The sequence below is a fragment of the Alteribacter natronophilus genome (assembly GCF_006007885.1).
Taxonomy (GTDB): Bacteria; Bacillota; Bacilli; order Bacillales; family Salisediminibacteriaceae; genus Alteribacter; species Alteribacter natronophilus.
In genome coordinates this window covers 395,290-452,960 of the sequence record NZ_VCRO01000001.1, presented here as the reverse complement: position 1 = coordinate 452,960, position 57,671 = coordinate 395,290, and the positions used below count along the sequence as shown (strand labels likewise).

Genomic DNA, 57,671 nt, shown 5'->3' with positions numbered 1-57,671 from the left:
CTTATATGTGTTTCCTCTTTTTACAGCCACATCCCTCGCATGATATCGGGGCTCTTCTTCCTGTTTGTAGCTTGTTTCATGCTCCTCGTCAATAATAATCATGCCGAGGTTTTCAAACGGGGCAAAAATGGCTGACCTTGCACCGACCGCAACGGTCACTTCCCCGTCCCGTATTTTACGCCATTCATCGTACTTTTCGCCCTTGGAGAGGGCACTGTGGAGCACAGCCACATTCGAGCCGAAACGTTCCTTAAACCGGTGGACCATCTGAGGTGTCAGGCTGATCTCGGGGACAAGAACAATGGCCTCTTTCCCCTGTTTAAGGGCGTGATCGATGGCCTGGAGGTAAACCTCCGTCTTTCCGCTTCCGGTAATACCGTGGAGGAGAAATGTGCGGTGCTTTCCTTCGTCCAGAGTTTCGGTTATGGCAGCCAGGGACTTTTTCTGCTGTCCCATTAGAGAAAGAGGTTCGGTTTTTCTGAATGATCTGCCTTCGTAAGGGTCTCTGTACTCTTCAACCTTACGCTCTTCTGCCCACCCGTTTCTCACCACTGCTTTTACGGACTCCCGGGAAACGCCGGTATCACCGGTGATACGTGCGAGGGGTACAGGGCCTGTCTGATCTGTGAGATAACGAAGGACGAGGGCCTGCTTAGGTGCCCGACTCATCGCAGATTCTGCTTTTCCGAGCAGTTCCTCTCTGCCGAGAAGTGCTTCAATTACCGTTACTTTCTTTTTCGTTTCCCTTGATTTGACCACCGATTCAATATCCAGAACTCCCCGTTTTACTTCTTTCTGAACGAGGGGGAGAAGAGCATGCTCCTTCTTTTTGATCTCCTCCCACATGACAGCCGGCTCTTTCATGAAAAACGGCTGCAGTGCCCTGTCAAGTTCCTGTGCACTGCTGCGCAGGGTAACCCGTTTGTCGTAACTTGCCCGCATTGCTGCAGGAAGCATGGATTTAAGAGCCGTTATCTGAAGGCAGAGTGTTTCATCTGTAAGCCAGGCTGCCAAATTCAGAAGTTCTCCGGTAAGGGCTGGTTTTACATCCACAATGTCTTCGAGGGGTTTGAGTTTCTCTGTATCATAGTCGCTGTGCTGCTTGGCAGCGAGAACGAATCCCTGCACTTTTCTCGGACCAAAAGGCACAATGATCCGCATGCCCGGCTTTACCGTGTCTACGAAATGTTCCGGTACAAGGTATTCGAAGACCCGGTTGATCTGCTTACTTGCCACATCAACAATTACGCTCGCAATCATTGTTTTCTCCTGTTACCGAAAATTGAGATTGCTTTATTAAGGATCTCCTGTGCAGCATCAGCTTTTGAAAGAAGCGGGAGCTCTATTTCCTCTTCGCCTTTTTGAATAAGGGTCACTTTATTTGTATCCGACTGAAATCCCGAGCCCTCCTCCGTTATGGAGTTGGCTACGATCATATCAAGGTTTTTCTTTTCAAGTTTCCCCCTGGCATACCCGATTACATTTTCGGACTCTGCAGCAAAACCGACCAGAACCTGGTTCTCCTTTTCATCCCCAAGTGTCCGGAGAATATCCTTCGTTCTTTCCATTTCAATTGTCAGAGCTCCGTCTGTTTTCTTCACTTTTTGACTGAAAGTCTCAGCCGGGCGGTAATCAGCCACTGCTGCCGATTTAATCACGATGTCAGCACCTGAGTAGCGGGCCATGACGGCCGCGTACATTTCCTCGGCGGAGTCTACACGTATGACTTCAGCACCCGGTGGGTCATCAAGAGCGGAAGGCCCCGATATAAGGGTGACGGCAGCACCCCTTTTTGCGGCTTCCGCTGCTATGGCATACCCCATTTTTCCGGAGGAGCGGTTTGAAAAGTACCTGACAGGATCAATTGTTTCCCTCGTCGGACCCGCTGTTACCAGAAGACGGACTCCGTGCCATTCCGGGTGCGAGCGGCGGGAAAAGAACGCCTCCGCTTCGGCCATGATCGTCTCAGGTTCCTCCATCCTTCCTTTGCCCTCGTAGCCGCAGGCCAAAAAGCCTTCCCCCGGTTCAATAAAGGTGTAGCCGAACTCTTTTAACGTCTCCATGTTTTTCTGAACAGCAGGGTGTGCATACATATGTACGTTCATCGCAGGAGCCACCATGACATGAGCGGTGGATGCAAGAAGTGTGGTCGTTACCATATCATCAGCAATTCCGTTTGCCAGCTTGCCGATTACATTGGCTGTTGCCGGTGCAACAATAATAAGATCCGCCCAGTCCGCAACGTCAATGTGCGCAATCTTTGATGGATCTTTTTCATCAAATGTACTGGTGTATACGGGATTTCTTGATAATGCCTGAAACGTAAGGGGTGTAACAAACTCCCCCGCCGAATCGGTCATCATTACCTTCACTTCAAACCCGTTCTGTGACAGCCTGCTGGTCAGTGCTGCAGCTTTAAACATGGCAATGCCGCCTGTAACACAAAGCAGAACTCTTTTTTTACTGCTCATCCTCTTTCCCCCCTGATCACAAGTCTCTTCTTTCACTCTATCGGAATTTGCCGGATAAAACAAAGGGTTCCTGCAGCCGGCTGGTTTCCGGCCACGACCCCCGGGTCAAAGCTGTATTCCCCATCCTCATTTACAGAATTGCAGGCTGCTTTAACAAAATGAAAAGGGACGCCTCCGAAAAGCCGCTCTGGCTTTCGGAAAACGCCCCCCGATTATTCCTCACCCGGTTTAAGCTCTTCGCGTTCGAAGTGGATCTGCTCTGCATCAATTTCTTCGAGAGCTTTTCCTACAAGGTTGGGTGATTTTGAATGTTCAATTTTTAATTTGCCGTCAGGATTGTCACGCAGATGACGGGCACGTTTGGCTGAAACCGTGACCAGCGTGTACTTGGAGTTGATTTTTTTCATCAGGTTGTCGATTGAGGGATTCAGCATTTACTCGACCTCCGCTAATTCTTTGTATTTTTCAATCAGCCGTTCCCGGCGGCAGTGCTCGGCAGTTACTATGGATTTAATTCGTTCCACAGCTGCTTCCACTTCATCATTTTCAACAACGTAATCATACTTATTCATCATGTCAATCTCTTCTTTTGCCACAGTCATGCGGCTGTCAATCAGGTCCTTTGTTTCCGTGCCGCGTCCTTCAATACGGCTTCTGAGTTCCTTGAGGCTTGGCGGCATAAGGAAGATGAATACACCTTCCGAAAAGGATTCACGGACCTGGAGCGCTCCCTGAACTTCAATTTCAAGGATGACGTCCTGGCCTTTTGCAAGTGTCTCTTCCACGTACTCACGCGGCGTTCCGTAGTAGTTGTCCACATACTGGGCCCATTCAAGCAGCTGATTGTTTTTAATCATCCGCTTGAACTCCTCTTTTTCCTTGAAGAAATAGTTTACTCCGTCAGTTTCTCCTTCACGCGGTTTCCGTGTAGTCGCTGATACGGAATACTGGATATCTGTGTCATGATTTCTGAGTGCGGCGCAAACCGTACCTTTCCCGACTCCCGATGGTCCGGACAGAACAATCAGCAGTCCTCGGTCTTTTTTCATAGAATTCTTCACCTCCAGCTTTACATACTCCAGTGGGCCGGAACCTTCCAGGCTCCAAATACGAAGCCATCGGTAACAAAGCCGATGGCAGAAGAAAAACGTTCATTCCTTTGTACTAATGTACAAAAAATAGCGGCAGTTCGCAAGCACTCATTTTAGTCGTCGGAAACATCATCTTTGTTGATTACACGCTGGGCAACCGTTTCAGGCTGAACCGCAGAAAGGATGACGTGATCGCTGTCTGCAATGATGACTGCTCTTGTCCTTCTTCCGTATGTAGCATCCACCAGCATATTCCGGTCACGGGCATCCGTAATGATTCTCTTAATCGGTGCGCTTTCCGGACTTACAATTGAAATGATACGGTTTGCCGAAACTATATTACCAAACCCGATGTTTATAAGCTTAATATCCATGATGCACTTCCCCTGCCTATCTTTAAATTTATCGACCGGCTTTTTGAGGACGACATTGTGCTTTCTCTATAAAATTGCCCTCAAGCGTTCTTCATATACCTATTCAATGTTCTGTACCTGTTCCTTAACCTTTTCAAGCTCAGCTTTTAAATCGACAACCCGCTGGCTGATCTGGAGATCATTTGATTTGGAACCGATGGTATTGAACTCACGGTTAAGCTCCTGAACAAGAAAGTCAAGCTTCCTCCCTGTGACGCCTCCTGTATCGAGGATGGCATCCATCTGCTTCAGATGACTTTCAATGCGTGTAAGCTCTTCCTGAATGTCGGCTTTATCACTGAAAACGGCCACTTCGGTAAGTATTCTGGACTCATCGACCTCTGCTTTTCCTTCCAGAAAAGAGGTGACTTTCTTTTCAAGCCTTCTCTGGTAATGCTCTTTTACAAGTGGAGCATGCGCAGCCAGTTCCTTTGACCACAGCCCCATCTGACTGGCGCGGGCCTTCAGATCTGCAGCAAGTTCCTTCCCCTCTGCTTTCCGCATACTGTTCAGGGAATCAGCTGCCTCGTTGACAGCTTCAAGGAGGAGATGCTCAGCCTCTTCATTCAGATCATCTGTTTCTTCTACTGTCACAACATCCTCGTTTGCCAGGAGTGTCCCGAGAGGTAAGGAGGCTCCTCCCTCGTCCGCCTTCTCTTTCATCTGGCGGAATACTTCTGTGTACGAATGAAAGAGATCCCAGTCAACACGGAGACCCCTCTGAACGAGACTTTCTCCTTCTACTGTGATAAAAACGTCGGCTTTCCCCCGGCTTATGTATCGCCCGATTGTTTTTTTGACCTTTTCTTCAAGGCCCATAAACTGACGGGGCATACGGATGTTCATTTCACAGAACCGGTGGTTGACCGTTTTCATCTCAACCGTTACCTGGTATCCCGCCTTTTCCTTTACGGATCTGCCGTAACCGGTCATACTGACTATCATTTCGATCACATCCACTCTTATACTAGAATATCACACGAATAAGACATAAGAAAAGTAACATCCTGCCGTATACTGCAATGCACGGAAGATAACCGGATTCTATCCGGACAAAACGGGAATACAGGGGCCTGATTCCGTCCTCAGGCCCCTTTTCCCTCTTCTTATATTTAATCATAGTTTACCGCTTCCTGCCAGCCGCATCCTTTCTTTTGAACACCTGAAAACCTGCAAGGGCTATTGTCGGCACGGAGGCACATCCGAGAACAAGAAGCCAGTGTTCAAAGCCGAGGTTTACAGTATGGAAAATCGGCTGAAGCGGCGGATAATAGAGAACGACAAGCATTAGCGCAATGGAGGAAATGACTGCTCCTACAAGATATTTGTTTTCAAACGGATTTCGGTGGAATACGGAGTGTTCGCTGCGGCAGTCGAACACATGAATCAGCTGTGCCATAACGAGAGTGGCAAAAGCGACCGTCTGGGCCAGCATCAGGTTTTCCCCGCTCGATTCGTAGGTCTGCCAGAATGCAAACAGTGTAACCGCACCAATCATAAAGCCTCTGCTTATGACTTTCCATCCGAGCTTTCTTGCAAAAATACTTTCATTCGGAGCACGCGGTTTTCTTTTCATAACATCGTCTTCAGGCTGATCCATGCCAAGCGCCATTGCCGGCAGCCCATCGGTAACGAGGTTGATCCACAGGATCTGAATCGCAACAAGGGGAAGCGGCATTCCGAGCATCATCGCAAAGAGCATGACCAGAATTTCTCCCACATTGGAAGCCAGCATGTACCGGATAAACTTCCGGATATTATCGTAGATATTCCGACCTTCCTTGATCGCTGCTTTAATAGTTTTAAAGTTGTCGTCACTCAGAATGAGCGAGGAAGCCTCTTTGGCCACATCCGTACCGGTTGTCCCCATCGCTATACCGATGTTCGCGGCTTTAATGGCAGGTGCGTCGTTCACGCCGTCTCCTGTCATGGCGACGATATGCCCTCTGGACTGCAGAGCTTTTACAATCTTCAGCTTATCTTCAGGTGTCACCCGGGCAAACACATATACATCATCGACCGTCTCAGCCAGATCAGCTGTATTCATTCTGCTAAGCTGTGTGCCGGTCATTACTTTCCCTCCGATGGGAAGCATTCCGAGCTTTGCTGCAATCGCTTTGGCAGTCAGTGCATGATCGCCGGTAATCATAACGGTTTTTATGCCGGCACGCCTGCACTCTTCGATCGCTGTAAACACTTCTTTCCGGGGCGGATCGATCATCCCCTGGACTCCGATAAAGGTCAGGTCTTTCTCTGCTTCTCCTTCTGTTTCCGGGAACTCCCCCGGCTTGAGTTCCCTTGAAGCTACGGCAATGGTCCGAAGTGCGTTCAGAGCCATTTCCTCCACGGCCTGAAGCTGGATTTCCTTTTCCGTTCGGCCCATTTTACCTTTTCTGCCGCCGGAAAGGATAAAGGAGGAACGTTCAAGAAGAACATCCGGAGCTCCCTTTGTCACGATAAAGCGCGAACCTGATTCTTTCTCTTTTACAATGACACTCATCATTTTTCTTCCTGAATCAAACGGAAACTCTTTTTCAATTGTGTACGATTCATTAAGGGAACTTCTGGAAACTCCTGCTTTCAGACCTGCAGCAAGCAGTGCTCCCTCGGTAGGATCACCATCCACGGCGAAACTTCCGTCTTCTTTCTGTGTAATCGAAGCATGGTTGCATAAAACACCGAAAGTAAGGAGCTGCCAGAGAGGCTTTTCCTGCGCAGGTGTAACTTTGCGGCTCCCTGCAAAAAACTCCCCCTCGGGCTTAAAGCCGCTCCCTGTTACGTTCCACTGTGAACCGTCTGCGTATAATGCCGTTACAGTCATTTCATTCTGCGTGAGCGTCCCTGTTTTATCCGAACATACGACGGTTGCACAACCGAGCGTCTCCACTGCCGGAAGTTTGCGGACTATGGCATTACGTCTGATCATCCTCTGCACACCGAGTGCCAGGGCTACAGTAACGATTGCAGGCAGCCCTTCCGGAATCGCGGCTACTGCAAGTGACACACCGGCAAGAAACATGGTGTATACATCATGGCCCTGTATAATACCAAACAGAACGACCAGTGCAGTCAGCAGCAGAGCTGCAGCGATCAGAATCTTTCCAAGCTGTTCAAGGCGTTTCTGAAGCGGTGTTTCCATCGATTCGGTCGTTTTGAGAAGGTGGGCAATTTTCCCCATTTCCGTCTTCATACCCGAAGCAATGACAACCCCGGTCCCCCCGCCCTGGGTGACGAGCGTTCCCATGAACGCCATATTTTCCTGGTCGCCCAGAGGGAGTGCTTCGGATGTACGTATGGCTTCTTTCGATTTTTTTACCGGCAGGGACTCCCCTGTGAGAGCGGACTCTTCCACATACATACTTTCACTCGACAGCACACGAACATCAGCGCCTACGCGGTCACCTGCTGTAAGCTTGACAATATCCCCGACGACAGCTTCTGTGGAAGGGATCTTTTTCCACTCCCCATTTCTGAGCACACTCATGCGGGGAGCTGACAGAGCTTTCAGCGAGGCAAGGGATTTTTCCGCCTTCCGCTCCTGGAAAAATCCGAGAAATCCGTTTAAAAGCACAATGATCATAATGGTAACAGCATCTATATACTCCCCTAAAAGCCCCGAAATAAGGGTTGCAGCAAGGAGCACCAGTACCATAAAGTCCTTAAACTGGGATATAAACAAAAAGAACAGCGGTGTCCGCCGGCCATCATCAATTTTGTTCAGCCCGTGTTTTTTCAGACGGACGAGTGCTTCTTCCTCGTTCAAACCTGAAGATGCGTCAGTGTCGATCGCCCGTTCGACTTCCTCTGCCTCCATTTCGTACCACTTCATGCCTTCACCTCAACTCCTCCGTTTTTCCAAACACCCGATCCGGGCCGGCACTCGCCCCGTCCGCAATTCCGATAAGACAACCTTTACAAGCTATCTCTATTCGGGACGGGCCTGAAAGATGACATGAGCCTGGCTGAAAATGAGAGTGGAAGGAAGCGCACCGAACCTTCTTTCTGCTATAATGAAGACCGAATGTGCAGATTGGCGGTGATGAAGAATGGCTTTTGACGGAATCGTAACAAAAGCAGTAACAGACAGTCTTACGGATACGCTGGTGCCAGGAAGAATAACGAAGATTCACCAGCCCTATAAATCGGATCTGGTTTTTACCGTCCGGGCAGGCGGAAAAAACCATTCACTTCTGATCAGCGTGAACGCAAGCTTTGCCCGCTTTCACCTGACGGAGGAAAAGTATGAAAACCCGAAGGAACCTCCTATGTTCTGTATGCTTCTCAGGAAACACCTGGAGGGCGGGATGCTTGAGAAAATTGAACAGGACGGACTGGAGCGGATCGTCACTTTCTACGTAAAAGGCCGTAATGAACTTGGGGATGTTTCAACTAAAAAGCTCGTTCTGGAACTGATGGGACGCCACAGTAATATCATGCTTGTGGATGATGACGAAAATTTGATTCTCGACAGCATCAAACATATTCCACCTTCCCTGTCCACGTACCGGACTGTGCTTCCGGGCCAGCCTTACAAAGAGCCCCCGCATCTGGATAAAATAAATCCTCTTGAAGCCGACGAAAACACGCTTATCAGGAAGATCCAGTTTCAGCAGGGAAAGATCGATAAACAGCTGATCGGCAAGTTCAGCGGACTTTCACCGCTGGTGGTTAAGGAAATCCAGCACCGTGCAGGCCTCGTCAATCAGACGACACTGCCGGAGGCCTTTATGAGTGTGCTTGAACCTGTAAAAACACAAAACTGCACGCCCCAGATTAAAAACGGTAAGTTTTCCGTGATCGAACTTACACATGTTAAGGGCGAGGCTGAAAGGTTTGACTCTGTCCACGCAATGCTCGACCGGTTTTTTTCCGGAAAAGCCGAAAGAGACAGGGTCAAACAGCAGGCACATGATCTGGAGCGGATGCTAAAGAACGAGCACAGCAGAAACAAAAAGAAAATCAAAAAGCTCGAAAACACGCTGAAAGACTCCGAAAAAGCAGGGCGTTACCAGCGTTTTGGAGAACTTCTGACCGCTCATATGCACCTGGTCAGGGAAAGGGACAAAAGTGTCGAGGTAACGGATTACTACGACCCTGATCAGCAGACGGTCTCCATTCCGCTTGATCCACAGAAATCCCCTTCACAAAATGCCCAGAACTACTTCAGAAAGTATACAAAACTGAAGAACAGTGTAGCCGTCGTGCGGGAGCAGATCAAAAAAGCAGAAGAGGAAATGCGCTATCTGGAAGACGTCATTCAGCAGGTGGAAACGGCCGCTCCGAAAGACCTGGAGGATATACGGGAAGAGCTTGCTGATGAGGGGTATATCAAAAAACGCCGGACCGGGAAGAAAAAGAAAAAGCCCGGTGTACCCCAGCCTGAAAAGTACCTCTCCAGCGAGGGCATTGATATTTTCGTCGGTAAAAACAACAAACAGAATGAATATGTAACAAACCGGATGGCCAGGCAGGATGATACATGGCTTCACACGAAGGACATTCCAGGCTCCCACGTTGTCATCAGGAGTCAGGAGTTTTCCGACACCACCCTGCATGAAGCAGCCAACCTGGCCGCCTATTTCAGTAAAGCAAGAAGCTCAGGGCAGGTGCCTGTGGACTACACCTTAATCAGGCATGTAAAAAAGCCGAGTGGTTCAAAACCTGGTTACGTGATTTACGATAATCAGACAACCCTGTTTGTCACGCCGGACGAGGAGCAGGTCAGGGATCTGAGAGTAAAGTAGCGGAAACTATTGATGAGTACAGCTGTTTAAGAGTCCCTGCATGATATTGAGCCACGAATTTTCGTGGCTTTTTTTGCTGTCTTTTCTTTCAACGGCAGTTCTTCAGGGACCGAAGGGTTTGCCTATGACGAGGGCGATGCTTGTTTTTACTTATCTGTAATCATGACCGGGACCGTGTGAGGCTGGGACAGAAGTGTTTTAATAGATGAAAATCCGAACAATCAATTCGCGCCGCAGGTAAATCGCTCCTGAAATATACGCCGCTTTCCGCGGGAAGCGGCTGAGCCTCCGCGTGCTTCGCTACTTAAGGGGTCTCACCTGCGCTTTTCCTCCCGCAGGAGTCGGCGAATATTTCATCCGCCTGGCAGCTTTTCGTTTTGATTCTCATCAAATACTTCTGTCCCAGCCACTTATTGCACTGTAATCATGCCCGGGCCTTTTACAGACCTCTTTGAGGCCTGATTATTGCACTGTAATCATGGCCAGACCTTTTACAGGCCTCTTTGGGGCCTGTTTATTGCTCTGTAATATTGGCCGGCCCATTTACAGCTCTCTTTGAGGCCTTTTATGGCACTGTATTTATGGCCGGGTCGTTTATAGACCTCTATGAGACCTTTTTATTGCACTGTAATCATGGCCAGACCTTTTACAGGCCTCTTTGGGGCCTGTTTATTGCTCTGTAACCATGACCGGACTGTTTACAGGTCTCTTTGAAGCCTGTTTATTGCTCTGTAATATTGGCCGGCCCATTTACAGCTCTCTTTGAGGCCTTTTATGGCACTATATTTATGGCCGGGTCGTTTATAGACCTCTATGAGACCTTTTTATTGCACTGTAATCATGGCCCGGCCTTTTACAGACCCCATTGGAGCCTTTTTACTGTACTGTACTCCCCCATTCTCCCCTTCCAGCCCCCTTAATTTAAACATTCGTTTAAATTCAGAATAATCAGACGCAATCCGGGTTTTATGAACAAGGGAATCCCCCAACTTGTTTCCACTCATAAAAAACACCCCCCGTAAGACGGGAGGTGCCCCTGGATTATCCTGTATTGAGTACTTTAAACTGCGCTTTAACAAGGTGGTAATACTCGCCTTTTTTATCCATGAGTTCATCATGATTTCCCTGTTCAAGGATGCTGCCCTGCTCAAGGACAATGATATTGTCCGCTTCGCGGATAGTGGAAAGACGGTGCGCGATCATAATCGCCGTCCGGCCATGCAGAAGACGCTTGAGTGCACGCTGGATGAGCTGTTCTGTTTCTGTGTCGATTGAAGCGGTTGCTTCATCCAGTATGAGAATCTGTGGATCTGCAAGCAGTGCACGGGCAAAGCTGATCAGCTGACGTTCCCCGACAGACAGCACGTTCCCCCGCTCCTCCACTTCGGTTTCATAGCCGTTTTTCAGCTGCTGGATAAACGGATCGGCTCCAACGGTTTTGGCTGCCTCCATTACTTCCTCATCAGTGGCGTCAGGACGTCCGAAACGGATATTGTCCATGATGGTACCTGAGAAAATAAACGTATCCTGAAGAACGATACTTACTTTTTTTCTGAGGCTGTTCAGAGTGACATCCCTGAGGTCGTGACCATCAATCGTCACCTTGCCCGAAGTCGGGTCGTAGAAGCGGCTGATCAGATTCACGATCGTTGTTTTTCCGCTTCCTGTGTGCCCCACAAGGGCAACAGTGTCTCCGCTGTTAATTTTAAGGCTGATGTTTTTAAGAGCTTTCCGGTCGCTGTTATAGGCAAATTCAACATTATCAAACACGATGTCGCCGCCTTCAACCTGAAGCTTTTTCGCATTCTTTTTCTCAGGTACATTCGGCTGTTCATCGAGGAATTCAAAGATCCTCTCGGAAGAGGCCATCCCCATGAGAAGCTGGTTATACACCTGACCGAGACGGGAAATCGGCTCCCAGAACATACCGATATAAATGGCAAAGGAAACAAATTGACCGATTGTCAGAGCTTCATTCTGAATCAGGACAACACCGTACCAGAGAAGAACCGCTGTACCGATGGCACCGCTGATCTCGACAAATGGGCGGAAAAGAGCATTCTTCTGGGAAGCGTTGCGCCATGATTCGTAGTTTTGCCCGTTCATGCTGTGGAAGAATCCTATGTTTTCCTTTTCCTGGGTATAGGACTGTGTTACCCGGATTCCCTGAATACTTTCATTCAGGTGGGAATTGATCATCGACTGCTTCACACGCACGTCCTGCCACGCTCTTCGGATATTTCTTCTCAGCTGTGTGGAAATGAGGAACATGATTGGCAGAATGATCATGATTGCAAGTGTCAGTTCCGGACTGATCATAAACAGAATAACGATGATTCCTGCAAGCATGATCAGATCCATGAGAAGGTTGATAACTCCGTTTGTAAAAAGTTCCTGAAGGGAGTTCACATCGTTGGTTATGCGGACCAGGATCGAGCCTGCAGACCGCTGGTCAAAGAACCTGTGGGAAAGGCGCTGGATATGATCGAACAGTGCTTTTCGGAGATCAAAAATAACCAGCTGGCCGAGTTTATTCATGAAGCGGATCCGCATATAGTTTCCGATCCAAGAGAGTAAGTACATCCCCGAAAGAACAGCAACCATGAGCCAGAGGAAATTCAGATCCCCATGTTCAACAATATTGTCCAGTGCATACGCCCCGATAAACAGCGGAGCAAGCAGACGAACAGCTGTTGACAGAATCATGGCAAAGATGGCGAGGGGCAGCAGATTCCTGGAATAAGGCTTCATATAGTGAAGAAGCCTGATCATCTGCTTCCAGTTAAACGGTTTTTCAATCGCCTGGTCTGTGGAGTAATGGAACCGTTTCAGCGTTCGGTCTTCTGTTTCCTGTTGTCGTTTTTCTTCTTCTGTCATTCTCAGTCACCCCCCGTTGCTTCCTGAAGGACAGCGTGACGGTCCTTGAATTGGATGTCGTAGATTCTTCTGTATATCCCAGCCTCGGACTCAAGGAGTTCATCGTGGGTACCCCGCTCTGCCACTCTGCCGTCATCAAGCACGATAATTTCATCTGCGTGCATAAGAGAGGAAATCCGGTGGGCAATGATAAATGTGGTGCGTCCTTTCATTACCTCGCGGAACGCTGCCTGTATTTTCCCTTCCGTTTCCATATCCACCGCGCTTGTGGCATCATCGAGGATAAGTATTGAAGGATCAATGCAGATAGCTCTGGCAATGGCGATCCGCTGCTTCTGGCCGCCCGAGAGGCCCATCCCCCGTTCACCAAGCACTGTATCATATCCTTTAGGCAGTTCCATGATAAAATTGTGTGCCTGTGCCCGTTTTGCCGCATCCCGGATCTGTTCTATCGTGGCATCCGGAGCACCGTAGGAAATGTTGTCCTTGATTGATGACGAGAACAGGAACGACTCCTGAAGTACAACGCCGATATTTTTCCTGAGTGATTTCAGAGTGTAGCTGTCAATCGTTCGTCCATCAACAAAAATGTTGCCCCGGTCCGGTTCATAAAAACGGGAAATAAGCTGGGTGATGGAGGTCTTCCCGGAACCTGTCGCACCGATCAGTCCGATCGTTTTCCCGGGAGGGGCGTCGAAACTGATATCATCAAGCGCCAGTTCCTCCTCCTCGCTGTACCGGTGACTTACCCGGTCAAACTGTACATGACCGTCAAGACGCTCGGCAGTGATCGCGCCGGGCTTATCGAAAATATCCTCGTCTTCATCAAGGACCTGGAGGAGACGTTCTCCCGATGCCTTGGACTGGGAGAAGGTGTTTACAATAAATCCGAGGTTCATAAGCGGGCCGATAATATACCAGATGAGACTGAAGAAAGCCACCAGTACACCCGGGGATATGGCATTTGTAATAACCAGGAATCCTCCGTACCCGAGAAGAATGACGACTGAAATCTGACCGATCAGCTCCATAAGGGGGAAATACTTCGCCCAGATGTTAGCTGTATACACGTACTTGTCTTTGTAATCCGTGTTTTTCGTGTCGAACCGCCCCATCTCAAAATCTTCCTTGGACAGGGACTTGACCGTATTCATGCCGCTGATGTTTTCCTGCACTTTTGTTGTCATCCCCGCAAACGATTTACGGATGTCCGTAAATGCCGGGTGCACCTTCTTATCAAACCGGTACACCGTAACCGCAAGAAACGGCATGGCCACCAGCGTAATCAGGGCAAGCGAGGGGCTGTAAAAAAGCATAATCCCCATGCTCAGACCTACAAGCATGGTCAGGTTAATCAGCTGCGCGAACCCGAAAGACAAAAAGAAACGGAATCCCTCGACATCAGCCGTCAGTCGTGACATGAGGTCCCCCGTCCTGGCGTTATCGTAATAGCGAAACGGCAAAAACTGCAGTTTGTAGTACAGGGCGTCCCTTACTTTATACACCGCCTTGATTCCAAACAGATCTCCCAGATACTGATGAAAGTACGTAAACAGACCTTTCAGTGCCATGAGAAGAAAGAATCCGATTGCCACATACGGCACGAGATCATAGTTTCCGGCAACGATGACGCTGTCGATGGTAAACTGCAGGATTACCGGATAGGCTACGGTAACTCCCGTTACGAGAAGAAGAAACAGAATCGACCAGAAAAAGTACCCTTTATAAGGCCAGTAAAAATGTTTTAAGCGTTTAAACGTGTTCATGGTGTGTCACCCCCGAACCTTTCTGAAAAGTTTAAAAAAACGTAACATTACTAATATATCGATTCCCGAAATAAATAGCTACAGCCGTGAACGGCCGTTTTGAGCCTTCAGAGCTCATTTTCATGAAAAAAACCTGTAAATAGCCCATATCTGAAATGATTGCGCTTAATATCTCACCCCTTCACGAAACAAAAAGGCGTGACGGAATATATTCCGCCACCCTCATTAAGTTATGTCCTGCTCAGGACGGATAGAAGTGCGAGATCGTCCATCAGGTACTGATTCCTGAATGAAAAACCTGAACTGGACGCCATTTCACTCAGCCGGTCTTCGGAAAACCGGTGGCGACGTTCAGATACTCTCCCCCACTGAAGAAGCATCGCTGCTTCATCACCATCCAGCGCGTTTTCCTTTATGTACTGTTCAGCTGAATGAAGGTTGAGGTGCTCTGACGGATTCAGCAGTACGATCGTGTCCTCAGTAACTCTCGCAAGCTCGGAAAATGCCTGTTTCGGATCAGGCATCAGAAACAGCACACACGCACAGAAACTGACGTCAAATGACCGGTCCTGAAAAGGCAGCTCCTCGGCATCCCCTATTACCAGCTCAACCCTGTGATCCGGACATACAGCCCTGAGACGGTTCCTGCATGCTTCAATCATGCCCTCCGACAGATCGATTCCCGAAATCTTTGTTTCTTTGCCCGCTGCCCGGGCGAGCAGCCTGCCGGTTCCGCAACCTGCATCAAAGATTCGTTTTCCTTCAAGCTTTCCTGCTGATGCGATCATTTTATCATGCAGAGTGGAGAGCCAGGCTGTCCGGGCCATCCGGTCAAAAAAATCAACCCGCTCATCAAACTCTGTACCTGTCATTTTTCTCACGTCATCACAACCTAACGGTAATCTGACCAGCCCTTGGGATCTTCCTGCCAGGAACGGAGCGCCTGCTTCTGCTCTTCAGAAAGATCTGCCTCCGCTGACAGGGTGGCAAAGTCGGTAATTGCCGCGTAAGGGATTTCCGCTTTACGAAAAGCTTCTTCTGCCTGCTGAAGTCCGTAGGTGAAAATAGCTGCAACACCCTCAACACTTCCACCTGCTTCCCTTACAGCGTATGCAGCCTGGAGTGAGGATCCGCCGGTCGAAATTAAATCTTCGATAATGACGACACGATCTCCTTCTTTCAGTCTGCCTTCAATCTTGTTTTTCCGGCCGTGCTCTTTTGCTTTTGAACGTACATAGATCATTGGAAGGTTTAGCTCTTCAGCGACCCATGCAGCGTGGGGAATGCCGGCGGTTGCTGTTCCTGCCACTACCTCTGCATTCGGATAGTGACTGCGGATCAGGGAGGCAAACCCCTGGGCAATCTGTTTTCTCACTTCCGGATAACTCATCGTCAGCCTGTTGTCGCAGTAGATCGGTGATTTCATTCCCGAACTCCACGTAAAGGGCTCGTCAGGCTTCAGTGAAACCGCTTCAATATCAAGTAAGGCTTTTGCTACTGTTTGACTGCTCATCTATCCATTCCTCCATTCCTTATTGTAGCGGTGGTAGGCATAATACGGGTCTTCTGCTCTTGTAATTCCCCGTCCTGCTACAATGGCCCACGCTTTATTTCGATTCGCCTGAGCCGGGGTAACCACCCTTTTCTGGTCGAATCTGCTGTCCTCTTCCAGGCGGATGCCCGGAGTTACAGTACGAAAATCTTTACCGAACCGTTCATTTACCATTCGGGATTCGAGTGCAGAACAGACAACCCCGTCAAGCCCCGATTCTTTTGCGGCTCCTGCCAGACGAAGAACATTCTCCTCAAGAGATTCGGATACCCCGAGATATTCTTTCATCATACTTTCATCAGTGCTTGTAAGCTGGGTAACAGCTACACAGAGTGGTCTCTTTTTCCCCCGGGGTGTACCCGATTCAAGACCCCTTAGCGCCGCACGCATCATTTCCGGTCCACCGGCAGCGTGGACATTTACAAGATCGGCTCCGAGTGCGGCCAGGTTCCTCATGGCGCGCTCGACCGTGACGGGAATGTCATGCAGTTTTAAATCAAGAAATACCCGGTGTCCCGCCGATACAAGTTCAGTAACGAACGGAGGCCCTTCCCTGTAAAAAAGCTCCATTCCCACCTTTACATACAGCGGCTCTTTAAACCGGGCAAGAAACGATAGAGCACTTTCGCGGTCAGGGAAATCAAGGGCTATGATCAGCGGGCGGTCAAAATCTGTCTGTCCGATGTTCTCCAGCTCCTTCCTGTGAGTTCACTGATGGCGTTTACATTGTATCTCTTCACTGTTTCTGTCAGCCCGTCAATAATTGAAGGGCACGCGAAAGGATCAGCAAAATTCTGAGTTCCTACGGCTACAGCACTCGCACCTGCCAGAATGAGCTCGAGCGCATCCTCCGCACAGGTGACTCCTCCCATGCCGATAATCGGGATGGATACTTCCTGGCTGACGGCATGAATCATTCTGACGGCAACCGGTTTAATGGCAGCCCCTGAAAGACCGCCGCTGCCATTTGCGAGAACCGGCCGTCCTGTGTTGAGGTCAATTCTCATTCCGAGAAGAGTATTAATCATGCTGAGTCCATCCGCTCCACCTGCCTCCACTGCCCTTGCAATAGACACGATATCCGTCACATTCGGGCTCAGCTTTACATACACGGGCACACTGCACACCTGTTTCACTTTTTCAGTGAGCTCCCGGGCAATGACGGGATCCGTTCCGAACGCAATTCCCCCTTCTTTTACGTTCGGACAGGATATGTTAAGTTCAACTGCACTTACGTTGGGAAGATCTGAAACAGCTGAGGCAACCCGGCAGTAATCGTCAGGTGTATTTCCTGCTATGTTCACGATCACCGGTACATCGAACTGCTGCAGCCAGATGAGTTCATCCTCCATTACATGGGACAGGCCCGGGTTCTGAAGCCCGATCGCATTCAGCATCCCGCCGCCTGTTTCCGCCACACGCGGTGTCGGATTACCTTTTCTCATTTCAGGTGTAACGGCTTTTACACAGATCGCACCGAGTCTGGACAGATCATAAAACTCACTGTATTCCTTCCCGAATCCAAAACATCCTGAAGCGGGCATCACAGGATTTTTCATTTCCAGTCCCGGCAGACTGACACGCATATCGGTCATACAACTACCTCCTCTGCACGGAAAACCGGACCGTCGGTACATACTTTCCGGTACCCTGATCCATTTTTTTCATCACATACGCACGCCAGGCAGGCCCCGACGCCGCAGCCCATTCTTTCCTCAAGGCTGACCCATCCGTCCGGTCCGAGTCTGGCTTCAACAGCTCTCAGCATCGGTCGGGGGCCGCAGGTAAAATAGCGGTCCCATTCACTGATATGGCGATCAATAACGTCAGTTACAAACCCCTTCGTTCCCCGGGAACCGTCTTCTGTTGCTACATACACGTATCCAAGCTCCCTGAAAGCATCCTCATAAAACACATCTTCAGCCGAACGGAAACCGATTACAGTGGTTACCTTGTGCCCCCTGGCCGTGAGCTGACGGGCCAGCTCGTAGAGAGGCGGGACCCCGATTCCGCCCCCAATAAGGAGGCAGCGTGTCTGATGGCTGAAGCCCTCCACCGGAAATCCGGTGCCAAGAGGGCCGAGCACGTCCAGCCGTTCACCCGCCTGTCTGCGGCTGAGGAGCTGCGTCCCCTTTCCTTCGGTCCGGTAAAGCATCGTAAATGTGCCTGCTTCTCTGTCAATATGGCAGATACTGATCGGCCGTCTTAATGTTGTATCCAGTCCGTCCGCTGCTTTCAGGTGTACGAACTGCCCGGGGCTTTTCATTTCTTTAACGAGATCCCCCTCGAGTTCCAGTTCATATATCCGGCTGGCAATCGGGCGGTTTTTCAGGATTTTCATCCGTTCGATCCGTTTCAACGTAAAACCGCCTCCCTTTTTGTCCTGCCCATCGCTTCAGTGGAGAAGCTCATCATTTCAAGAACGCTGACCAGTGCTTCTGCTGTATCCATACTCGTCAGGCAGACGATGCCGTTTTCAACCGCTTCCCTTCTGATCCGGAATCCGTCTCGGGCCGGCTGTTTACCTTTTGTGAGTGTATTGATAACAAACTGGGTTTTTCCTTCCCTGATCGTATCGAGCATGGTCGGTTTCTCGCCGCCGATTTTCGAGATGACGGTAACCGGAATGTTCTCTTCCTTAATCTTTTCCGCAGTACCGCCTGTGGCAAGAATACGGTAGCCGATTCTGTGAAAGCGTCTTACCAGGTTCATCATGTCCGATTTATCCTTATCGGCCACCGTGAACAGAACGGAACCGTAGGTCGGAATTTTCATACCCGAAGCGACCAGCCCTTTGTAGAGCGCTTTTTCAAGGGTGTCGTCCTTGCCCATCACTTCACCCGTCGACTTCATCTCCGGCCCCAGTGTAATATCCACACTTCTCAGTTTTGCAAAACTGAATACCGGCACCTTCACACATACCTGCCCTGCTTCAGGCAAACGTCCACTGGTATAGCCGATTTCTGCAAGCCGTTCCCCGAGAATGGCTCTCGTCGCAAGGTTTGCCATGTTCACACCTGTAATTTTGCTCAGAAACGGGACTGTGCGGCTGGATCTGGGGTTTACTTCCAGTACAAAAATGTCATCATCGCACAGGACAAACTGGATGTTTAACAGGCCGACAATGTTCAGTCCTTTTGCGATTCGCATTGTATAGTCCGTGAGCCTCTCTTTAAGTTCATGGGAGAGCTGCTGCGGCGGGTAGACGGCAATGGAATCGCCGGAATGGACGCCTGCCCGCTCAATGTGTTCCATAATACCCGGGATCACCACTGTTTCCCCGTCGGAAATGGCATCTACTTCCAGCTCTTTCCCCTGAAGATAGCGGTCAATGAGAACCGGGTGCTTTTCATTGACTTTTACAGCGCGCTCCATATATCGAAGCAGGTCCCGCTCCTGGTAGACGATTTCCATCGCCCGTCCCCCAAGAACGTAGGATGGCCGGACAAGTACAGGAAAGCCGATATTTTTTGCGATTACCAGCGCTTCGTTCACGCTCGTGGCCGTTTTTCCGTCCGGCTGCGGAATCCCAAGGCTTGTCATAAGCTGTTCAAAGTGATCACGGTCTTCTGCTTTATCCATGTTTTCAAGTGATGTACCGAGTACTTTCACTCCCCGTTCTGTCAGACCTTCTGCGAGATTGATCGCTGTCTGTCCGCCGAACTGTACAATGACGCCGACCGGGTTCTCCACTCTGACCACATTCATCACGTCCTCCACTGTCAGTGGCTCGAAGTAGAGCTTGTCGGAAATGCTGAAGTCTGTGGAGACAGTTTCAGGATTGTTATTAATGATGATCGCTTCATAACCTGCTTCCTGAATCGCCTTGACCGTATGCACGGTGGCGTAGTCGAATTCGATCCCCTGGCCGATTCGGATCGGTCCGGAGCCCAGTACCAGAATGGATGGCCGGTTTCCGGCAGCCGATTCATTTTCTTCTTCATACGTGCTGTAGTAGTAGGGAGTATGAGAGGAAAATTCCGCGGCGCACGTATCGACCATTTTAAAAACCGGCTCAATTCCCCCTTCAAGCCTTGCGTTCTCCACTTCCCGTTCATCTGTCTCCCAGAGCGGGGCAATCGTCTGATCGGAAAAGCCCATCTCCTTTGCATCACGGAGCAGATCCATGTCAAAAGGACGTCGTTTAAGCTCCTCCTCCATTTCCACAATCGTCCGAAGCGTTTCAAGGTAGAACATATCCACTTTTGTCATCCGGTGAAGCTCTTCGGTTGAGTAACCGAGGCGCACGGCTTCTGCAAGAAGAAACAGACGTTCATCGTCGGCATTTTCCAGACGTGATCTGAGCCATTCGTGACTGAGTTCATCCCTGTACGGAACCGTTATATGGTCAATTCCGTTTTCGGTGGATCTTACAGCTTTGAGCAGACTTTCCTCGAGCGTCCTCCCGATCGCCATCACCTCCCCTGTCGCTTTCATCTGGGTACCGAGCGTGCGGTTGGCTGCATCAAACTTGTCAAACGGCCAGCGGGGGATTTTCGTAACTACATAGTCGAGTGCCGGCTCAAAACTTGCAAACGTTGTTTTCGTAATTGGATTCTCGCATTCATCGAGTGTAAATCCGGCAGCAATTTTGGCACTCAGTTTTGCAATCGGATATCCGGTGGCCTTTGAGGCCAGAGCAGAAGAGCGGCTTACACGTGGATTCACTTCGATAATGAAATAATCCTCACTGTGCGGATCGAGTGCCATCTGCACGTTACAGCCGCCTTCGATGCCGAGGGCGCGGATGATTTTAAGGGAGGCGTTCCGAAGAATCTGATACTCCCTGTCCGTAAGCGTCTGACTCGGCGCCACTACAATTGAATCTCCTGTATGAATGCCTACTGGATCGATGTTTTCCATGTTGCAGACTACGATCGCCTGATCGTCTGCATCGCGCATCACTTCATATTCAATTTCCTTGAATCCGGCAATTGATTTTTCAATCAGGCACTGGTGAACCGGACTGTATGATAGTCCTGCCCCTGTGATTTCGCGCAGTTTTTCTTCATTTTTCGCTATTCCGCCGCCGGTACCTCCGAGGGTGTAGGCTGGTCTGATGATGACCGGATAACCGATCTTATTGGCAAAAGCAACCGCTCCTTCCACATCGTGAACAATGTCACTCGGGGGAACAGGTTCGCCCAGTTCCCTCATCAGGGTGCGGAACTGATCGCGATCCTCTGCTTTTTGAATCGCATCGAGATCGGTTCCCAGAAGCCTGACGCCGTATTCTTCCAGAATGCCCGAGTTATGAAGTTCGATCGCCATGTTCAGGCCTGTCTGTCCACCTAGTGTGGCAAGCAGTCCGTCGGGCTGTTCCTGGCGGATAATGCGGCTGACAAATTCACACGTTATCGGTTCAATATAGACCCTGTCCGCCACCGCTTCGTCTGTCATAATCGTTGCCGGGTTAGAGTTTATAAGGACAACTTCAAATCCATCTTCCTTAAGCGCCTGGCACGCCTGGGTGCCTGCATAATCAAACTCCGCTGCCTGCCCGATTACAATCGGACCCGATCCAATAACGAGAATTTTTTGTACACCTTCGATTCTAGGCATGAACGATCCCCTCTTTCGCTGAAACTGCTGACTGATTTGACTCAACCATTCTCTTAAACTCCATAAACAGATCCTTTGCATCCTCCGGTCCCGGACTGGCTTCAGGGTGATACTGGACGCTGAATGCCGGGACCAGTGTGTGACGCAGTCCTTCCACACTCCGGTCATTGACGTTAACATGGGTAATTTCAAGGTCGGTCTGTTCCACCGAGACTGGATTGACGGTATAGCCGTGATTCTGCGATGTAATCGCGACTTTTCCGGTACGGAGATCTTTAACCGGATGGTTGCCGCCTCTGTGTCCAAAACGCATTTTTTCAGTACCCGCACCTGCAGCAAGGGCAAGGAGCTGATGACCGAGGCAGATCCCGAAGATCGGTACATGACCGAGAAGTTCCCTGACCGTCTCCACCGCTTCCGGAATATCCTGGGGATCTCCCGGGCCGTTGCTGAGCATAACTCCATCCGGGCTTAAGCTGAGAACCTCTGCTGAAGTACTGTTGAAAGGAACTACTATAACTTCAAATCCGAATGCATTCAGATCCTTCACGATTCCTTTCTTCGCTCCGTAATCGATCAGCACGATGCGTCTGCCTGCAGCCGGCGTCACATAGCGTGTTTTTGTGGAAACGTGTTTTACCTGACTGCGGGGAAAGTCCGTATTTTTCAGCCGTTCCGCCGTTTCCCCGATCAGCTCCTCCGAATCGCAGAATGCCCCTTTCATCGTGCCGCTTTCCCGGATCATCCGTGTCAGTTTACGTGTATCAATGCCGGTGAGACCCGGAATTCCGTTTGTTTTAAGCCACTCATGGAGAGTAAAACGGCTTCTGAAATGGCTTGGGTGAACCGATGCTTTCTTTACAATCAGTCCATTAATATACGGCGTAATGGATTCGAAGTCATCTCTGTTGATGCCGTAATTTCCGATCAGCGGGTAAGTCAGTGTCAGGATCTGACCACAGTAGGATGGATCTGACATCATTTCCTGATAGCCGGTCATGGACGTATTAAACACCACTTCTCCCGAAAGTAAACGTTCACTTCCAATTGCCTTGCCCTTAAATACCTCGCCGTTTTCAAGTACGAGCCAGCGTGCGTTCATACTTATTCCCCCTCTTTCCATATCTGTTTTCCGTCAAAAACCGTCAGTACAGGCCACCCGGTCAGTCTTTCTCCCATAAACGGTGTGTTGGTTCCTTTTGAAACAAAATCCTCTTCTGCCACCTGTTTTGCTTTTTCAAGATCGATGACCGTAAATTCTGCCGGCCCTCCTTCTTTCAGCCGGCCATACGGCAGCTGAAATACATCGGCCGGCTTTTCAGTCAGCCAGCTCACAAGGCTGCCAAGATTCATCTGTCCTGTTTTCACCATTTTCGTGTAAAGAAGCGGGAAAGCCAGTTCCAGTCCCGTGATTCCAAAAGGAGATTCCTCCATTGGCTGCGATTTCTCCTCCTTTGTATGGGGAGCATGGTCTGTCGCGATCGTATCGATCGTGCCGTCAAGAAGTCCTTCAATCAGTGCCCGGCGATCTTCCTCACTTCTTAAAGGCGGATTCATTTTGTAGTTGGCATCATTGCCCGGAATATCATTCTCCGACATGACCAGGTGATGCGGCGTGACCTCGGCTGTTACGTGTATGCCTGCTTTTTTCGCGTCCCTGATCACTCTGACACTTTCCTTCGTACTTACATGACACACATGATAATGGGCGCCGGCGGCTTCTGCGAGGAGGACATCCCTTGCAATATGAACCGATTCACAGATGCTTGGAATCCCCGGTATATTCAGAGTTTCAGAGATTTCACCTTTATGTACAGAGCCTCCATTAATGAGGGAATTGTCTTCACAGTGAGCCACAACAGCTTTGTTCAGGCCGGCAGCTTTTTTCATTGCCTCAAACATCCTGCCGGCTTCCTGAACACCCACCCCGTCGTCGGTAAAAGCGAGTACGCTCTCTGCAATTCCATCAAAATCCGAAAGTTCCCTGCCGGCTTCCCTCACGGTAATCGAGCCGTATGGAAGTACCCGGATCCGGGCATCGGTATCAATTTTTTCAAGAATCCGGCTGACATTTTCCCGGGAGTCCGGCACCGGACGGGTGTTTGGCATGGCTGCCACTGTCGTAAATCCTCCTTTGGCTGCTGCATGGGTTCCCGTGGCGATTGTTTCCTTCGCCTCTCCTCCCGGCTCTCTTAGATGTACATGAATATCCACAAAACCCGGTGTAACAAGCATCCCTTTCAGGTCAACAGTACGGTCTCCAGCGGGAACCTCCCCCTGGGTAATGGATTCGATTGTTCCTGTGTCTTCGTTAACGACGAGTGAGACAGTGGTCTCTGAATTGACGAGCATGGCGTTTTTATATACAGTCTTCATTTTGCTTCCTCCTTCAGTTTCAGGGCATGTGTAAGTACGGCTTTTCGAACGGCCACTCCGTTTGCCATCTGTTTAAAAATCCTCGACCGGCTGCATTCCACGAGTCTGTCTGCAATTTCAACATCCCGGTTTACCGGGGCAGGATGCATAATAATCGCACCCGGTTTCATCGCTGCTTCCCTATTCTCCGTAAGACCGTATCTGGCATGATATTCCTCTTTTGTCCAGTCAGCCGTCCCGTCGTGGCGCTCGGTCTGGATTCTGAGCATCATCATCACGTCTGCAGTTCTGACCGCTTCATCCATTGATACGAAACTTCCTTCTGTGATCGTGTCATCCATCCATTCTGCAGGGCCGGAAAAAAGGACTCTTGCCCCGAGCTTTCGAAGAATCCCGGCATTTGTCCGGGCGACTCTGCTGTGACGGATATCGCCGCAGATCACGACCGTGAGATTCTGAAAGAAAAGGAATTCCTGCTGAATGGTGAGCAGATCGAGCAGGCTCTGAGTCGGATGATCTCCTGCTCCGTCACCTGCATTAATTACCGGAATCGTCACCCCTTCAAGCTGTTCGTAGTATTTCTGTTCCGGGTGGCGTATCACCGCAGCGTTACAGCCGATCGCTTCGAGTGTTTTAACAGTATCGTAAAGCGTTTCTCCTTTTGTAACGCTTGATGTGGCAGCATCAAAGCTGATGATATGGAGCCCAAGTTCGTGCTCGGCTTTTTCGAAGCTGACTTTCGTTCTTGTGCTCGGTTCAAAGAACAGGTTTGCCACTGTAGCGTTGATCGTTTCGTTCGCCATTTCTCCTGCTGCAAAACGGCCTGCTTCATAAAGGATTGTATCGAGTTCTGTTGCACTCAGGTCTTCCAGTGTGCGCAGCTGAAACATCCGGTTCCCCTCCTGGCTTTATATTTATTTTTTTCCCCACTGCAGATTCGCAATCCCGATCGGGTCCCGGGCCCAAAAAAGCACCCCGGCCGAGGCCGGGGTGCTTCTGCGCAGACAGCGTGTGTATACAGGTGTCCCGTACATACACTGTGTGCGCTGATTACCCTTCCGAGCCTCTCCGGACCTGGTTAAAGGATGAATACTCCGGGCATTCGGGGAGTCCCGCTCCCCGGTTATGCCGCAGATTCTTTTTTCTTCTGTTCACGCTGCTCCTGCTCACTTTCATCAAACATGGCCTGTTCATCGATGTTCTGCTTTTCACGGCCAGGCAGAATCAGGTTGAGGAGAATCCCGGCGATTGTGGCAATTGCCATGCCGGAAAAGTCGGCTGCTTCGTTTACTTCGATTCCGATTCCGAGAATAAGGATGACTGAAGCGATAATCAGGTTGCGCTTCTGGCCAAAGTCCACTTTTCTGTCCACCATCATTCTCATCCCGCTCGCTGCAATGATCCCGAAGAGGAGGATCGATACGCCGCCCATGACCGGTACGGGGATAGTACTGATCAGAGCACTGACTTTCCCGACGAAGCCGAACATGATGGCGATAACCGCTGCTCCGCCGATGACGAACACACTGAAAACTCTTGTGAGGGCCACAACGCCGATATTTTCACCGTATGTGGTGTTTGGAGGTGCTCCAAGAAGGGAGGAAAGAAATGTTGCCACCCCGTCTCCCATTATCGAACGGTGAAGACCCGGTTTCCGGATGAAGTTTCTGCCCGACACTTTACTCAGGACCATCTGATCCCCGATGTGTTCTGCCAGTGTCACGAGAGCAATCGGTGCCATAATCAGCACAATCGCCCAGTTGAGTTCCGGCGTATATGTGACAAACGGTACCAGGAAATCAGGCGCGGCAATCCAGGATGCTTCCCCTACCGGTGCGACATCCACAAGCCCCTGAGTCCAGGCGAAGGTATAACCGCCCGTCAGACCAATCAGGATCGGAATGAGCCCAAAGAACCCTTTGAAAAATGCCGCAGCTGTAAGAGTAATTGCCAATGTCACGAGGGCAACCGTAAACAGTCCCCCGCTGAATTCCCCGGTTCCCTGATCGTTCATGGCCATATCCACTGCCACTCCGGCAAGTCCAAGACCGATGACTACGATTACCGGACCGACTACAATTGGCGGAAGGAGCGTCATAAGCCAGTTGACCCCGGTCGCTTTGATGATCAGGGCCACAATGCCGTAAATCAGTCCTGCGAAGAAGCTTCCGATCATCGCTCCTTCAGGTCCGCCGAGGCTGATTGCGGCAATCAGCGGCATTATAAAGGCGAATGATGAGCCTAGGTAGGCCGGGATCTGCCCGCGCGTAACTGCGAGGTAGGCCAGTGTCCCAAGTCCGCTTGATACGAGTGCCACTGCCGGATCGAGCCCGACAAGCATCGGAACTAAAATAGTTGCTCCGAACATGGCAAATAAGTGCTGAAGACTTAACACAATCCATTTATCCAACCGTGGAATTTCGTTGATATCTACTGTCTGCTGTTCTCTGTTTTTCATCGTCTGTACCTCCTCTTTTTCTGCAAACAAAAAACCTCTTTGTGCCCAAAGAGGTATCGTCCACTCCGCATAAAGATCCATGCGGGAGGAGTGTACCCCTTCCTGGCCTCACGGGACCAGTTTAAAGGGAGGTTTTCTGCTGTATGACTACTTCGTCTCTGCCGTCGACTTCACTGAGCCGGGCTTCCACCACTTCCGATTTGGAGGTGGGGACATTTTTACCGATAAAATCCGGACGGATTGGCAGTTCACGGTGGCCTCTGTCAATCAGGACCGCAAGCTGTATCTGTGCCGGGCGGCCAAGGTCGATGAGGGCATCAAGTGCAGCCCTTACTGTCCGGCCCGTGTAGAGAACATCGTCTGCAAGAATGACCTTTTTGTCGGTGATATCCGCAGCGATATCGGTTCCTCTCAGTTCAGGTTCGTCGTCCTCTGTCTTTACAGTCAGGTCGTCACGGTAAAGTGTGATGTCCACTTCTCCCACTTCAATCGGACGGCCTTCAATTTTTTCGATTCGTTCGGCAAGACGTTTGGCAATGTAAATGCCCCGCGTTTTAATACCTACGAGAATGCAGTTATCAATGCCTTTGTTACGTTCAATGATCTCGTGTGCGATCCGGGTCAGGGCCCGGTTTATCGCCTGTTCATCAAGAATGCCCTTTGTCACTGCTCCGCACCTCCTGTCTAATGATCAATTGAATTCCGGACGGTATAAAAAATCCTCCCGCCCGGAAACCGGATGAGAGGATCTGTTTACATCTGCAGAAAAATTTACACTTCCGGATTTTCTCCGGCAGCAGGTGCAACACGTTTCCTTCCCAGCCTCTCTGGACTGTATTAAAGGGTGTCTGCTTTTTCTTTTGTCTTCGTCATTATGGCACTCTTTAAAGCTGCCGTCAACCCATTTCTTTCTTAAGCTGCTCCAGACACGCTTCCATATCCTCAGGAATCGGTGCTTCAAACGACATAAATTCGCCTGTACGCGGATGCTTAAAACCGAGAACAGCGGCGTGAAGTGCCTGTCCGTCAATCGGGTACGGTGCTTTTTTTCTCGGACCGTACTTCGGGTCTGCCAGAATCGGGTAGCCGATATATTTCATATGGACGCGGATCTGGTGGGTGCGGCCCGTTTCCAGTTCACATGTCACATACGTGTGGTTTTTAAAACGTTCCATCACGTGAAAATGCGTAACAGCATCCCGGCTGTTTTTTTCCGTCACTGTCATGTTCTGACGCTCATCCGTATCTCTTCCGATCGGAGCGTCAATCGTACCTGAATCATGGCTGATGATCCCGTGGACAATCGCACGGTACTCCCGCTTTGTTGTTTTGGCCTTAAGCTGACTTACAAGGGATTCATGAGCCTGATCGTTTTTTGCCACCATAAGAAGGCCCGATGTATCCTTGTCGATCCGGTGTACAATACCGGGACGAACAACGCCATTGATTCCGCTCAGGTCACTGCAGTGGTACATAAGACCGTTAACAAGTGTACCCCCAGTGTGCCCGGGAGCAGGGTGAACCACCATACCCCTCGGCTTATTTACGACAATGACATCCTGATCTTCGTAAACAATATTTAAATCAAGGTTCTCAGGCGTTACATCAAGTTCCTCAGGCTCCGGCTCCTCGAGGGTAATCCGGTCACCTGTCTGGACTTTATATTTATTTTTCACATCACTGCCGTTTACTTTAAGATGTCCTTCATCAATAAACTGCTGGATCTGAGATCGTGAAAACGTCATAATACCTGCCAGTGCCTTATCGATACGCTGTCCCTGATATTCTTCGGTAATTACGGTTTCATGTTTAGTCATTTTTTTTCTCCTGCTTCCTGTCTTCTATAAATACATACACGATGAGCATCCCGACACCTATAGTCAGAGCCATATCCGCCACGTTAAAAATCGGAAAATTGTAGGTCCCGATATACACATCGATAAAATCAACCACCTCATTAAAAAGAAGGCGGTCAATGAAATTCCCAATGGCACCACCGAGAACCAGACCCAGACTGGTCCCGAACAGCGGGTTGTATTTACCCTGTGTCTGTATGTAGTAAGTGACAAATACGAGAACAATGGCGGTCGCAATGTAGAAAAGCCACATCTGCCCCTGAAGAATACCGAACGCAGCGCCGGCGTTCCGGTGGGAGGTCAGATGGAATACATTTTCAATAATTGGAATTGATTCGCCCTGCTCCATTCTCTGAACAACGATCCACTTTGTAATCTGGTCAAGTACAATGATGATAAGAGCAATTGCATAGTACATAATCGCTTTCAAAATACTGCCTCCATTCCCCACACGTGTCCTTATGCATTTTAGCACACGAAAAGCCGGTGCACAATAAAAGGAAGAGGCTGGTCATGGCTGCCTCTTCCTTTATGCGGGTCTTACTCTTTGTCCCGGTCGGGCTCTGAAGCACCATCCATCAGGCTGCTTACGTAATGGGCGTAATGCTCGTTTCTCTCAAACGTAACGCTGTCCTGCCCGTGATACCCGTCCAGCCCGGTGGAAAGAAACCCTTCAAGCTCATCCACATAACCCACCAGCTCCTCGGAGGCTTCAATTCCCATCTCATCGTACACACCGTCGATTTGATTGAAGCTGCTGACTGACTGAAGGCTGTCTTCTGCATCAAATTCTGTTTCCGTGTCATCCCCGTCATAATTGTAGCGGTCAAATCCGCCAAGTACATCTTCCTCAGCCGGTCTGTCAAAATAAACAGCATCCTGCTGTCTCCGGTCAGCCGCTTCCACTGTTGTTCTGGCAAGCGGATTGGCTTCCAGCCGTTCAAGAGGAATCTGCTCCCCGCTCTGTTCACAGACCCCGTACGTTCCCTTCTCCATTTTTTCAAGGGCATGGTCAATCTCATTCAGGTGATTTTTTGCCTGATTGAGAAGTGCGGAATCCTTGCTTCTTTCAAAAAGTTCGGATCCGCTGTCTGCAGGGTGATTGTCGTAGGCCGACAGCTCACCTGTCCGGTCCCGCATGGATGCATCAAGCCCGTATTTTTCCGCATAGGCGAGATGCTGCAGCACCTCTTTCTTTTCGTTTATCAGATGTGTTTTTAATTCATCGTATTTCTGGTTCATTTCCGGCTCCTCCTTCCGGCAGTAATGCCGTTCATCATTATTTTTACCCGCTTGTGAACGGTTAGCCGGTGCATTATTTACTAAGGCAGGAAGAAAGGAGGCGGAGCCTTACGAAGAGGCCTGGGAATGTTCGCTGCTGAAATATACGCCAAAGAAAAAGTGCCCCGGCTTTTGCCGGGACACCATAACCTTATGAGTAATGCTTTTCAACGACGTCGGCACAGTGGGCACACAGGCCAGAGTGAGTGTCATTTTCGCCAACTGTACGGCTTACCGTCCAGCAGCGCTCGCATTTCTCTCCTTCTGCCGGTGCAATTGCAACGCTGAGAAATTCATACGTTTTTGCCTCGGCAGGTGCTGCATCTTTACCTTTTTTCACTTCTGCTTCCGATACAATGAGAAGGCTGCTGAGCTCAGGAACGGAGGACAGTAGATCGTAGTCCTCTCCGTCGGCATAGACAACAGCTCGGGCTTCAAGTGATTTTCCGATGACTTTTTCGCTGCGTGCTTCTTCCAGTGCCTTGAGCACGTCGTCGCGAAGATCCATAAAACGATCCCACTTTTTCTTCAGTTCATCTGCCCCTGCATACGTTTTAACCTCGGGCATATCCGTCAGCTGCACGTTTTCTGCTTCTTTAGCCGGCAGGTGTTCCCATGCTTCGTCAGCTGTATGGGAGAGAATCGGTGAAAGAAGCTTCAGAAGACTGACGAGAACTTCATACATAACAGTCTGGATTGAACGGCGTGCCTCGTCATCTGCTCCTTCAATGTAAAGGGTATCTTTTGCGATATCCATATAAAACGAACTCAGATCAATCGTACAGAAGTTGTGCACTTTATGATAAACCTGGGCAAACTGGTAGCTGTCGTAGGCGCCTTTTACATCTTTTGTCAGGTCGCTGAGTTTCACGAGCATATAACGGTCGACTTCGGAGAGATTCTCCTCTGCCACCGAATGTACGGCCGGGTCAAAATCGTGAAGATTTCCAAGGAGGAAGCGGAAAGTGTTACGAATTTTCCTGTACACTTCTGCAACCTGTTTCAGGATGTTATCCGATACCCGCACATCTGCCTGATAGTCCACAGAAGCGACCCACAGGCGGAGAATATCGGCACCGAGCTGATTCATGACTTTGTTTGGAATGATCACGTTTCCGACACTCTTACTCATTTTGCGTCCTTCGCCGTCAAGAGTGAATCCGTGACTTACAACCGATTTATAAGGCGCTTTTCCGGTGACCGCTACAGCTGTTGAAAGGGATGAGTTAAACCAGCCTCTGTACTGGTCGGAACCTTCAAGATACACATCAGCCGGCCGCTGAAGATCGTCGCGCTCCTCAAGAACGGACTGGTGGGATGAGCCTGAGTCAAACCAGACGTCCATAATGTCCATTTCCTTTGTATACGTGCCGCCGGGGCTGTGCTCGGATGTAAAGCCTTCTGGAAGAAGGTCCTTTGTTTCCCATTCAAACCAGATGTTTGACCCGTGCTCCCGGAAGAGGGCTGACACATGATCAATCGTTTCATCTGTAATAATCGGCTCTCCGTCTTCCCCGTAAAAGATCGGGATCGGAACTCCCCACGCACGCTGACGGGAAATGCACCAGTCTCCACGGTCACGGACCATATTGTAAAGACGGGTTTCGCCCCACTTAGGCAGCCATTCCACATTGTTGATTTCGCGGAGGAGATCTTCGCGGAAATCCTTAATGGATGCAAACCACTGCGCTGTGGCCCGGAAAATTACCGGTTTTTTTGTACGCCAGTCATGAGGATAAGAGTGCGTCATGAAGCTCAGGTTCACAAGTGCACCTGCTTCATCCAGCTTTTCTGTAATCGGCTTGTTTGCTGCATCATAGAAAAGTCCTTCAAATCCAGGTGCCTCTTCGGTCATAACACCTTTATCATCCACCGGACAGAGAACGTCCAGGCCGTATTTCTGGCCGACGATATAGTCATCCTCACCATGGCCGGGTGCTGTATGAACACAGCCGGTACCTGCATCAAGGGAAACGTGGTCCCCGAGTACGATCAGGCTTTCCCTGTCATAAATAGGATGTGACGCTGTTACGTTTTCAAGGTTCTGACCTTTCACCGTTTTTGTTACAGATACGTTTTCCCAGCCTGCTGCTTCTTTTACAGAGGACAGCAGTCCTTCGGCAACAATGTATTTTGTACCGCCCACATCTGCCACAACATAATCAAGATCCGGGTGAAGAGCAATGGCAAGGTTTGCCGGAATTGTCCACGGTGTTGTAGTCCAGATGACAAACTTCTCGTCTCCATCGAGTACACCTTTTCCGTCTTTCACATCAAAAGATACATAAATGGAAGGAGAGCGTTTGTCTTCATACTCGATTTCCGCTTCCGCCAGTGCAGACTCAGAAGATGGAGACCAGTAAACAGGCTTTTTCCCTTTATAGATATAGCCTTTTTTAGCCATATCCCCGAATACACGGATCTGCTGAGCTTCGTATTCATGGGTAAGGGTAATATAAGGATTATCCCAGTCTCCCCGGACACCGAGGCGTTTGAACTGTTCACGCTGGCTGTCTACCTGGCTGAGAGCGTATTCTTCACACTTTTTCCGGAACTCTGCAACCGTCAGTTCCTTGCGCTTTACTTTCCCTTTCTTCGTAAGAGCCGTTTCAACCGGAAGACCATGAGTATCCCAGCCCGGGACGTATGGGGCGTGAAAGCCGGACATGGATTTATACCGGACAATAAAATCCTTTAACACTTTGTTCAGTGCGTGCCCCATATGAATGTCCCCGTTGGCATACGGAGGCCCGTCATGGAGAACGAACAGCGGGCGTCCTTTCGTCCGTTCCTGAACCTGTTCGTACAATTTGTTCTCTTCCCACTGCTGCTGCATCCCGGGTTCCCTGTTAGGCAGGTTTCCGCGCATTGGAAATGCCGTTTTCGGCATTAAAAGCGTTTCTTTATAATTCATGACTCTGCTCCTCCTTAAAAAAGCGTCACTGCTTTTTTGGTTGATCTGTCTTCTTCTACCTGATCGTTTTTTCCTGAAATTACCTGAACACAAAAAATCCCCGCCCCAAGATAGGGACGGAGATTAATCCGTGGTACCACCCTAATGAACAGACAGAAATGGTCCGCTCACTCCAGGCATTCGTAACGTGAATGATCCGACACAGCCTACTGCCGTTAAGGTTCGGTGTGTAACTCAGGGGTGATCTTCAGCAGATGCATCAGGCCGGACTTCCACCATCACCGGCTCGCTTTTACTGATTCACATCAGCCTACTGTCCCCGTCATTGTTTTTTTCTATTACAGTATGTTCAGCTGTCATTATTGTCAGACCTGAAAAAAATTATAAGGCAACTTTGTAAAAAGCGCAACCTTCAGACGTTTATCCTCTGATTTGCCCGGCAGGTTCCTCTTCAGGTTCCTCGATATCTTTTGCCAGCTCATCCCAGTCATCGGATGAAAGCATCTCAAGCTGGGCTTCGAGAAGCATTTTGAATCGCGTCCGGTACACTTTGGACTGTTTTTTCAGTTCTTCTATTTCGAGTGCAATCTTTCTGGATTTGGCAAGGGATTCGTTAATAATGCGGTCGGCATTTTTCTCTGCCTCACGGATGATGAGCTTCGCTTCCTTGTCAGCACTCCGTTTAACATCCTCTGCGGTTTCCTGTGCTACGAATATGGATTTATTAAGGGTTGTTTCCAGATTGGAAAAGTGCTCAAGCCTCTCTTCCAGTTCATTTACCCGGTCGTAAAGCTCTTTTTTTCACGGATCACCAGTTCATAATCCTTGATTACCTGATCCAGGAATTCATTTACTTCATCTTCGTCATACCCTCTGAACCCGCGGGTAAATTCCTTATTATGAATATCAAGCGGTGTAAGTGGCATAATAGTGCACCTCCATTGGATGTTGTTTGCATTATGTATTTATCCTTTATTCGACAAAGACGGACGCGATTCCTTCTTTATCCATGTGTTTTTTAAAAGGCTCTATTCTGAAGGATATCCTGCCAGGAGTTTGATTTTATCTTTTTTTGTTCTGCCTTCTTCCTCAAACAGTCTGGCTCTTCCTTTTCCTCTTAGTGAAATCATGTCACCCGCCTGAAGCTGCATGGACGGGTCCTTCGCCACTTTCCAGTTCACTTTGGCCATCTCACCTTCAATAAGGGCTTTTGACTTTGCACGTGAGAGATTAAACAATTCCGCCGCAACGACATCAAGACGCATGGAGGAGACCGTGAAGGTCACTTTCTTCCACTTTACTTCGGGTACGGCCATTTCTTCAGCAGGCTTTTCGCTAAGCTTAACGGAAGCTTTACCGACTTTTGTAAGGTTCATTTCAGCAAAAGGAGCAATATCCGCTGCGCATACGAACTGGATCCGCTCACCATTCTGAATAATATCACCGAATTTCTCACGCTTAAGCCCTATGTTCATAAGTGCACCAAGTACTTGAGGATGCCCGATGGTGACGAATTTGGAAGGGTAGTCTATTTCAAAGAGAACCACCTCATAATCAGCCGGTTCAGGCACATAATAATCAGGATAAAACAGGGCTCTCTTCCGTTCAGTATCAGGATGGCCGCCGTAAAACGAGACGCGCACATCGCTCCCGGTTCCGGTAATGCTTGCGGCGATTTCCTGCTGTCTCGGATCCAGAAAACCGGTCAGTTTAGGGCTGTACTGGTCAATTACCTGCTGTTTCCAGCCTGCTGCCTGATCTACAAATGCATGCTCTTCCCTGCGAAAATGCTGATAAATGGACACCGGATCACAACCTCGGTAAAAATTAATGTTAAAACAACGCTGTATTCGAAAAAATTGTTGTACTATGACGCTGCAGGCGGACGCTTTCCGCGGGCAACGTTACGAAAACAGCATAAAACGATGAAAACAGGCGCCGCTTTATGCAGTGCGCCTGTCTGATTACAGCTTAGAAATACTGGGCAAGCTGCGCAAGCCCCATGCGTGCAAAGTAGAGCGTAAGCATGGCGACGATTGGTGAAATATCAATCATGCCCATAGGCGGGATAATATTTCTGAACGGAGTCAGAAACGGTTCCACAAGTCTGCCCACCATCTGACCGAAGGCGCCTTCACGGAGGTTCGGTACCCAGGACATAAAGATGTAGATAAACACAAGAATCGTGTAAAAGAACAAAAGTGTGTTCAGTAAGCTAAATAGTGCTCCCATTCAAGTTCACCTGCCTAAAAGTTCTGTCTGTCTTCTGTTAGTATTTCGGAAATGGACCCGGATACGTCAACATTATCGGGAGTGCAGAGGAAAATGTTAACGCCGAGTTTCTGAATATCTCCACCAATAGCATACACTGTTCCGCTTAAAAAATCGACGACTCTTTTTGCCTGATCGTGGTGGATTCTCTGCAGATTGATAACAATAGCTTTGCGGTTTTTCAGATGATCTGCTATATCCTGCACTTCATCATAGCTGTGTGGTTCAATCAGCATCATCTTTGCCGCACTTGACTGCTGGACACTTTTCAGTGAAACAACGTTCCCTTTTTCTTTTTTATCCTCGTAAACGGGTTCATGCCGCTGGGGTTCCTCGTATGTTTCCTTCGTTATTTCTTCTTCTGTATATTCGTCATCGAGTTCAAAAAAGCGTTTAAATTTTGTTTTCATTCCCATAGCTTTTTCCTCTCCTTTTCGATGAATTCAGGACGTTCCTACAAGTGCGGAGCCGATTCTTACAAAAGTGGCTCCTTCTTCCACAGCAACTTCAAAATCACCACTCATGCCCATACTGAGTTCACGGCACGGGGCATGGGGATAGTTCCGTTTTTCAACTTCGTCCCTTAGTTCACGCAGTTTACTGAAGTACGGCCTGACATCCTCGGGGTTGTCCACAGCAGGAGCCATCGTCATCAGTCCAACGACCTGAACAGCAGGATATTCCCTCAGGCTTTGGATAAAAGCCATGGTTTCGTCAGGACTGATGCCGGCTTTGGATTCCTCACCTGATACATTCACCTGAACAAAACACTTAAGCGGCTCAGGCCCTTCGCTGCGTTTTTGAATTTCCTTTGCTAGTGACAGCCTGTCCAGGGAATGCAGATAATCAAATCTGCCGATCATCCGCTTCACTTTCCTGCTCTGGAGACTTCCAATAAAATGCCATGTCCCTCTATCCGGAAAGGCGTCTCTTTTTTCAGCACCGCCTTCAACCCGGTTTTCCCCAATATGGCGAATGCCGGCATGGAGTGCTTCACGCGTCCGCTCAAGGGAGACATACTTTGTAACTGCCACGACGTTTACCGCTTCCGGCTCCCGTCCTGTTTTTTCGCAGGCGTGTCGGATTCTCTCCTGGATGGAGAGAAAGTTTTCTTTTACTCCCAAGGCACGCCCTCCTTTCTCCTGTATGTGCCAGTTCGTTATTCCTTTTCCCGCATGCCGGCAAAACTCATCATCCGGCCGGTCCGCCCCTGATCGCGGCGATAGGAAAAGAATAGACTGTCTTCGGTGTATGTACATAAGCTGCTTACATAAATCCGGTTTTCACCCACTCCGGCAGAAAGAATCAGCTGTCTGTTCACTTCTTTCAGGTCAAGACGGTACCTGCCGCTTCCGCATGATACGGCTGCCTGTGAAAGATCGCTTACCGGAAGGGAATCCAGCCTGTCCTTCACACGGCTGTCCACTTCATAGCACCCGCCTGATATGGAGGGACCGATTGCGGCGTGGATATTTTTACGTTCAGCTCCGGCCTGCTCAAAAGCTTCCAGCATATTGCCGGCGATGTTCTGAGCCGTACCCTTCCATCCCGCATGGGCAAGTCCAATCGTTTCACTGACCGGATCAAAAAAGTACAGAGGGACACAGTCCGCATAAAAACTAGCCAGAAGTATGCCCTTTTCCTGCGTGAACAGCCCGTCTGTCTGTTTGAGTGCAGTGTCCTGACTTAAAGCACCGGACTTTTTGTGAGCCGACGTAATTTCCGCCACCTCTCCTCCGTGCACCTGTTCCCCGGCGACCCAGTTTTCCAGCGGGAAACCTGTTTCATTGGCGAGACGGTGACGATTTCCCAGCACGGTTTCGGGACTGTCTCCGTTATGAAGGCCGAGATTCAATGTATCGAACGGCGGCTTTCCCGTCCCGCCGTTGCGTATTGTAAACCCGGTTACAGCAGATGAAGCAGCTGACGCCCGGGAAAAAGCCGGCAGGGACAGAAAAAGAGGTGAACGCGATGGTGTAAACGGTTCTGGTGAGCTCATTTTCGCCCCCCTTTTCACTGTTTCTTTTTATTCTACCATTTTTTTCACCACTGCGGAACAAAGGGGACCCTTTTTATGTCGTATCTCCGCTGTTTTGGGGAAGATAATGGCTGTCCGTAAAATTTCCGTCGTTATAACGGACAAGAATTACATCTGAACCGATTTTGACTACATTATTCCACGGTATGACGATCTCCTGTTCCTGCTTGCCGAAAAAAGACATCATCTTTCCACCGCCAATAACAAAGGCTTCCACACGTCCGGTATTAAGGTTAATGTCAAGATCACTGATATGGCCGAGCAGCCGTCCATCTGCCAGATTAACAATGTCCTTGGACTGAATATCCGATATTTTCAGCACTGCAATCCCCTCCCGTTCTACTCCATTGTATGCCGGCGGTAAACGGGTTATGTTCGGGGCAGGAGATGGTAAAACAAGCGTTCGATATGGTTTTACAAACACAGCAGCTGATTCGCCCGTTTAACGGAGCCCTCTGAAAAAGTCTCTCATCCAGCACAAAACAAAAAAACCTGCACAGGGCAGGTTTATTCTTTTGCATGCTTATTCATCTGCTGGATCGCTGCTTTTTCAAGACGGGAAACCTGAGCCTGGGAAATGCCGATCTCATCAGCCACTTCCATCTGCGTTTTCCCCTGGAAAAAACGCATATCCAGAATTAACTTTTCCCGGTCATTAAGTCGGATCATCGCTTCCTTAAGCGCTATCTCCTCAATCCACTGGGAATCTTTCTGCTTGTCATCACTGATCTGGTCCATTACAAAGATCGGATCGCCGCCATCGTTGTAGATCGGCTCAAAAAGGCTCACCGGATCCTGGATGGCGTCGAGTGCAAAAACAATGTCTTCTTTAGGTACATCCAGCACCTTGGCAATTTCCTGAATCGTCGGTTCCCGGTCACGCCGTTTTTCATTCATGAGCGTATCACGGATCTGCAGTGCTTTGTACGCAATATCCCTGAGGGATCTCGATACCCGGATCGGGTTGTTATCACGCAGATAACGTCTGATTTCCCCAATAATCATCGGAACTGCATACGTTGAGAACTTTACGTTCTGGCCTAAATCAAAATTGTCGATTGACTTCATCAAACCGATACAGCCGACCTGAAACAGGTCGTCCACATACTCGCCGCGGTTATTAAAACGCTGAATTACGCTCAGCACAAGACGGAGATTTCCATTCACAAGCTTTTCCCTTGCTGTGATATCACCGTTCTGCATTTCTTCAAACAGAATGCGCATTTCCTTGTTCTTTAGAACGGGCAGCTTTGATGTATCCACACCGCAAATTTCAACTTTGTTCCGTGTCAATGCCTTCCCTCCCAACAGGAGCTGATGTACAAAATTCAGTATCTCCTCAGGAGGGAAATTTATGCAGAAATTGCTTCTCTGAAAATTTACACTTTCTTAATCAGCGTGCCGGGCCCGCATCGTTACACCATTTTATTAAATTCTTTCCGCAGGCGTTTAATAATTCTTTTTTCCAGACGTGAAATATAGGACTGGGAAATCCCAAGCAGATCAGCTACATCCTTTTGGGTTTTCTCCTCGCCCCCGGCAAGTCCAAAACGAAGCTCCATGATCTGTTTCTCCCTGGCTGAAAGTGTCTCAAGCGCCTTAACGAGCAGCTTCCGGTCCACTCGGTCTTCGATGCCGCGGGTAATAATATCCTCTTCAGTTCCCAGGACGTCGGACAGGAGCAGTTCATTTCCATCCCAGTCAATATTGAGCGGCTCATCGAATGATACTTCCGAACGGATTTTATTGTTGCGCCTCAGATACATCAGAATTTCATTTTCAATACAACGGGAAGCGTAGGTGGCGAGCTTGATCTTTTTCTCAGGATCAAATGTATTGACTGCTTTGATAAGCCCGATCGTACCGATGCTGATGAGGTCTTCAATGTTAATGCCGGTGTTCTCAAATTTTCTGGCAATATAGACAACCAGCCGCAGGTTACGTTCAATAAGCATTGATCTGACTGCTTCATCCCCACTGGGGAGCTTTTTTAGAAGATGTGCTTCCTCCTCTTTTGTAAGAGGCGGAGGCAATGCTTCACTGCCTCCTATATAAAAGACTTCATCGGATTTAATGCCCAGTTTAATGAGAAGTTTATACCACCAGAGCTTCGCTTTCATCAGTAAAATCCTCAACATCATTCCTCCCCTTCGCATCATGCCGGTGACTGTTTCCGTTCCTGAAACATCCCCGGGTGAAGTATACATTCATAGTCACCGAGTGAACTCAGCGGTGAATAGCTCAGACCGATTAAAACACGGGTACAGTCAAACGCCTCTTTTTCCCCATCAGGAAATACCGTAACGAGATCAGGTTTAAGGCACCACAGGAACTGGTGACCGCCGGCGACGGTCCTGTAGGGCACAAGTGTCATAGCGTATTCTTCGGCACTTCGGAAATCAGTGATACTCTCGGTTCCCTTCTCTGTAAATTGCACAAGTTCATCAGGGAATGAGTCTTTAAGCTTCGTCATATCAATAATCATGACCGGTCTTGAGGAAATTGGATCCTTTAGCTGATTCCCGCTGTCCACAAATCCTTTAAGCTCAAGATCAATTCCCCTTGTACGAATCCGGACTTTCATAATTTGATCGAAACGGATTTTTGCCGTTTCAATTCCTCCGATTGATTTTCTGGAAAAATACCAGACAGCCGGAAATCCCAGTACGACGAACAGCCAGCTGGCGGGACTTCCAAATCCGTTCAGGCGGGTGGCAAACGTATCGTTTATGATCAGGATTTCAGTGGAGAAAAACGCATGGGCAGCAATAAGCCCTCCCCCGGTCATAAAACTCACAAAATAAAACATCATCCAGGCTTTGCAGAAAGGTTTAAAACCTTTGAAGCCGAAAGTGCTCCAGACTATAACAGCGGAGTAGACAATCTTGAACAGTGGTGAGGCAGCAATATGTGCAGCAGGAGAAAAGAGAAGAAATAAGTACAGTGATGCAATGAACGCACCTCCGGCCAGCCTTTTCTTCGTAACCCCCCTTTTCAGGGCAAGCGCGGTCAGTGCCAGGAGCATCCAGTCAACAAGAAAGTTGAGAAGCCAGATTACATCCAGGTATAACGTCATCAGATCCCCTCATTAAAAGGTGGAATTTGAAAACAGTATAGCTTATGAGCGGCTGTAAGTCTGTCACTTTTTGGAATCCGCGTCCGTGTAATTTTGATTTTTTTTCAGTGTATTTGTCAGATTCCATTATGCCTCCATTTCATGCCTCAATAATCCTAATAAATGTTATAAGAAGCTCATTTGGTAAAGCTGTTATCGGATAGATTGTTATTTTATTCCTCTGCAGTACACAAAAAAGGATGCTCCGTCAGGACGGCTGCTCAGCAGACGTTCAACGGTGCATCCTTATTTATGATCTGTTACTGATTATTAGCGGCGGCGGCGGTTACGGAGAAATGTCGGGATATCAAGGGAATCTCCCTCTTCTTCGTAAGGCTGTCGCTGGTTTTTGTTTGAAGCCGGCTGCTGCTCACGCTGTTCACGCGGTGGTTCCTCGAATGAAGGCTGTGCCGGCTGCTGCTGAGGCGGCTGCTCCTGACGAGGCTGGGAAGGTGCTTCGCGGCGGGCAGTGTTATTCAGCTGCTGACGCGGCATGCCGGGACGCTCTTCCGCATCTTCGAATCCGGTGGCAATAACCGTTACCACAATTTCATCTTTAAGGTTTTCGTTAATAACGGAACCGAAAATCATGTTTACTTCACTGTCGGAAGCAGAAGAAACGATTTCAGCTGCTTCGTGAACTTCGAACAGGCTCAGGTTTGCTCCGCCTGTAATGTTCATCAGTACGCCCTGAGCTCCGTCAATGGATGTTTCAAGGAGCGGGGAGCTGATTGCTTTTTTGGCTGCTTCAGCTGCACGGCTTTCCCCTGTGGCAATACCGATTCCCATCAGGGCTGAACCTTTTTCGCTCATAATTGTTTTCACGTCGGCGAAATCAAGGTTAATCAGACCGGGAACGGCAATCAGGTCGGAAATACCCTGTACACCCTGGCGAAGAACGTTATCCGCTTCACGGAACGCTTCAAGCATAGGAGTATTTTTGTCGACAATTTCAAGAAGACGGTCATTCGGGATGACAATCAGTGTGTCCACTTTTTCCTTAAGTGCACCGATCCCGCTTCCTGCCTGTGTCATACGCTTACGGCCCTCAAATGTAAACGGACGGGTCACAACCCCTACTGTAAGTGCGCCCAGGTCCTTTGCAATTTCGGCAATAACAGGCGCTGCACCAGTACCGGTTCCACCGCCCATTCCGGCTGTGATAAAAACCATGTCGGCTCCGCCAAGCACTTCTTCAAGCTGCTCACGGCTTTCCTCCGCCGCCTTTTTTCCGATATCAGGGTTTGCCCCTGCGCCAAGACCGCGTGTAAGCTTGCCGCCAAGCTGAAGTTTTTTCTCGGCTTTTGAAAGGTGAAGAGCCTGTGCGTCCGTATTGACCGCAATAAATTCCACACCCTGCAGGCCGTTTTCAATCATACGGTTCACGGCATTGCTTCCTCCACCGCCGACACCGATTACTTTTATCGTAGCTAACTGCTCCATGTCCATCTCAAACTCTAACATTTACGATCCCCCAATCTATCATGCTTCACATGATCATCACTTTTTGGTTGTGAGCTTTGCTGCTCTATGTGTACCGGCAGTCTCCTATTCAAAGAACACTTTAAACAGTTTTGAGACGCGTTTCTTTACCCCCGGCTGGTCTTTCTGCTTTTCCTGTTCGGGCTGCTGTTTCTGCTTCTGCTTCTGCTGTTTCTTAGCCGAACGTTCCTGTCTTTCCTCTGCCGGATCATGGTTCACCTGTGCCACACCTGCAGCAATTTCCTTACCCTGAATTCTGGCACTCCGGTGGGCATAATGGATCAGTCCGACACCATTTGTATACTGGGGTTCTCTTACACCGATATAATCGGGAACCGCCATACGGACGTTTTTCTGGAGGACTTCCCGTGCAAGTTCGAGAACTCCCGGCATTTTCGCCGTGCCGCCGGTCATGACGTAGCCTCCTGAAACGTCTTTAAATCCGAGTTTCTGCACTTCTTTATGAACTAACCCTAACATTTCCTCCATACGGGGTTCAATAATTTGTGCCAAATCTGCCTGGGAATATTCCTGAAGATCGTCACTTCCAATCTCGGAAACTTCGAAAAGTTCATCATCCGAAGCATGGTCAATATAGGCACAGCCATACTCCTTTTTAACTTTTTCCGCTTCCGAAGTCGAAGTACGCAGGCAGATGCTGATATCATTTGTAATGTGATCTCCGCCGAATGGCAGTACAGACGTTCCCTGCAGTACATTATTTTTAAACACTGATACCGTGATCGATCCTCCGCCTATGTCAACGAGTGCGCAGCCGAGACTTCTTTCATCCTTAAGCAGGGCAAAAGAACCGGCAGCTAGAGGCTGAAGGGCAATGTCTGCAATATTGAGTCCGGCTTTTTCCACACAGCGCAGCAGGTTATGTAACATCGTTCTGGATGCTGTGATGATCGTACCTTCCATTTCCAGTCGCACACCGATCATGCCGCGCGGATCATTGATTTCATCAAGTCCATCAACAATAAACTGTTTGGGATGAACATTGACAATTTCCCGTTCAGGGGGCACAGAAACCACTTGTGCAGCATCGATTACCCGGATAATGTCCTCATCACCGATCTCACGGTCCTCACTGGAAACAGCAACCACTCCATGACAGGGCTGGAGCTGTATATGATTGCCGGATACTCCGACGATAATATTTTCCACTTTCAGACCTACCATCCGTTCGGCCTTTTCCACCGCCGACCGGATCGAGCGGACCGTTTCATCGATATCGACGATCGACCCTTTTCTGATTCCTTCTGATTCTGCCTCTCCTACTCCGATAATATTAAGTGTTCCATTGGACATTTCGCCGATAATTACTCGGACTGTAGATGTGCCGATGTCCAAAGTCACGTACGTATCGTGGTTGTTCATTCTCTGGCACCTCCTTCAATTCCTCCGTCTATGACACACCGGTCAGTCCGGTGCTTCATTTTTAATAATCTCTGTTAAGACCGGCCGTACCACAGGCCTTTTATCCGTCCTGGATGCAGCTGCTGACTCTGCAGTGTAAATGCAGTCCCGCAGGCTGCAGAACAGGAGTAAAAGTACGGGTAAAACCACCTTACCTTAAAGATTGGCAAGTACACAATGTATTCCACATCTTTTTGACATTCCCTCTTTTTTTCCGGTATTTTCACAGATAAATTAAGGGAATGGGTCAGGCGGATTTCCTTTCCCGGTACCGGCTCCATTTTTCAAGCAGAATTCTTCTGATTTGGGCAAGGTTGTTAAACAGTCTTACCCCGAATGCAAAAACAGCTGCTAAATACAAGTCTACACCAAGATGGACACCTAGAAAAGCCAAACCCGCGGCTAAAATAATATTTGTGAAGAATCCTGTCAAAAAAACTTTTTCCTCAAAAGTTTTTTCAAGGTGGGCCCTGATTCCACCGAACAATGTGTCCAGTGCAGCAAGTACCGCTATGGACAGATAACTCGAGTAGGCATCCGGTACCCGGAAACCTGTAGTAAGCCCCAGCAGAATCCCGATGAGCAGACCGGCAATCGGAAGCCACATATTACGATTCCTCCTTAACAGGCTGCATGTAGCGGACCCGCATTGTCTGGTCATAGCCGGGAAGCGTCAGTTCACTTACCTGGGTTACCGTCATTTCAAAATTCTCATACTGCAGAAACTCCCTTACAGCTGAAGTCATCATGTAATGATACAGCTGATCGGGACGATCCGTCAGCACCCTCACCTGAAGCGGAAAGGAAGCAATTCTTCTGCTGTTAACATGAGTCATACCCTGAATCTCACGTACCGGTGTCGTTGATACTATTCGCTGGGAACCGACGGCAATGTCCTTCGCACCGTAAATATTCAGCTCATTTATAAGCATTCTTACAAGCTCTGAAGGTACAGTACGAATTGCCCCGCCGTCATACCCTTCTGAAAAGTAAGGCTTTAATTCCACAATGATTCCCGGCCCGCTCACATCCGTGAGCCCTGCTTTCTCTCTCAGATCCATCATGGCCTCTTCCATGACAGCCTCTGGATCACTTCCTCCGGTAAGTTCCGAAAGAATATGTTCGTGTCTCAGCACTTCTTCCTCCAGTTCCTGCTGCCTTTCCTTTTCAGCAGTAAGTTCCTGTCTTAACTCCATTACAGTTCTAGTATCCCTTACCTCGGACTCCCCTGTGGAGTGATACAGAACTGCAGCCATAAACCCGATGATGACAGTGACAAATGTAAAAACGGAAGCGGGATTTTTCATGACTGCACGTCCTCACTGTCATCAAAATCAGGATCCAGTATAATGTTATTCTGTTTCTGTATGCGCACTTCCACGTTTTCGGACACAAGACGGTCCCTTACACCACCGTTGAGGTTAAGTGCAAGTTCAAGCTGTTCGCTGTCCCCGATAGCCGTTATTACAAAGGGGGCAAAAGAACGGTCTCCATCGATTTCAATAACCGGTCCGATACACTGTATGTAAGACTGATGATTGATCCGCCGGCCGTTTACAGCAACGGCCTCTGCACCTGAAACAAAAAGTTCATCAATCACCCTCTGCACGTGCTCTTCATGAACGATGAAACTGTTTGCATGCTGGTCTTCAGGCACATAGTCAGCATCGTCAAGCCTCACTTCAATTCCTTCACCCTGAACGGCCACTTCACCGGTCAGCATCCTGAGCTTGTCCATATCCTCCACCAGGTTGAAATAACGGCGCTCACTCGCCGCGGTCTCTTCTTCCGCAAGGGACAATTCAGACTGGAGACTGCGCAGTTCCTCTGTAAGTTCGCGGTTCGCCTCCTGCTGCATGATAATCTGGTTTCTCAGTTCATCCTCCACTTCAGGCTGTGATGAAAAGTCTGCCGATGACCGGCTTTCCATCGTCAGCTGAAAGGAAAATGCCAGAATAAACCCGGTAAAGAGAAGGACAAAGGAAAGAATCACATGACTACCCTTCACTTTCAATTTCTTCTTCCTCCTCGGTACTTTCACTTTCAAAGCTTTCAAAATATGGAGTCATCCTCATATGAATAATTCCTGCGGCTCCTGCTTCGAGCTGATCCGCGACAGCAGGGTAGGGAAGGATCCGTTCGGAGAAATTACGCATGGTGGAATGGACTTCAAATCCGTCTGTCATAAAAACGACCAGTCTTACAGGGTCATTCTCTGCCGGTTCCAAATGAACTTCGGCGATCCTCCTGTGAAGACTCGGGGGCAGTTTCCGCAGTTCCGAAGCCATTTCACGGAGCTGTTCCCCTTCGGAAAAATTATATACAGCGGGAGCATCATACGGCTGCACGTCCCCGTCTGTTTCCGTCAGAACCACGCCGGTTTCAAGCATTGGCATAAATGAGCCCTGCTGTTCAATATAAGCGACTCTCCCATACTCCCTTACATCGATTACAACTGTATTAGGCAGCCTTCTTGACAGGCTGACACTGCTGATCTCAGGGTGTTCCTCGAGTGCAGCCGTAATACTCTGTCTGTCATAACGCCAGATACTGACTTCGTCAAGGAGACCTGATATCTCAGTAATTAAATCATTACTGACATGGGTGTTCCCCTGCACCTTCACTGATTTCACCTGACTGAACGGAGACTGAAAATAAACGACAGCCATCATGAGGAGAAAGAAAATACTCACATAGACAATCAGTCGCCTGTTGGCAAGCTGCCTTCTGCGTTCCTTTATCGTAGGTATTCTGCCTTCAATATCCACAACTTTTTTATCCATGTTCTCCCCTCCTCCCATTGATGCACAAGACGCCTCACTGCATTTTCTGTCAGCAGAAAGGCCTCCTTTACTTCCATTTCAGTCACAGTAGTATGTATACTCGCCGCCACTTACCAGTCAGGACGCTCCTGTCTTTCATTTAGACTGTGTTCGTATAGATTGTTGTTATTGACCAAATTAATTATGCAGCGAAAGGCGGCGACTCCAGCGGGAACAGCATCAGCTGCGAGCGTTACATCCTGTAATTGCTTCGAGCTGCTTCGACGCATACAGCCTCGTAAATTAACTTGCAGAGGAAGAAGCAGAAGGACTTCTCCGGCTCGCTGAAGTGATGCCCGCGGCATAGAAGACACCGTGAAGCATGAACGGATGTCGCACTTGTGCCTGTGGTGAAAGCGTCCGCCTGCAGCGGAATAAAACAACAATCTTTCCGAAAACAGCTTTCATTTATGATTTATTCCTATTTTCAGAGATTTAATGACTTCTTCTCTTTTTCGCTCCCGCCTTCACAGAGGCGTCTGTGAAGCTCTTCTGCCACCACTGACCCAGGCAGAAACACATGGGACAGATGCGCTTTTGTATTCTTTTATTATAGCTCAAAAGCATTAATCATGATATGAGATAAGAAAAATGTGGAATATTTTTTTCCTGTATATTTCTACACGAACAACTGTCAAAAGAACGGCCAGCCTCTTGGTTTATGGCAGGTTGTGTCAGGAAAAGGAAAAACGGCCATGCACCGGGCATGGCCGTTTTCGGCTAACCTCTTGAGTATCTGCTGATACTGAGCAGTATACCTACCGAAGAAAGCATCAGCGTAAGCGACGAACCTCCGTAACTGAGCAGCGGCAGCGTAATTCCGGTAACAGGCATTAGACCGGTAACTACTCCGACGTTGATCATCACCTGAATCGCGATCATACCGATAACGCCGGTAGCCAGAAACGTTCCGAACAGATCCGGTGCATGAAGAGCAATCCTGAGACCTCTCCAGAGGAGGATCGCAAACAGCAGCAGAACAAAGGTGCCTCCGATAAAACCAAGCTCTTCTGCCAGAATGGCAAAAATGAAGTCGGTCTGCGGTTCGGGTAAATAAAAATATTTCTGCCTGCTTTCCCCAAGCCCCAGCCCCATAAGACCGCCTGGTCCAATGGCATAGAGTGACTGAATAATCTGGAACCCGCTGCCCAGGGGATCCTGCCACGGATCAAGAAAAGATACGATCCGTTTTAAACGGTACGGAGCTGACAGAATCAGACCAACCAGGCCTCCCACTCCCAGCAGTCCCAGTACAGCAAAGTGGGAAATTCTTGCTCCCGCTACAAACAGCATGACCACACATGTAAGAACCATAACCATGCCGGTCCCAAGGTCCGGCTGAAGCATAATGAGTGCAAAAGCCGTCATTACCAGACCAAGAGTGGGAAACAGGCCTTTCTTCCATGTGGTGACGTGTTTCTGTTTCTCCGAAAGAAACTTTGCCAGAAACACAATCATGGCCATTTTCATAAACTCGGAGGGCTGTATGGAGAATGCGCCGACTCCAAGCCAGCTCTGTGCTCCACCCCTTACAAGTCCGACTCCGGGGATGAGAACAAGAATAAGCAGACCGAAACAGATGATAAGAAGCACTTTTGCCCACGAACGCCAGGACCAGTAATCGATCTGCATCAGGAAGAACATAGCTGCAAGACCGAGACCGGCAAAAAACAGCTGACGCTTCAGAAAGAAGAAGGAGTCATTGAATTTGAAGTCAGCCCAGACAGCGCTGGCACTGTGCACCATAATCATACCGGCTGCGAGCAGGGCAAGCGTTGCGGCAATCAGAATAAAATCAGGCGTAGTTTTTGTTTTCGGCAATAGAGACACCCCAGTTCCGTCCATCTACTACCGATTGTATTCGCCTGACTGGACAAACATGCCTTTACCTGTCCAGCTTTTCAACTGCACTTATAAAACAGTCTCCTCTTTCTTCAAAAGTTCTGAACTGATCCCAGCTTGCACAGGCGGGAGATAGAAGGAGTACATCCCCTGGACGGGTGAGTTCGTAGGCTAAGGGAACGGCCTCTTCCAATGTACCGGCCTGAATCGTATGCACTCCTGCATTTTCAGCGGCAGACGCAATTTTGGATGCTGTCTGTCCGTAGGTTACCACCCCGTGCACCCTCTTTTTCAGCCACGGTTCGAGGTCTTCAAATTCATTGCCCCGGTCCAGACCTCCCGCAATAAGAACCACAGGCCGCTCAAATGCTTTAAGAGCAGTTACAGTGGCAGGAATATTGGTTGCCTTGGAATTATTATAAATCTGTCGGCCGTTGAGATCCTCAACGAACTGCAGCCGGTGCCGCACACCGCTGAACGTTTTCAGCACCTCTGCGGCAGCCTGCCTATCCACTCCGTAATGGGTCGAAGCAAGCGCTGCTGCAAGGGCATTTTCAATGTTATGGTCACCTGGAAGGCTCATATCGTCCCGGTGCAGGAGAGGTTTTCCGTCAATCATGAGCCAGCCGTCTTCAAGCCAGCCGCCGCGGGTCAGCTTCTGACGGACAGAAAAAGGCTTTTTGATTCCGCAGGCCTGCTCCGCCAGCCTTTTTACTTCGGGATCATCACAATTATAGACCAGCACGCTCTGTTCATCTGTATTGGCGAACAGTCTGCCCTTTGCTTCTGCGTAGGCTTTACGTGTGCCGTGGTAATCAAGGTGGGCATCGATTATATTGAGCAGGACAGCCACTTCCGGTTTAAAGGAACGGGTGCCCATCAGCTGAAAGCTGGACAGCTCGGTTACAAGTACATCACTGCTGGCGGCGTCAGAGGCAACTTCACAGCTTACCTGGCCGATATTTCCGGCAATCCGGGGTGTCCTGCTCCCTTTTTTCAGGATTTCGTATGCAAGCATTGTGGTTGTCGTTTTTCCATTGGAGCCGGTTATACCTATAAAAGGCGCCTCACTGATTTCATAAGCCAGTTCCACTTCTGTAATTACCGGAACTCCAAGCTTTACTGCCCGTTCAACAAGGGGATTATCGTAGCGGATTCCCGGATTTTTTACCAGTGCAGCCAGATCACTGTGGACGAGTGAGAGCGGATGCTCCCCACAGACAACAGTGCACCCGGATTCCTGCAGTTTCCGGGCAGCCTCGTTTTCTTCCAGTGGTTTCTGATCGTTTACAGTCACCTTCGCCCCAAGGCTGTGAAGCAGCTCCGCTGCAGCTGTGCCGCTCTTGGCAAGTCCGAGCACCAGAACTTCTTTTCCGCGGTATTTGGAAATGTTTTTCATTTAGAGCCACACCTCCAGGTAGATTCCGGCAGCTGCAAAGAGAATTCCCACCAGCCAGAATGTGACGACTACCCGCCATTCACTCCAGCCGGACAATTCATAATGGTGGTGAAGAGGGCTCATTTTAAACACGCGTTTTCCTGTAGTTTTATAAGATGCGACCTGGATAATAACACTGAGCGTTTCAATTACAAATACTCCACCGATAATAACAAGCAGAAGTTCTGTTTTAGTGAGAATGGCTATTGAGGCAAGTGCTCCACCGAGGGCGAGAGACCCTGTGTCTCCCATAAAAACCTTTGCTGGATGGGCATTGAATACAAGGAAGCCGAGTACTGCACCGACAATGGCGGCACTGAACAGGGATACAGTGTACAGGGAAGCTGCATAGGCGACGATGGCAAACGCACCGAAAGCCACTGCTGCGGTTCCTGCAACAAGACCATCAAGTCCATCTGTCAGATTAACTGCGTTGGAGGACCCGACAAGCATGATAATAACGAGCGGAAAGTATAACCAGCCAATATCGACGCCTGCGTCAGTCCCCGGAATCATGATGACAGTGTCCAGCCCTGTGCGGACGAGAACAAAATAAAAAATTGCAGCAATAACAAGCTGACCGATAAACTTCTGTTTTGATGTTAGTCCGAGATTACGCTTTTTAGCGACTTTAATATAATCATCAAGAAATCCAAGAAGACCAAAACCGAGTGTTACGAGGAGAACGAGAAAAATCTCAACGTTAACGGAATGAAACACCCCTGCCATAATAAGGGTGGTTACAAAAATGGACAGAATAATCATAATACCGCCCATCGTCGGTGTGCCGGTTTTCTTTTTATGTGACTCCGGACCTTCGTCCCGAATACTCTGCCCGAATTTAAGACGTCTTAAAAAAGGAATAAAGAGTGGTGACAGAATCACCGTAATTAAAAATGACATAATTAATGCAAATAACAAACCTTGTTCCAGCATACTTTAGGAACTCCTTTCTGACCTCACTGACTACTGCAGGGACCGGCCTGCACCTTCAAACTGCACCCGGTGCTTAATTTTGTATTTTTATTCTGTTTCTTTATTTTCACTGAACGCTGCGTGAATTACTCAGCCCGTTTTGAATTTCCTCAGCTGAAAGTCCCATATGCATACCGGCAGCAACCGCATATAGAGCACTTTTGACTCTGATTTCCGAAGGTACGGAAAATCGAAAGTCAATTCCTTTCACCCTAAATGTGTGACTTTCACCATCCTTTGACAGACTGTCTGCGGAGAACAAAGCTCCTTCAGAACGCCCGCACGTCAGGGTCGTTTTATCCCAGTCACGTTCATATTGGGGCTCTTCGGCATCACAGATGATGACACAGCTCGCCTTGAGCCGGTCTGCCACTGCACAAATCCTTTCAGCCTGCTCTGTTTCCCCCCGGGAGCCTGAGGCAATCAGGTGGGACACAGGGAGAAATTCGGGGATCTCCATCAGGTCATCCGGCAGCTCGATAATGAACATTTCACAATCCATTGGTGTATTGAGAATTTCAGCCGTCAGGTTCTGCCTTTGTTCAGGAGAAAGAAGAGAGACTCTGAAGGCTGAACCGAAAACCGAGTACGCAGCCAGGGCAATTTCGGCTTTCCCTTCCCCTGCAGCACCAATAACAGAAGGGCCGGACTCTGCCAGCATGGCCTGTGCCATTGAATGAAGTGCTGCTTCCGGATCATCAGAGCTGTAAACAGTACAGTTTACAGGTGATTTCAGGGATACCACATCATCATGCTTTAAGAGAATACCCAAGGCTCCTCGTTTCTGGGCAAGACTGACTTCCTCCATAAGCCCTGCCCCGCAGGAGGGGACGAACAGGTCTCCAGGCTCCACCTGATCCGCCCGCCGGGAAACCGATTGAAAATCGTGCGGTTCCGTCCCTTTCTCATGACGGCAGTAGCTGGAAACAAATGACGAAGTAAGGTAAGTATTACTCATTTTCCTTCAGCGCCTTCACTGCTTCCCTTGCCACGGCACGATCATCGAAATCAAAAGTCCGGTCTCCGATAATCTGATACGTTTCATGACCTTTGCCGGCAATGAGTATAACATCTTTTTCACCGGCTTCCTGTACTGCCGTGAGAATGGCTCTTTCCCTGTCGGTAATAATCGTGTACTCCTGACCCTTCATACCTTCTTTCATGTCATTGAGTATGGCCCCGGGATCCTCCGAACGGGGATTATCAGAGGTGAGATATACATAGTCGGACAGCCGTTCAGCAATACCTGCCATTAAAGGACGCTTGGTCCGGTCCCGGTCCCCTCCACAGCCTACCACCGTGAGGATGCGGCCACGGGTAAAATCCCGGACAGCGGAAAGCACATTCTCAAGACTGTCAGGTGTATGGGCATAATCTACAAGAACGGTAAACGGATCATCAGGTGACGTAACTTTCTCCATTCTTCCTGCCACCCCGTGCACTTCCTCCAGGCTCTTTACAGCGTTTTCGAGTGGAACGCCGAAAGGTCTGACAGCGGCAATGGCTGCCAGTGCATTATAAATGGAAAATGCACCTACCATATTCAGTCTCACAGGCAGGGTTTTCTCCGGTGTTTTCAGAGTGAACGAGGCCCCGCCTTCGTCATATGAAGGTTCAAGAGCCCGTATATCGGCCTCGTTTTCTATACCGTAGGTAATAACGGGAGCCGCTGTCATTTTCAGAAGCTCCTCTACTGCTTCGTCATCACTGTTCAGGACAGCCAGAGGCTGTTTCCCCTGATGGTATCCGTTCCCCAGCTGGGCAAAAAGCAGTCCCTTTGCATGGAGATAGCGTTCCATTGTTCCATGGTAATCGAGGTGGTCCTGACTAAGATTTGTAAATACTGCCACGTTATAATGAACCCCTCTTACCCGACCCATCTCAAGGGCGTGTGAAGATACTTCCATTACCGCAGAGGTTACACCATGGTCCTTCATTTTGTGAAAGGTCTGCTGAAGGGGAAGTGATTCCGGTGTTGTATTTTTAACATCCTGGACCTGGCCGTCAAAGCGGGTGTACATTGTGCCGATCAGTCCGGGTTTCCGCCCTGCATCTGCCAGCACTTTTTCAATAAGGTGGGAAGTGGTTGTTTTCCCGTTTGTTCCTGTGATCCCGATCAGGTCAAGATCGGCAGTCGGGTAGTCATAAAAGGCACTGGCAATAAGAGCCATTGCGCGTCTGCTGTCTTTCACAACAACCTGGGGAACGTCCACCTCAAGTTTTTCTTCTGTAACAACAGCTGCTGCCCCCCGGCTTACAGCATCCGGTGCAAACGTATGGCCATCGACTGTAAATCCGCGGACGCAGATAAACAGACTCCCCGTTTTTACGTCACGGTTATCCATTTCAACCGATACGATCTCCGGGTCGTTCTGGCCTATGTATTCATAGGAAGGAAGTAATTGTAGTAGTGATGTCAGCTGCTTTGTCATGTGCAATCCCTCGTTTCGTTGTAGAACTGTATTTCAGCCTGTTTGTCTGTGAAGAAGAATGATGCGCGTTTGAACAGGGCGGAAGCTCCGCTGCAGGCGTTGCGGTTCGCGTGCACAGCGTCCGCCCGCAGCAGTTTCCTGTTATAAAACGTTCCATCTTTCATTATGCGAATCAGCCGGAATCACCGTCTGTAAAAAACCGCATTCTGCATTTTAATATCCGCCTTTGACAGCCGTCAGTTATCCTGAATGCCGTCTTTATTTTACTGGTCTTCTTCCGGTTTGTCATCCCGTTTCTCATCCATATACACGCGGACAACAGATCCGGCTTCGACTCTGGTGCCCGGTTCAGGTGACTGCAGAACAACTTCCCCGCCGCTGCCGGATGCATCCAGTTTTAACTCATAGTAGGACTGGTTAATATCTTTTACTGTGCGGCCGATCAGATCGGGCACTTCCACCAGCGGCTCTTCATTCCACATCCGCTCTTTTTCTATCTGGTCCTTTCGTTTTTCAACACCGAGCGCCTGAAGACTGTCTTCAATTATATTTCCGACAATCGGAGCGGCAACGATTCCACCGAACTGGAGCGTTTCCTTTGGATTATCCACCGCCACATAAACGACGATCTGCGGATCATCTGCAGGTGCAAAACCGATAAAAGAAACGATGTGGTTATTTTCCAGGTAACGGCCCCCTTCCGCTTTCTGAGCCGTACCGGTTTTCCCCCCGACCCGGTATCCTTCCACGAATGCGCCGCGGCCGGTTCCCTTGGCCACTACATGCTCAAGGGCACTGCGGATTTCAGCGGAAGTATCCTCGGAGATAATATCTTTTTTCATCCTTGGTGTTGTTTTTGACACAACCTCCCCGGTATCGGGATCAATCCATTCACCTGCCAGATACGGCTGGTACAAATAGCCCCCATTAACTGCTGCCGCCACTGCAGCAACCTGCTGAATAGGCGTGACACTTACCCCCTGGCCGAATGCTGTGGTGGCAAGCTCAAGAGGTCCAACGTTATCGATGTCAAACAGAATTCCTTTCCCCTCACCCTGGAGATCGATCCCTGTTTTCTCCCCGAAACCAAAATCGTGAATGTAATCAAAAAGGCGGTCTTTGCCGAGGCGTTCTCCCAGAACCACAAAGCCCGGGTTACACGAATTCTGCACGACTTCAAGGAAAGTCTGGGAGCCATGCCCGCCTTTTTTCCAGCACCTCAGGCGGTGTCCGGCTACTTCAATGGCACCAGGATCATGAAAATGGTCGTGTTTGAGATCAACAAGCCCCTCTTCAAGCGCTGCTGCAAGAGTAATAATTTTAAATGTGGATCCAGGTTCATACTGACTCCACACAGGCTTATTCTGATTGTAAATTTCAGGGGGAACTTCTGTAAACCTCCCGGGATCAAACCCCGGCCTCGAACTCATCCCGAGCACTTCCCCGGTGTTTGGATTCATTGCTATGGCAATGGCTCCATCCGGGTTATAAGTTGCTTCTGCAATATCCAGTTCCCTCTCTATGATTGTCTGAATCCTCGAATCGACCGTCAGTTTCAGATTCATCCCATCAAGTGGAGGTGTATACTCATCGGCAAGGTTCGGCATTCTCCGTCCCTTTGCATCAGAATAAAAGGAAACATGCCCCTGCTCCCCCTTCAAATACTCATCATAATAAAGCTCCAGTCCGGTCAGACCCTGATTGTCAATACCTGCAAAACCGAGCACGTGGGACAGATAATTTCCAAACGGATAATGCCTGCGGTTATCTTCAGCAATATAGACGCCATCGAGCTGAAGGAGTCTCACTTCACTTGCAAGTTCGTTGGATATTTTCCGGCCTTCAGGATTTATTCGTACTATTGATTCTCCTTTTGTCACCAGTTCATAGGCCCGCTGCCTGTCAATGCTGAGGACAGAGGCAAGCTGATCTGCTGTTCCTGCGGGATCACTTACCTGCCTGGGGACAACGAGAACACTCGGTGCACTTACGTTCGTTGCAAGGGGAATGCCGTTCCGGTCAAGAATTTCACCTCTTTTTGCCTCAAATGGGATATTCCTGCTCCATAAGTCAGAAGCTTTTCCGGAAAGCTCGTCACCCTGGACGAGCTGGACGTACCCCAGTCTTCCGGCAATCACTGAAAAAACCACCAGGCCCGCCATTAAAAAGATGATCAGTCGCCTGCGGACAGTAACATTTGATACCCGTTTATATTTCATCGCATGAACCTTCCTCTCAGAGTGGCTTGGTTCACATTTATGTAAAAAGAGGACAGGTTAGAACCTGTCCTCACGCTGATGAAATCGGGCTAGTCCATAAAGAAATCTTCTTCCTCGTCTTCTTCATCCTCGAAATCCGCTTCTTCGGAAGTCTCTTCCTGTTCCACGGCCTCATCTTCCGAAGCCGCCGGTTCCTCTCCAGCTTCCCCGTAACCGAGTTCAATCAGGAGCTGCTGCCCCTCCGTTACCTCGGCCCCAGGTTCAATGCTCTGTTCCGTAACATACCCGTTCCCTTCAGCTGTGACTGACAGGCCTGCAAGGTTGGCCCATGCATGAACATCCCTGCCTGACCAGCCATTGAAATCGGGAAGCGTATAGTCCGAAGTATCCGTAAGCAGGAAGACACGCTCACCAGGGAGAATCTGGGATCCAGGCTCAGGTACCTGCGACACAATTTTGCCGCTGTCACCTATGACAATCGGGGTGAGAGCCGCGTTTTCGATGACTTCGGCAGCTTCAGCAGGACGGTCACCAGTAAAATCCGTAAGTACCTCGCCTGCATCACTTACTTCTTCCTCACGGTTTTCCTGCGGCATAATGTTCAGATACTGCAGACTCTGCTGCATGACCGGCCTGAACACTTTTGAGACCGGCACCGAGCCGCTTTCATGAAGTTCTATTTCCGGTCTGTCAACTGCTACATAGACAACCACTTCAGGGTCGTCAGCAGGAGCCATGCCCATGAAGGAGAAGATGTAGTTGCCGTGTCCTGTCAGCCTTCCGGGGCCGTCAGGATTATTGATTTGGGCTGTTCCTGTTTTACCGGCAATGTCGAAACCGTCAATGGCATATGGCTGACCTGTTCCGGCAGATTCAGTCACTACCGTTTCCATCAGTTCCAGTACACGTGCAGCCGTTTCCTCCGAAATCGGATTCCCGGCCAGTTCCGGCTCCGTCTGATGGATGACATCTCCTGTTTCCGGGTCGGAAATGCTGTCCAGTACGTAGGGTTTCATCATTTCCCCGCCATTTGCAATCGCCGTGGCAGCCTGAATCTGCTGAATAGGCGTGATGGCTGAGCCCTGCCCGAAAGCAGTGGTTGCAGCATCAATAGGACGGAAATCGGCTATGGCACTTGTCGCTTCCTGAGGAAGATCAATGCCGGTAGGCTCCCTGAAGCCGAATGCATCCATATATTCAAACAGTTTATCAGGATTCAGTTTTTCGAGGGCCAGTTTGGAAAAAGCCACGTTTGACGAACGCTGGAAGCCTTCATCAAAAGTAATCTCCCCCCATCCGCGCCCGCCGTTATGATCCGGGATCCGGTCGGGACCGATCTGATATGTACCCGACTGATAAAGTTCATCCCCGTTATAAACACCTTCTTCAATGGCAGCAGCAAGGGTAAATGCTTTTATCGTTGAACCGGGTTCAAACCTGGAAGAAACAGCAAAGTTTGTGTAGTTGGTAATCGATTCATATTCATTAGGGTTAAAACTCGGCCTGTTGCTCATAGCAAGAATTTCACCGGTTTTTGGATCCGCCACAATCCCGATCATCCGCTCGGGTGAATATTCTTCGTCCACCTGTGTAAGCGCCTGCTCAAGAACCATCTGAATTTTATGGTCCAGGGTGAGCTTTACATCGTAGCCGTCCTTAGCCGGTTCTATGGAATGTTCACCACCGGCAAGGCGGCGTCCCTGCCCATCCCTCTGATAGGTGATTCTGCCGTCTTCCTCAGATAAGTATTCATCAAGACTTGCTTCCAGTCCCATCCGGGCTTCACTCATATCACGCTCGGTATAACCGAGGATATGGGAGGCAAACATCTGGTTCGGATAAAAACGGGTAGGATCTTTTCTGAAAACGATCCCGTCCAGTTCCATCGCTTCAATTTCATCGCGCTGCTCCACTGTAAGATACCTCGCCCCGGGGATTTCAACCTGGTAAAGGTCATTGCGTGAGAGCCGCTCTTCAAGGGCAGCAGCATCCAGATCAAGCACGGAGGCAATCTTTCCTGCCGTGTCTGCAGGATCTGTAACCGGCCTGCTGTAATCCGGATGAAGAATGGCAATCATCGTGTAAGACGCTACTTCCTCGGCAATGGCATTGCCATCACGATCGAGAATAGAACCGCGTTTCGCTTCAATAGCGTGACTCTGTGACCATCTCTGTTCAATCAGTTCATTAAGGTCCTCATCCTGCACTTCTTTCGCCGCCTGTATATACACAAACCGCCCAAAAACGCCGGCAATAAATAAAAGGAAGATTACGAGTATCCCAAGGGCACGCCAGGTAATCTTCCTGCTTTTAATAACTTCCATTTTTTACACCCGCTCCATTAATCCTGATTCCGGTTCTGAATGAGGTTTACGTTCTGATCATTCAGTGTCATACCCATTTCTCCTGCAATGGAGAGGATGCGGTCAGGATCGGACAGGCCTTTCACCTGCAGGGAAAGCCCTTCATTTACTGTTGACTGATCGGCAATTGCCATTTCAGTCTGCTGAATTTCATGGTTGGCAATGTAAATGGATGCATAATTAGAAACAACAATATAGGCTGCGAAAACAACTGCCAGAAGTGCAAGAGGATAAAGGATTTTCTCCCCTTTGGTAAGCCCGCCTTTAAACACCCGCTGTCTGACAGTCTGTGTTTCTGTATGCGGCGCTCCCTGTATGTGCCGCTCGTGTACATGCTGTCTGGCTGTACTCATTAACTACCCCTCCCCTGGTTTTTCTCTGCAATCCGCAGCTTGGCGGATTTCGCTCTTGGATTTCTCTCTAGTTCTTCCTTATCAGCCGTAATCGGCTTTCGCGGCACCAGTGTCAGTTCCGGCTTGAATTCTTCAGGAATGACGGGCAGTCCTTTCGGCAGGTCAGGTGTGGAGCTTTTCTGTTTAAACACCTGCTTGCAGATCCGGTCTTCAAGGGAGTGAAATGTAATAACAGCAATTCTGCCTCCCGGCGCAGTAATTTCTATTGCCTCCTGAAGAGCGTGCTCAAACACATCAAGCTCTTCGTTCACTGCAATCCGGATTGCCTGAAACGTCCGCTTGGCAGGATGCCCCCCTTTTCGTCTTGCAGGAGCAGGAATCGCGTCTTTTATAATCTCAACGAGTTCCCCTGTCGTTTCAATCGCCTTTTCTTCACGTTTAGCTTCTATTTTTCTGGCGATCTGTTTAGCGAAACGCTCTTCCCCGTAACGGCTGATGATGTGCATCAGGTCATGGAACGACCACTCATTTACAACAG

Annotated in this window: 50 protein-coding genes, 1 pseudogene and 1 other annotated feature (2 of these 52 only partly in view); of the genes and pseudogenes, 1 reads left to right on the top strand and 50 read right to left on the bottom strand. The window is 49.2% G+C overall.

Features of this window, described 5'->3' with window-relative positions:
• From priA to FGB90_RS02280, 7 genes are all read right to left on the bottom strand, one after another.
• Nucleotides 1-1,260, bottom strand: partial view of a primosomal protein N' gene (gene priA, locus FGB90_RS02310; RefSeq protein WP_138808957.1) — the 5' portion only. Its footprint begins 1,158 nt before the window's first position; only the first 1,260 of its 2,418 coding nucleotides appear in the window; the start codon lies at nt 1,258-1,260; its stop codon lies beyond the left edge, outside the window.
• Nucleotides 1,257-2,471 (bottom strand): bifunctional phosphopantothenoylcysteine decarboxylase/phosphopantothenate--cysteine ligase CoaBC, encoded by a 1,215-nt coding sequence (gene coaBC / locus FGB90_RS02305; RefSeq protein ID WP_138808956.1) that lies wholly within the window; start codon nt 2,469-2,471, stop codon nt 1,257-1,259. The genes priA and coaBC overlap by 4 nt, the downstream gene beginning before the upstream one ends.
• Before the next feature lie 212 nt (nt 2,472-2,683).
• Nucleotides 2,684-2,905: a DNA-directed RNA polymerase subunit omega gene (gene rpoZ, locus FGB90_RS02300; protein ID WP_138808955.1), complete on the bottom strand. Its 222-nt coding sequence runs from the start codon at nt 2,903-2,905 to the stop codon at nt 2,684-2,686.
• Nucleotides 2,906-3,520 (bottom strand): guanylate kinase, encoded by a 615-nt coding sequence (gene gmk / locus FGB90_RS02295; RefSeq protein ID WP_138808954.1) that lies wholly within the window; start codon nt 3,518-3,520, stop codon nt 2,906-2,908. It lies immediately after the preceding gene.
• A gap of 155 nt (nt 3,521-3,675) precedes the next feature.
• Complete coding sequence (remA, locus tag FGB90_RS02290; protein ID WP_138808953.1) at nt 3,676-3,936, bottom strand: extracellular matrix/biofilm regulator RemA; 261 nt, start codon at nt 3,934-3,936, stop codon at nt 3,676-3,678.
• Nucleotides 3,937-4,035: 99 nt separating this feature from the next.
• Nucleotides 4,036-4,920: a YicC/YloC family endoribonuclease gene (locus FGB90_RS02285; RefSeq protein ID WP_138808952.1), complete on the bottom strand. Its 885-nt coding sequence runs from the start codon at nt 4,918-4,920 to the stop codon at nt 4,036-4,038.
• A 178-nt stretch (nt 4,921-5,098) separates the two neighbouring features.
• Entirely contained in the window at nt 5,099-7,804 is a 2,706-nt protein-coding gene (locus FGB90_RS02280; protein ID WP_138808951.1) for a cation-translocating P-type ATPase, read from the bottom strand.
• 217 nt (nt 7,805-8,021) lie between these two features.
• Between FGB90_RS02280 and FGB90_RS02275 the strand changes: the two genes are divergently transcribed.
• Nucleotides 8,022-9,719: an Rqc2 family fibronectin-binding protein gene (locus FGB90_RS02275; protein ID WP_138808950.1), complete on the top strand. Its 1,698-nt coding sequence runs from the start codon at nt 8,022-8,024 to the stop codon at nt 9,717-9,719.
• 824 nt (nt 9,720-10,543) lie between these two features.
• Here FGB90_RS02275 and FGB90_RS02270 read toward each other — a convergent pair.
• The 43 genes and pseudogenes from FGB90_RS02270 to rsmH all read right to left on the bottom strand — a co-directional run.
• Nucleotides 10,544-10,723 carry a hypothetical protein gene (locus FGB90_RS02270; RefSeq protein WP_138808949.1) on the bottom strand — a complete coding sequence of 60 codons (180 nt, stop codon included), beginning with the start codon at nt 10,721-10,723 and terminating at the stop codon, nt 10,544-10,546.
• A 37-nt stretch (nt 10,724-10,760) separates the two neighbouring features.
• Nucleotides 10,761-12,596: an ABC transporter ATP-binding protein gene (locus FGB90_RS02265; protein ID WP_138808948.1), complete on the bottom strand. Its 1,836-nt coding sequence runs from the start codon at nt 12,594-12,596 to the stop codon at nt 10,761-10,763.
• 2 nt (nt 12,597-12,598) lie between these two features.
• Nucleotides 12,599-14,362, bottom strand: a complete 1,764-nt coding sequence (locus FGB90_RS02260) for an ABC transporter ATP-binding protein (RefSeq protein ID WP_138808947.1) — start codon at nt 14,360-14,362, stop codon at nt 12,599-12,601.
• A 230-nt stretch (nt 14,363-14,592) separates the two neighbouring features.
• Nucleotides 14,593-15,234: a class I SAM-dependent methyltransferase gene (locus tag FGB90_RS02255; RefSeq protein ID WP_246056079.1), complete on the bottom strand. Its 642-nt coding sequence runs from the start codon at nt 15,232-15,234 to the stop codon at nt 14,593-14,595.
• Between the two features lie 20 nt (nt 15,235-15,254).
• Entirely contained in the window at nt 15,255-15,875 is a 621-nt protein-coding gene (gene pyrE, locus FGB90_RS02250) for an orotate phosphoribosyltransferase (protein WP_138808945.1), read from the bottom strand.
• The gene (pyrF, locus tag FGB90_RS02245; protein ID WP_138808944.1) at nt 15,876-16,598 is read right to left on the bottom strand and encodes an orotidine-5'-phosphate decarboxylase; all 723 of its coding nucleotides are present in this window, start codon (nt 16,596-16,598) and stop codon (nt 15,876-15,878) included.
• On the bottom strand, nt 16,568-17,509 hold the full coding sequence (locus FGB90_RS02240; RefSeq protein WP_138808943.1) for a dihydroorotate dehydrogenase: 942 nt from the start codon (nt 17,507-17,509) through the stop codon (nt 16,568-16,570). The genes pyrF and FGB90_RS02240 overlap by 31 nt, the downstream gene beginning before the upstream one ends.
• On the bottom strand, nt 17,506-18,273 hold the full coding sequence (locus FGB90_RS02235; protein WP_138808942.1) for a dihydroorotate dehydrogenase electron transfer subunit: 768 nt from the start codon (nt 18,271-18,273) through the stop codon (nt 17,506-17,508). Before FGB90_RS02235 ends, FGB90_RS02240 begins: the two co-directional genes overlap by 4 nt.
• On the bottom strand, nt 18,270-21,476 hold the full coding sequence (gene carB, locus FGB90_RS02230; protein WP_138808941.1) for a carbamoyl-phosphate synthase large subunit: 3,207 nt from the start codon (nt 21,474-21,476) through the stop codon (nt 18,270-18,272). The genes FGB90_RS02235 and carB overlap by 4 nt, the downstream gene beginning before the upstream one ends.
• Nucleotides 21,469-22,578: a carbamoyl phosphate synthase small subunit gene (locus tag FGB90_RS02225; RefSeq protein WP_138808940.1), complete on the bottom strand. Its 1,110-nt coding sequence runs from the start codon at nt 22,576-22,578 to the stop codon at nt 21,469-21,471. The genes carB and FGB90_RS02225 overlap by 8 nt, the downstream gene beginning before the upstream one ends.
• 2 nt (nt 22,579-22,580) lie before the next feature.
• Nucleotides 22,581-23,852 (bottom strand): dihydroorotase, encoded by a 1,272-nt coding sequence (pyrC, locus tag FGB90_RS02220; protein WP_138808939.1) that lies wholly within the window; start codon nt 23,850-23,852, stop codon nt 22,581-22,583.
• Nucleotides 23,849-24,742, bottom strand: coding sequence for an aspartate carbamoyltransferase catalytic subunit (locus tag FGB90_RS02215; protein ID WP_138808938.1), 894 nt, complete (start codon nt 24,740-24,742; stop codon nt 23,849-23,851). The genes pyrC and FGB90_RS02215 overlap by 4 nt, the downstream gene beginning before the upstream one ends.
• Nucleotides 24,743-24,975: 233 nt before the next feature.
• Complete coding sequence (locus FGB90_RS02210) at nt 24,976-26,310, bottom strand: solute carrier family 23 protein (protein ID WP_138808937.1); 1,335 nt, start codon at nt 26,308-26,310, stop codon at nt 24,976-24,978.
• Between the two features lie 121 nt (nt 26,311-26,431).
• Nucleotides 26,432-26,977, bottom strand: a complete 546-nt coding sequence (gene pyrR / locus FGB90_RS02205) for a bifunctional pyr operon transcriptional regulator/uracil phosphoribosyltransferase PyrR (protein ID WP_138808936.1) — start codon at nt 26,975-26,977, stop codon at nt 26,432-26,434.
• A gap of 229 nt (nt 26,978-27,206) precedes the next feature.
• Nucleotides 27,207-28,127, bottom strand: coding sequence for an RluA family pseudouridine synthase (locus tag FGB90_RS02200; RefSeq protein ID WP_138808935.1), 921 nt, complete (start codon nt 28,125-28,127; stop codon nt 27,207-27,209).
• The gene (gene lspA, locus FGB90_RS02195) at nt 28,120-28,587 is read right to left on the bottom strand and encodes a signal peptidase II (protein ID WP_138809940.1); all 468 of its coding nucleotides are present in this window, start codon (nt 28,585-28,587) and stop codon (nt 28,120-28,122) included. Before lspA ends, FGB90_RS02200 begins: the two co-directional genes overlap by 8 nt.
• Nucleotides 28,588-28,706: 119 nt before the next feature.
• The gene (locus FGB90_RS02190; protein WP_138808934.1) at nt 28,707-29,408 is read right to left on the bottom strand and encodes a TraR/DksA C4-type zinc finger protein; all 702 of its coding nucleotides are present in this window, start codon (nt 29,406-29,408) and stop codon (nt 28,707-28,709) included.
• Between the two features lie 190 nt (nt 29,409-29,598).
• A complete protein-coding gene (gene ileS, locus FGB90_RS02185; protein WP_138808933.1) occupies nt 29,599-32,361 on the bottom strand; it encodes an isoleucine--tRNA ligase in 2,763 nt (920 codons plus the stop codon).
• A 109-nt stretch (nt 32,362-32,470) separates the two neighbouring features.
• Nucleotides 32,471-32,696 (bottom strand) — a binding site (T-box leader).
• A gap of 85 nt (nt 32,697-32,781) precedes the next feature.
• Nucleotides 32,782-33,287, bottom strand: a pseudogene (locus FGB90_RS02180) (DivIVA domain-containing protein).
• Nucleotides 33,288-33,389: 102 nt separating this feature from the next.
• On the bottom strand, nt 33,390-34,166 hold the full coding sequence (locus tag FGB90_RS02175; RefSeq protein ID WP_138808932.1) for a YlmH family RNA-binding protein: 777 nt from the start codon (nt 34,164-34,166) through the stop codon (nt 33,390-33,392).
• 166 nt (nt 34,167-34,332) lie between these two features.
• Nucleotides 34,333-34,593, bottom strand: a complete 261-nt coding sequence (locus FGB90_RS02170; RefSeq protein ID WP_138808931.1) for a YggT family protein — start codon at nt 34,591-34,593, stop codon at nt 34,333-34,335.
• Between the two features lie 14 nt (nt 34,594-34,607).
• Nucleotides 34,608-35,048, bottom strand: a complete 441-nt coding sequence (locus FGB90_RS02165; RefSeq protein WP_138808930.1) for a cell division protein SepF — start codon at nt 35,046-35,048, stop codon at nt 34,608-34,610.
• Nucleotides 35,049-35,075: 27 nt separating this feature from the next.
• Nucleotides 35,076-35,756, bottom strand: a complete 681-nt coding sequence (locus FGB90_RS02160; RefSeq protein WP_246056021.1) for a YggS family pyridoxal phosphate-dependent enzyme — start codon at nt 35,754-35,756, stop codon at nt 35,076-35,078.
• A 35-nt stretch (nt 35,757-35,791) separates the two neighbouring features.
• The gene (gene pgeF / locus FGB90_RS02155; RefSeq protein WP_138808928.1) at nt 35,792-36,631 is read right to left on the bottom strand and encodes a peptidoglycan editing factor PgeF; all 840 of its coding nucleotides are present in this window, start codon (nt 36,629-36,631) and stop codon (nt 35,792-35,794) included.
• A 73-nt stretch (nt 36,632-36,704) separates the two neighbouring features.
• The gene (locus FGB90_RS02150; protein ID WP_138808927.1) at nt 36,705-36,992 is read right to left on the bottom strand and encodes a YlmC/YmxH family sporulation protein; all 288 of its coding nucleotides are present in this window, start codon (nt 36,990-36,992) and stop codon (nt 36,705-36,707) included.
• Nucleotides 36,993-37,177: 185 nt separating this feature from the next.
• Nucleotides 37,178-38,005 carry an RNA polymerase sporulation sigma factor SigG gene (sigG, locus tag FGB90_RS02145; protein ID WP_210237228.1) on the bottom strand — a complete coding sequence of 276 codons (828 nt, stop codon included), beginning with the start codon at nt 38,003-38,005 and terminating at the stop codon, nt 37,178-37,180.
• Nucleotides 38,006-38,085: 80 nt separating this feature from the next.
• Nucleotides 38,086-38,808 (bottom strand): RNA polymerase sporulation sigma factor SigE, encoded by a 723-nt coding sequence (sigE, locus tag FGB90_RS02140; protein ID WP_438502678.1) that lies wholly within the window; start codon nt 38,806-38,808, stop codon nt 38,086-38,088.
• 17 nt (nt 38,809-38,825) lie between these two features.
• Complete coding sequence (gene spoIIGA / locus FGB90_RS02135; protein ID WP_138808924.1) at nt 38,826-39,746, bottom strand: sigma-E processing peptidase SpoIIGA; 921 nt, start codon at nt 39,744-39,746, stop codon at nt 38,826-38,828.
• Between the two features lie 309 nt (nt 39,747-40,055).
• Nucleotides 40,056-41,249 (bottom strand): cell division protein FtsZ, encoded by a 1,194-nt coding sequence (ftsZ, locus tag FGB90_RS02130; protein ID WP_138808923.1) that lies wholly within the window; start codon nt 41,247-41,249, stop codon nt 40,056-40,058.
• A gap of 84 nt (nt 41,250-41,333) precedes the next feature.
• Entirely contained in the window at nt 41,334-42,650 is a 1,317-nt protein-coding gene (ftsA, locus tag FGB90_RS02125) for a cell division protein FtsA (protein WP_138808922.1), read from the bottom strand.
• Nucleotides 42,651-42,936: 286 nt separating this feature from the next.
• Entirely contained in the window at nt 42,937-43,296 is a 360-nt protein-coding gene (locus FGB90_RS02120) for a small basic family protein (protein ID WP_138808921.1), read from the bottom strand.
• A 1-nt stretch (nt 43,297) separates the two neighbouring features.
• On the bottom strand, nt 43,298-43,996 hold the full coding sequence (locus FGB90_RS02115) for a DUF881 domain-containing protein (protein WP_138808920.1): 699 nt from the start codon (nt 43,994-43,996) through the stop codon (nt 43,298-43,300).
• Entirely contained in the window at nt 43,993-44,697 is a 705-nt protein-coding gene (locus FGB90_RS02110) for a DUF881 domain-containing protein (RefSeq protein ID WP_306419225.1), read from the bottom strand. Before FGB90_RS02110 ends, FGB90_RS02115 begins: the two co-directional genes overlap by 4 nt.
• Nucleotides 44,687-45,472, bottom strand: a complete 786-nt coding sequence (locus FGB90_RS02105; protein ID WP_138808918.1) for a cell division protein FtsQ/DivIB — start codon at nt 45,470-45,472, stop codon at nt 44,687-44,689. The genes FGB90_RS02110 and FGB90_RS02105 overlap by 11 nt, the downstream gene beginning before the upstream one ends.
• A gap of 759 nt (nt 45,473-46,231) precedes the next feature.
• Nucleotides 46,232-47,332 carry a stage V sporulation protein E gene (gene spoVE, locus FGB90_RS02100; RefSeq protein WP_138808917.1) on the bottom strand — a complete coding sequence of 367 codons (1,101 nt, stop codon included), beginning with the start codon at nt 47,330-47,332 and terminating at the stop codon, nt 46,232-46,234.
• A gap of 64 nt (nt 47,333-47,396) precedes the next feature.
• Nucleotides 47,397-48,752, bottom strand: coding sequence for a UDP-N-acetylmuramoyl-L-alanine--D-glutamate ligase (gene murD / locus FGB90_RS02095; protein WP_138808916.1), 1,356 nt, complete (start codon nt 48,750-48,752; stop codon nt 47,397-47,399).
• On the bottom strand, nt 48,753-49,727 hold the full coding sequence (gene mraY, locus FGB90_RS02090) for a phospho-N-acetylmuramoyl-pentapeptide-transferase (RefSeq protein WP_138808915.1): 975 nt from the start codon (nt 49,725-49,727) through the stop codon (nt 48,753-48,755). It abuts the gene before it with no gap.
• 106 nt (nt 49,728-49,833) lie between these two features.
• Nucleotides 49,834-50,724 (bottom strand): UDP-N-acetylmuramoyl-tripeptide--D-alanyl-D-alanine ligase, encoded by an 891-nt coding sequence (locus FGB90_RS02085; protein ID WP_138808914.1) that lies wholly within the window; start codon nt 50,722-50,724, stop codon nt 49,834-49,836.
• Nucleotides 50,717-52,198 (bottom strand): UDP-N-acetylmuramoyl-L-alanyl-D-glutamate--2,6-diaminopimelate ligase, encoded by a 1,482-nt coding sequence (locus FGB90_RS02080; RefSeq protein WP_138808913.1) that lies wholly within the window; start codon nt 52,196-52,198, stop codon nt 50,717-50,719. Before FGB90_RS02080 ends, FGB90_RS02085 begins: the two co-directional genes overlap by 8 nt.
• 263 nt (nt 52,199-52,461) lie before the next feature.
• Nucleotides 52,462-54,417, bottom strand: a complete 1,956-nt coding sequence (locus FGB90_RS02075; RefSeq protein WP_138808912.1) for a stage V sporulation protein D — start codon at nt 54,415-54,417, stop codon at nt 52,462-52,464.
• An 89-nt stretch (nt 54,418-54,506) separates the two neighbouring features.
• Nucleotides 54,507-56,741 carry a penicillin-binding protein gene (locus FGB90_RS02070; RefSeq protein ID WP_138808911.1) on the bottom strand — a complete coding sequence of 745 codons (2,235 nt, stop codon included), beginning with the start codon at nt 56,739-56,741 and terminating at the stop codon, nt 54,507-54,509.
• Nucleotides 56,742-56,758: 17 nt separating this feature from the next.
• Nucleotides 56,759-57,133 carry a cell division protein FtsL gene (gene ftsL / locus FGB90_RS02065; RefSeq protein ID WP_138808910.1) on the bottom strand — a complete coding sequence of 125 codons (375 nt, stop codon included), beginning with the start codon at nt 57,131-57,133 and terminating at the stop codon, nt 56,759-56,761.
• On the bottom strand, nt 57,133-57,671 hold the 3' portion of the coding sequence (rsmH, locus tag FGB90_RS02060; protein ID WP_138808909.1) for a 16S rRNA (cytosine(1402)-N(4))-methyltransferase RsmH. It continues 409 nt past the right edge of the window; 539 of the gene's 948 nt are visible here — the last part of the coding sequence; its start codon lies beyond the right edge, outside the window — the gene reads right to left on this strand; its stop codon occupies nt 57,133-57,135. The genes ftsL and rsmH overlap by 1 nt, the downstream gene beginning before the upstream one ends.

Coding starts and splice junctions, on each gene's coding strand:
- pgeF (WP_138808928.1), bottom strand. CDS start 36,631: ATGAGCTCACCAGAACCGTTTACACCATCGCGTTCACCTCTTTTTCTG.
- FGB90_RS02170 (WP_138808931.1), bottom strand. CDS start 34,593: ATGGGAGCACTATTTAGCTTACTGAACACACTTTTGTTCTTTTACACG.
- FGB90_RS02075 (WP_138808912.1), bottom strand. CDS start 54,417: ATGAAATATAAACGGGTATCAAATGTTACTGTCCGCAGGCGACTGATC.
- FGB90_RS02190 (WP_138808934.1), bottom strand. CDS start 29,408: ATGAACCAGAAATACGATGAATTAAAAACACATCTGATAAACGAAAAG.
- murD (WP_138808916.1), bottom strand. CDS start 48,752: ATGAAAAACATTTCCAAATACCGCGGAAAAGAAGTTCTGGTGCTCGGA.
- ftsZ (WP_138808923.1), bottom strand. CDS start 41,249: ATGTTAGAGTTTGAGATGGACATGGAGCAGTTAGCTACGATAAAAGTA.
- sigE (WP_438502678.1), bottom strand. CDS start 38,808: ATGTTGAGGATTTTACTGATGAAAGCGAAGCTCTGGTGGTATAAACTT.
- pyrC (WP_138808939.1), bottom strand. CDS start 23,852: ATGAAGACTGTATATAAAAACGCCATGCTCGTCAATTCAGAGACCACT.
- FGB90_RS02085 (WP_138808914.1), bottom strand. CDS start 50,724: ATGAGTAATACTTACCTTACTTCGTCATTTGTTTCCAGCTACTGCCGT.
- FGB90_RS02240 (WP_138808943.1), bottom strand. CDS start 17,509: ATGACCGATATGCGTGTCAGTCTGCCGGGACTGGAAATGAAAAATCCT.
- FGB90_RS02210 (WP_138808937.1), bottom strand. CDS start 26,310: ATGAAAAACAGAGAACAGCAGACAGTAGATATCAACGAAATTCCACGG.
- ileS (WP_138808933.1), bottom strand. CDS start 32,361: ATGAATTATAAAGAAACGCTTTTAATGCCGAAAACGGCATTTCCAATG.
- coaBC (WP_138808956.1), bottom strand. CDS start 2,471: ATGAGCAGTAAAAAAAGAGTTCTGCTTTGTGTTACAGGCGGCATTGCC.
- FGB90_RS02105 (WP_138808918.1), bottom strand. CDS start 45,472: ATGGATAAAAAAGTTGTGGATATTGAAGGCAGAATACCTACGATAAAG.
- gmk (WP_138808954.1), bottom strand. CDS start 3,520: ATGAAAAAAGACCGAGGACTGCTGATTGTTCTGTCCGGACCATCGGGA.
- FGB90_RS02275 (WP_138808950.1), top strand. CDS start 8,022: ATGGCTTTTGACGGAATCGTAACAAAAGCAGTAACAGACAGTCTTACG.
- FGB90_RS02255 (WP_246056079.1), bottom strand. CDS start 15,234: ATGACAGGTACAGAGTTTGATGAGCGGGTTGATTTTTTTGACCGGATG.
- FGB90_RS02120 (WP_138808921.1), bottom strand. CDS start 43,296: ATGTGGCTTCCGATTGCCGGTCTGCTCATCGGGATTCTGCTGGGGCTT.
- FGB90_RS02265 (WP_138808948.1), bottom strand. CDS start 12,596: ATGACAGAAGAAGAAAAACGACAACAGGAAACAGAAGACCGAACGCTG.
- rpoZ (WP_138808955.1), bottom strand. CDS start 2,905: ATGCTGAATCCCTCAATCGACAACCTGATGAAAAAAATCAACTCCAAG.
- FGB90_RS02200 (WP_138808935.1), bottom strand. CDS start 28,127: ATGACTAAACATGAAACCGTAATTACCGAAGAATATCAGGGACAGCGT.
- ftsL (WP_138808910.1), bottom strand. CDS start 57,133: ATGAGTACAGCCAGACAGCATGTACACGAGCGGCACATACAGGGAGCG.
- FGB90_RS02260 (WP_138808947.1), bottom strand. CDS start 14,362: ATGAACACGTTTAAACGCTTAAAACATTTTTACTGGCCTTATAAAGGG.
- FGB90_RS02215 (WP_138808938.1), bottom strand. CDS start 24,742: ATGTTTCAGCTGCGCACACTGGAAGACCTGAGTGCAACAGAACTCGAT.
- FGB90_RS02070 (WP_138808911.1), bottom strand. CDS start 56,741: ATGGAAGTTATTAAAAGCAGGAAGATTACCTGGCGTGCCCTTGGGATA.
- FGB90_RS02285 (WP_138808952.1), bottom strand. CDS start 4,920: ATGATAGTCAGTATGACCGGTTACGGCAGATCCGTAAAGGAAAAGGCG.
- FGB90_RS02280 (WP_138808951.1), bottom strand. CDS start 7,804: ATGAAGTGGTACGAAATGGAGGCAGAGGAAGTCGAACGGGCGATCGAC.
- FGB90_RS02270 (WP_138808949.1), bottom strand. CDS start 10,723: ATGAGTGGAAACAAGTTGGGGGATTCCCTTGTTCATAAAACCCGGATT.
- FGB90_RS02165 (WP_138808930.1), bottom strand. CDS start 35,048: ATGGGAATGAAAACAAAATTTAAACGCTTTTTTGAACTCGATGACGAA.
- remA (WP_138808953.1), bottom strand. CDS start 3,936: ATGGATATTAAGCTTATAAACATCGGGTTTGGTAATATAGTTTCGGCA.
- FGB90_RS02225 (WP_138808940.1), bottom strand. CDS start 22,578: ATGAACGCACGCTGGCTCGTACTTGAAAACGGCGAGGTATTTAAGGGC.
- mraY (WP_138808915.1), bottom strand. CDS start 49,727: ATGCTGGAACAAGGTTTGTTATTTGCATTAATTATGTCATTTTTAATT.
- pyrE (WP_138808945.1), bottom strand. CDS start 15,875: ATGAGCAGTCAAACAGTAGCAAAAGCCTTACTTGATATTGAAGCGGTT.
- FGB90_RS02080 (WP_138808913.1), bottom strand. CDS start 52,198: ATGACAAAGCAGCTGACATCACTACTACAATTACTTCCTTCCTATGAA.
- ftsA (WP_138808922.1), bottom strand. CDS start 42,650: ATGAACAACCACGATACGTACGTGACTTTGGACATCGGCACATCTACA.
- carB (WP_138808941.1), bottom strand. CDS start 21,476: ATGCCTAGAATCGAAGGTGTACAAAAAATTCTCGTTATTGGATCGGGT.
- FGB90_RS02115 (WP_138808920.1), bottom strand. CDS start 43,996: ATGAAAAATCCCGCTTCCGTTTTTACATTTGTCACTGTCATCATCGGG.
- spoIIGA (WP_138808924.1), bottom strand. CDS start 39,746: ATGACGTTATACCTGGATGTAATCTGGCTTCTCAACTTTCTTGTTGAC.